This is a genomic window from Azospirillaceae bacterium (assembly GCA_028283825.1).
Classification (GTDB): Bacteria; Pseudomonadota; Alphaproteobacteria; order Azospirillales; family Azospirillaceae; genus Nitrospirillum.
Genome location: JAPWJW010000002.1, coordinates 633,850 through 677,500, shown reverse-complemented (window position 1 = coordinate 677,500; position 43,651 = coordinate 633,850). Strand labels below are relative to the sequence as shown.

Here is a 43,651-nt window from a genome sequence, read left to right as displayed (position 1 = left end):
GCAGGGCGATGATGGGCAGGAAGATCCAGAACAGGACCCTGAACATCTCCAGCGAGAAGGCGGAGCTGCGCGTCACCCCCAGCCAGAACAGGACGATGGGCGCCAGGTTCTTGATGACCACGCCCAGATTGGTGCTGACCCCGCTGAACCCGGTGATGCGCGAACGGTCGCGGTAGTCGGGGCTGAGTTCCGCCCCCCAGGCGTAGAAGGTGACCGTGGTCATGGTCCAACCGATGTCGTAGGCCAGCCGCCAGAAGGCGAAATAGCCGATGCCGCACCCGGCCGGCGGCATGAACAAGTAATAGCAGGCCACCAGCGTCAGGAGGGTGCCGGCGATCATCCACGGCTTGCGGGCCCCCAGGCGGGTGCGCGTCCGGTCCGACAGGTAACCCACCACCTGGTCGGAGAAGGCGTCGAAGATGCGGATGGTCAGCAGCGAGACGCCGATGGCCTCCAGCGACAGGCCCAGCTCCTTGGCGTAGAGCTGGGGCAGCATGACGTTGATGGCCAGGGAGAAGATCGACGGGCCCAGCGCCATGGCGGCGTAAGCCAGCAGTGCCACGGTGGACAGGTGGCCCTTGCCGCCCTGCCCCGCCGGCACCGTCTCCGGCGTTGGCTCATCCTCCGGTGGGATCGCCGCCGGCGGCCGGAGGGTCGCGGGTTTAGCCATGGCATGCGTATCCTTCTTGCGCGGGCCCCGCATCAGGGGCTGGCGGGCGCGGCATTGTCGGCCGGCAGGGTGTCGAGGAAGGTCTTGAGGTCCGCGCCGGTCGGCCCCGGCAGTTCCAGCATGGGATAGTGGCCCACGTCGGGGTAATGGATGACCTGCATGGGGGCGTTGGCGAACATCCGCCGCGCCTCCTCCGCCCGGTCTATGGGCAGGACGATGTCGCGGTCGCCCCATTGCAGCAGGATGGGCACCCGGACGGCCGCCGCCTCATCCCCGGCGCCGGTCTTCCAGAAGTTCTTCTGGTTGGCCTCCAGGTACTGCATGACGCGCTTGAAGCCACCGGGGATGTTGTTGGTCTCATAGTACCAGCGCACCGTCTCGGGCTTCAGCCGCTCCGGCCGGCCGTACAGCTGCGCCAGAGATTCGCGGTAGAAGATGGGCGGGTTGTAGTTGGGCACCACGTTCAGGTGCAGCCACAGCACCGCCGACACGAACCAGGAGACGGGCGTGGGCGGCGGCGCCTTCAGCGGCAGGGTGGACAGCGCCAGCGCCCGCACCTTTTCCGGATGGCGGGCGGTGTAGAGGGTGGCGACCGTCGCGCCGCTGGAACTGGCGACGATGACGAAGCGGTCCAGCTTCAGCTGGTCCACGAACCGTTCCACCAGCGCCACGGCCGAGGGCATGCCCTGCGACGGCGCGGGATCCACCGTCAGGCCGTAGGGCGGCCAGTCGAAACGGATGACGCGGTAGCCGCCGGCCGTCAGCTGGTCGGCCCAGTCGTCCCACAGGCGCAAATTTGTCATGGAGCTGTGCAGCATCAGGACGACGGGGCCCCGCCCCTCATCCCGCATGTGCACCAACGTGTCGCCCACCTGGTCGAAGCGGGACGGCGGCGTCGCCTGGTGGGCGCGCACCGTCTCATAACTGGGGTTCCACCAGCCCAGCCGCATGCTGCCCAGCACCGCCGCCGCCAGCAGGACCAGCCCGCCCAGGCCCCACGCGACGACGCGCAAAAAGCCGTAACGTCCCATCTGCCCATGCCCTGTTTTTTATGCCCTTGTCTGCCGGAAATGATGCCGGCCAGCCCCCTCGGGCACTAATTGATTAAACGTGCCCACCCATGCAATCCGTCTATGGCAACATGGTTCAGGCAGGGAATGGCCGCGTTTGACCGACACGCGGACATGATTTTCCCGATAATTTGCTTTGGATCCCCCTAAGGCCGCCCGATCATCCGACGGGCAAATCGGGAGCGGGTGGCGTCATGCAGTTGAGACAGATCCGGCACTTCCTGGCGGCGGTGGAGCACGGCTCCATCACCCAGGCGTCCGTCGAGCAGAACGTGACCCAGCCGACCCTGACCCGCAGCATCCAGAAGCTGGAGGAATCGCTGAAGGTCACGCTGCTGGACCGGGGGCGCGCCGGCGTGGCGCTGACCCGCTATGGCGAGGCCTTCGCCGAGCACGCCCGCATCATCCTGAACGGCACGGCCCACGCCACCGCCGACCTGTCGGCCATGCGCGAGGGCCGGCTGGGCCACGTCCGCCTGGGCCTGGGCCCCAGCGCCGTGCAGGAACCCATCGCCGCCGCGCTCAGCGAGGTGTGCAGCGAGCGCAACGACCTGTTCATGTCGCTGGATTATGGCGAGCTGGCGGTGCTGCTGGGCAAGCTGCGGCGCGGCGAGATCGACGCCCTGATGGACATCTGGCGCGAGGGCCTGGACGAGGCCGGCCTGGTGGTGACGGAGATCGCGGCCGTGCCCATGGTGCTGGTGGCGCGGGCGTCCCACCCGCTGGCCAGCCGCCGGGGGCTGACGCGGGGCGACCTGGCCGCCGCCGCCTGGGCGGTCTACGACACGCCGGGCGCCGACGCCTTCTATTGCAAGATGCTGGGGGTGGAGCGGTCGATCAACCCCATCCGCATCCGCTGCGCCCTGCCCGGCATGCTGCGGCTGATCGCGCTGAAGGGCGACTACCTGACCCTGGTGGCGCGCTCCGACGTGGCCCAGGACCTGCAGCGCGGCGACCTGGTGGAGATCGACAGCGAGATCGAGCCCCTGAGTTCCCGCCTGTGCATCATCACCCGGTCGCGCGCCTATGTGACGACCGCCCTGCGCTTCACTGTCAACCGCTTGTCGGGCGCCATGCGGGTTTAGCGGAAAGCCCTCATGCCCCGCCACACCGCCGCCTCGACGCCGATGATGCGCGCGGCGTCGGCGGCCGGGGCGTCGGGCAGGATGTTGCGGGGCCAGGGTGCCGCCTCAAGCGCGGTGTCGTGGATGGGCTGGATCTGCGCCAGGAAGTTGGCGGCCGGCGTGGCCCGCCAGGCGCGCAAGCCCGCCATGTCCACCGTCGCCAGGGTGAAGTCCCCGGCCCCTTCGCCGACCACCGCCCCCTTGTAGTCGTAGATTTGCGGCAATGGCGCGCCCTCGCCGCCGTCAACGTTGGTCATGGCGAAATAGACCATGTTCTCGAACGCCCGCGCCTGGCGCACCACCGCCGCCCCCGGCCGGCCCAGATAGTCGATCTGGGGAGAGGCCGCGATGGGGTTGATGACCAGTTCCGCCCCCTTCATCGCCAGCGAACGGATGGCCTCCGGCCAATGCGGTTCCGCCCCGATGGTGAGGCCCAGGCCGCCCAGCGGCGTGTCCAGCACCGGCAGAAAGGCATCCGGACCGAACGCCGCCACGAAGGCGTCATGCACGTCGATGGGACTGGTGCGCAGCGAGAAGGCGTAGTTCTTGCGATGGACCAGCCCCACGCCCCCGTCCGGCGTCAGGATGGCGGCCGACAGGAAATAGCGGCCGGGGAAGGCCGCGTGCCGTTCGGCCGCCTGGATGACGACATAGGCGCCGGCCCGCCGCGCCGCCTGGGCGATGCGCTCCACCTCCGGCCCCGGGAAAGTCAGGCTGCCCGCCACCCACTGGTCGTTGGACAGCATGGCGTGGCCGGTGAGGGCGAATTCCGGGAAGGCCACCAGCCGCGCCCCGTGGTCGCCCGCCGCCCGTTCCACCAGGGCGCAGTGGCGCGCCACGTTGTCCGCCAAAGCCTCGGGCAGGAAGGTCCCGTCGGCGGCGAAGGCCCGCACCGGCGCGAACCGGCACATCGCTATGACATAGGGCGCCGTCATGCCACACGCGGCTCGGCGGCGGCCAGCCGGCGCAAGGCGGGCGCGATCTCCGCCCCGATGCGCGCCGTGTCACCCAGATTGTCGAAACCGGTGATGAGGAAATTGTCGATGCCGGCGCGGTAATAGCGGCCCAGCGCCCCCACCAGCGTGTCCGGCGATCCCACCAGGCACATGACCTGGGTGCGCCCTTGCGTCGCCCGGGTCAGGCCCGTCCACAGGCAGGGGTCGTCGGCGGCACTGTCCGCCTCCGCCGCCTTCAGCTTCACATCGTCGGCGGCCTTGCCCAAGTCGCGGCCCAGCAGGCCGCGTGCGGCCTGGTTCTCCTCCACCGTGGCCAGCAGGCGCTGCGCCCGCTCCCAGGCGGCGGCATCGGTGTCGGCGATCACCAGGCGCATGGACATGGAGAAGCGGGGATTGCGGCCCAGGACCCGCGCCGACGCCTTGACCACATCCACCTGCCCCCCGATCTGGGCGACGCTGCCCGGCCCCAGGGCGTAGACATCGGCCAGTTCGGCACCATAGCGGATGCCCAGTTCCGACGCCCCGCCCCAGAAGACGGGGATGGACGGCTGCACCGGCCGCACCTCGGAAAAGGCGCCGTCGAAGCGGTAATAGTCGCCGGCATGGTCGATGGGCGCCTCGGCCGCCCACATGGCCCGCAGGATGCCGACATATTCGCGGCTGCGGTGATAGCGCTGTTCCTTGGTCAGGTAGTCGCCGTCATTGCGGGTTTCGGCATCGCTGAAGGCGGTGATGATGTGCACGCCCGCCCGGCCGCCGCTCAACTGGTCCAGGGTGGCGAGCGCGCGTGCCGCCATGGTGGGGGCGATGAAGCCCGGGCGGTGCGCGATCATCAGCTTCAGCCGGGTGGTCGCCGCCGCCGCCCAGCCGGCCACCACCAGGCTGTCCACCGAACGCGCGTTCTGCCCGACCAGCACCCGGTCGAACCCCGCCGCCTCATAGGCGCGGGCATAGTCGGCGATGAAGGGGGCGTCGAACGGCGTCGCCGGCCCCCGGCTTTCCTCAGACCGTCGCGTCCCGGCGAGCAGCCCCACGATCTCGATCATCGATATTCCCTGAATGCATGGACCCACCCCCGTGGCCGGTTCCCGGCCCCCGAGGCCCGCACCCCCTGGGCAGGCTCAAGGCGTGGCGCCCCTTCTGATTGCGGGTCCATGATGGCGCGGGCGAAATGTGCGGAAAAATGAGATTTGCCGCCGAAGGCATACGTAGAATCTATGGAAGAGGTTGCGTGCGCCCTCAAGCGCCGGGCGCCGGCATCCGCCGGCTTGGGCTATCCTCGCTCCGCCCTTCGGTGCTCGCTGCGGGGCCGGCGGTCGCCGGCCTGCAACGGCACGAGTTACTGCCTCGCGCCGTCGCCCGCCGGGTCATGGGCGTCCGCCGCCGCCCGCAGGGCCGGGATGATCTCACGCCCCACCCACTCCACATCGGCCAGGCCGTGATAGCCGCGCACGATGAAGCCGCTGACGCCGGCGGCGTAATAGTCCATCAGGGCATCGACCAGCTGGTCCGGCGTGCCCACCAGCGTGCCGCTGTTGCTCTGCCCGCCGCGCAGCTTGTTGATGCCGTTCCAGAAGCATTTCTCCAGCCGGTCGCCCTGCTGGGCCAGATCGGCGGTGCGCTGGAAGCCGGCGGCCGCCGGCTTTTCGGCGTTGGCGGGCCGGGGCGGCGTCAGCTCACGGATGCGCCGTTCGATGCGCGCGGCCTCATCCCAGGCGGCGCCCTCCGTCTTACCCAGCACGACGCGGATGGACATGAGGAAACGGGGGTCGCGGCCGGCGGGGGCGGCGGCCGCCCGCACCTTGGCCACCACCTCGGCCATGCCGGCCACGGTGTCGCTGAGGGTGGCGAAGGTGTCGGCGCACTCGGCCCCCACGGAAATCGCCTCTGGCGACAGGCCGCCGAAATAGACGGGGATGCTGGGCCGCGTGGCCTTCACCGCCGCGAAGCCGCCATTGAAGCGGTACCAGTCCCCCTGGTGGTCCACGGGCGCCGTCGCCGCCCAGATTTGCCGCAGGATGCCGATGTATTCGCGCGACCGCTCGTAGCGCTGCACCTTGGTCAGGTAGTCGCCGTCCGCCTGGGTCTCGACGTCGCTGGCGGCGGTGATGATGTGCACCCCCAGCCGGCCCTTCAGCAGCAGATCCAGGGTGGCCAGCAGGCGGGCCGCCATGGTGGGGGCGATGAAACCGGGGCGGTGGGCCAGCATGACGCCCAGCCGCTCCGTCACCGCCGCGACATAGCCGGCGGTGGAAATATTGTCGGGCATGACGGCGGCATTGGCGATCAGCACGCGGTCGTAGCCATGGGCGTCGTGCAGCCGCGCCTGGGCCGCGATCCCCTGGACATCGTAGTGATGAAAGGGAACGGGTTCGATCTCCGTCCCCAGATTGTGGTTCAGCAGCCCGTTTATTTCCACCGGCATGGTTTTTTCCCTTTTTGAATGTTCCCTCAAGCGCCGGGCGCCGGCATCCGCCGGCTTGGGCTTCCTCGATTTCCAGTCCGCCTTCGGCTCCCCAGAAATCTGCGGCGGACGCAGTCGCGTCCTACGGCGGCATTTCTCATGCCGCCGGCAGTGCTTTGAATGGGTGAATGATTTCGGGAACGACGGTATCCACCGGGCGAATAGGCGGCAATTGCTTTTTTGTTTTGCCCCTATACCTTGGATTTATTGGTGGGGCATTTATTGGCAGGGGGAATGGCCGCCCATGGATTTGCGCCAGTTGCGGCACTTCATCGCCGTCGTCGAACAGGGATCGTTCTCCCGCGCCGCGCAGCAGGTGCACCTGACGCAACCGGCGCTGACCCGCAGCATCCGCGCGCTGGAGGATTTCGTGGGCGCGCAGCTGCTGGACCGCGGCACCAGCGGCGTGCGCAGCACCCGCGCCGGCCAAGCGATGTACCAGCACGCCAAGTTCATGATCAACGAGGCGGAGCGCGCCCGGCATGAGGTGCGGCTGGCGGCCGAGGGGCTGGGCGGCGAACTGACCCTGGCGGTGGGGGAGATGTTCATCGACCACCACATCCACCGCGCCATCGCCCGCCTGCTGGCCGATCACGACCGGGTGTCGGTCACCGTGCGCCAGGTCTTCATCGAGGAGGCGGTGCCCCTGCTGCTGGACGGCCAGGTGGATTTGGCCCTGGCGGTGGCGCCGGCCAGCCGCATGCAAACGGGCCTGGCGTTCCAGGCGCTGGCGCCGGTGCCCTTCGCCGTGTACGCCGGGACGGACCATGCGCTGGCGGGGGCGCCATCGGTCACCATGGCCGACCTGACGCGGCAGCGCTGGGCCCTGCTGGACCGGCCGCATGCCGACGACTTCATGGTCCGCTATTTCGCCGCCGGCCGGCAGGCCATGCCGGCAACGGTCGTGCGCGTGGACAGCCTGGCGCTGATGCGGTCGCTGGTCGTGCATGAGGGTTTCCTGGCCCTGCTGCCCACCGACATGATGGCGGGATCGGCCGCCATGGTCCTCGCGGCACCCGACATGCCCGTCATCCGGCAGGCGGGACTGTTGCACCGGTCCGACGCGCCGCTGCGGCCGCTGGCGCAACGGCTGGTGAGCTTGCTGCGCGACGCCTTCCCCCCGGCTGGTGGCGGCGGTCCCGCCTGACATCAGCGGCGCGAGGGCTTGACTCGTGCCGCTGTAGGCCGCGACCGCGGCCGCCGGAGCATTTTGGGGAGCGTTAGCGGACCGAAATGCGAGGAAGCCCAAGCCAGCGGATGCTGGCGCCCGGCGCCTGAGGGGCCAACCTCATCCAATTCGGGCCATAAACAATTTGTATGCCCGCGCAACCAATTTGCATTTCCTGCACGGCACCGCCCTTCCCCATACTCACATCAACAGGTAGGCGGGCAGTCCCGCAAGGGCGTGCTGCAAGCGCACGCGGTTCCCGAATTTGAAATGACGTAACGGCCGCGCCAAAGGCGGCCGCGTGACCGTGCGTGTCCAGATGCCGCCGGTCTTGAAAACGACAGGGGGCTTTTCTTGGGCGTGTACATCGATCCGTTTCGCGCAGTGGCGTTTCTGCATGTCGTGCTGTTCGCCTATTGGCTGGGCACGGATTTGGGCGTGTTCATCACCGGCATGGGGGCCAACAAGGCCGACCTGACCGGCAACGCCCGGGAACGCTTGCGCAAGGCCAGTGGCCGCATCGACATGGGGCCGCGCACCGCCATGGTGCTGATGGTGCCGGTGGGCCTGACGCTCGCCAGCAACTGGGGACTGCCCTTGGGCGGTGCCGCGCTGGCCGTCATCTGGGTCCTGGCCTTCGCCTGGCTGTGGCTGGTGTGGATGATCTATCTGCGCCAAGGCACCCCCCGGGCCAAGCTGTTCTTCAAAGTCGATCTGGGGGTGCGCGTCATCGCCACCCTGGCCTTCATGGGGCTGGGCATCACCTGCCTGGTGACGGGTTCGCCCATCAACAGCCGCTGGCTGGCCACCAAGATCACCCTGTTCGGCGTGTTGCTGCTGCTGGGCGTCCTGGTCCGCATCCTTCTCCTGATGAAACCGCCTATCCCGCCCAAGCCCGGCGCCCCCTTCGTGCCGGCGCCGCTGTGGAACCCACTGCGCATCACCGTCTTCGCCATCTGGGGCCTGGTCCTGGTCATGGCCTTCCTGGGCGTCACCAAGCCGTTCTGATCAATCCGCAAAGGCTATCGTCATGAGCGAGCGCATCCTTCCCCGCGTGACCAAGGGCCGGCGTTCCACCTTCTTCGACGACCCGGCCGTCGACCAGGTCATGACCTTCTTCCTGGAACTGATGACCGAGGTCATGGTCCTGCGCGACCGCCAGGACACCCTGGAACGCCTGCTGGAGACCAAGGGCACAGTCAGCCGCGCCGACCTGCGCGACCTGCCGGTGGCGCCGGAGGTCGAGGCCGAACGCACCGCCGAGCGCGCCGCCTTCGTCGAGCGGATCCTGCGCATCCATCTCAGCCCCAACGGTGAACAAGGAGACAGGTGATGGTGAACACGGTGCCGGACATCGACAGCCTGCTGACGCCGACGGCGGAGGAGTATTCGCGCCAGCGGGCGGTGGGCGCCATCCATACCCACGCCATGCTGAGGCTGCGCTTCGACTGCCGCACCGCCTTTGAGCAGAACGTGCTACCGGGCTATGTGGCGGAACACGGCCGGGCGCCGCAGACCGGGGCGGAGATCGCCGAGGCGATGAAGACCGACCATTTCTACCGCTTCTACAGCAGCATCCGCTACAACGCCCAGGAGATGGGACCCCTGGCCCGCCAGGCCGCCGTGGAGCGGGCCCTGCCGCAGATGATCGAGGTCGCCCGCTCCGCCGCCCAGAGCAACGCCGCCGGCGGCTCCCTGCGCCTCAACCCCGACCTTGAGATCCCCCATTACGTCAGCGAGGGCGACGTCCATCTGGCGCCGGGCGGCTACCATAGCGAGTTCGGGGCCGACGACGTGGCCCAGGGCGTGCTGCTGGGCCGGGGCCTGTCGCCCACCGCCGGCGCCGGCCGCATCACCAAAACCCGCAACTTCGCCGGCGTCGGCCAGTCCATCGCCTATTGGCTCAAGGCCACCCGGCCGGACTTCCGCCCTGCCCGCGTCCTGGACATGGCGACGCAATCGGGCGCCAACCTGACCGCCTACCCCAAGGCCTTCCCCGGCATCGAGGCCCACGGCATCGACGTGGCGGCACCCGGCCTGCGCTACGGCCACGCCAAGGCCGAGTTCGAGGACGTGGCCATCCATTTCAGCCAGCAGGACGCGGCCGCCACCGATTTCCCCGACGGCCATTTCGACCTGATCGTCTCCAGCTTTTTCCTGCATGAGGTGCCGGTGCCGGTGACCCGGCAGATCCTGAAGGAGGTTCATCGCCTGCTGGCGCCGGGCGGCATCCTGGCCTTCATGGAACTGCCGCCGCACAAGGCCTGCGACGCCTTCATGAACTTCGCCTACGACTGGGACACCGAGAACAACGCCGAGCCCTATTACGCCTCATACCGGTCCCAGGACCCCACCGAACTGGCGGTCGAGGCGGGTTTCCCCCGGGCCGACACCTTCGAGGTCACCATCCCCGACGTCACCAGCTTCGACCTGGACCAGTACCCGGCCTTCCTGGACGGCACCGTCGAGAGCCCGCCGCATGGCCGGGGCGGCTGGTACCTCTTCGGCGGCCGCAAGGCGGGCTGACCCTTAATGCCGTTGGACGATCCCTCAGCGGGTGCGGAGACCCGTTATCCGCACCTGTTCTCCCCCCTGACCCTGGGCCGGCGCACCTTGCGCAACCGGGTGGTGCACGCCTCCACCTCCACCCGGTTCCAGGATCGGGGCCGGGTGACCGACAGGCTGATCGCCTATCACGTCAACCGGGCGCGCGGCGGGGCCGCGTTGACGGTGACCGAGCCGCTGGCGGTGCTGTCCCGCCAGCTGAACGGCACCAAGGTCGATGTGCTGACTGGCCTCAACACCGATGCGCTCGCCCGCTGGGCGGCGGCCGTCGAGCATGAGGGCTGCGGCCTGATCGGCCAGGTGCAGGACCCCGGCCGGGGGCGCCATGAGGAGGGCCGCGTCGGCCGCCTGATCAGCGCCTCGGCCCTGCCCGACGATCTGTCCGGCACGGTGGCCCATGCGCTGACCACGGCCGAGGTCGAGGGTCTGATCGAGGAGTTCGCGACATCCGCCGTCAACCTGGCCCGGGCCGGCTTCGCCGGGGTGGAGCTGTCGGCCGGCCATGGGCATCTGTTCCACCAGTTCCTGTCCCAGGCATCCAACCACCGCGACGACCGCTATGGCGGTGATCTCGCCGGCCGGGCCCGGCTGCTGACCGACCTGATCCGGGAACTGCGCCGCCGCTGTGGGCCGGACTTCCTCATCGGGGTCAAGCTGCCGGGGGAGGATGGCGTGCCCGGCGGGGTGGATCTGGTCCAGGCGGCCGCCATCACCGCCCTGGTGCACGCCACCGGCGTGGTGGATTACCTGACCTACTGCTGGGGGTCCCACGCCGATACCCTGGACTGGCATTTGCCGGACAACCACGGGCGCCGGGTGCCCTATGCCGACAGGATCGCCACCCTGGGCAAATCCGCCCCCGGCACGGCCATCGGCGCCCTGGGCCTGATCACCGATCCCAACGAGGGCGAGCGCCTGGTGCGCGACGGCCTGGCCGATTTGGTGATGCTGGCCCGTCCCCTGGTGACCGACCCCGCCTGGCCCAACAAGGCCAAGTCGGGCCAGGAGGCCAGCATCCGCTACTGCGTGTCGTGCAACACCTGCTGGCACCTGATCGCCACCCATGGCGTGCTTCAGTGCGACAACAACCCCCGCGTCGGGGCGGAGGATGAGGCCGACTGGACGCCGCCGCGGACGGACAATCCCGGCACCATCGTGGTGGTGGGGGCCGGCCCCGCCGGGCTGGAGGCCGCCTGGACCGCCGCCGCCCGGGGCCATGCCGTCACCGTGCTGGGCTCAAGCGATGAGGTCGGCGGCAAGGCCCGGCTGCATGCGCCCTTGCCCGGGGGCGAGGGCATCAGCAGCGTCTATGATTACCAGAAGCTGGCGGCCGACCGGCACGGCGTGCGTTTCGTGCTGGGCAGTGCCGCCACCTTGGACGACGTGCTGGCGCTCAGGCCGAATGCCGTGGTGTTGGCCACCGGCGCCACCCCGGCCTGGCCGGCCCATCTGCCGGTGGAATACCGGGGCGAGGGCTTCTTCCCCGACATCCGGGAGGCCATGGCCCAACTGGCCCGGGTGACCGCCCGGCAAGCGGGCATGGCCCTGCTGTGGGACCAGGATGGCACCGCCTTCACCTATGCCGCTACCGAGTACCTGGCGGCCCGCTTCGAGGCCGTGGTGCTGGTCAGCCCGCGTGAGCGCATCGCCGGGGCTGAGCCCCTGGTCAACCGCCAGGGCATCCAGCGCCGCCTGGCGGCCCTGGGCGTCGAGGTGCTGACCCAGCACACCATCGATCCGAACTCGGCCTTCGAGGACGGGGCGGTCACCCTGGTGCATGCCCTGACCGGGCGGCCCCGCACCGTCACCGACGTGGCCCTGCTGTGCCATGCCACGCCCCGGGTGCCCAACGTCGACCTGCTGGCGCCCTTGCAGGCCGCCGGCGTGTCCGTCCACCTGGCCGGCGACGCCTACGCCCCCCGTTTCCTGCTGAACGCCACGCTGGAAGGCCATGCCGCCGGCATGGCCGTGTGAATGAGGACTGCCCCATGCCCTACCTGATCGTCCTGTTCAACCTGAAGGCCGATGCCGATCCCGCTGCCTACGAGACTTGGGCGCGGACCACCGACATCCCCACCGTGCGGGCGTTGCCCTCCGCCGGCGGCTTCGACCTCTATCGCCTGAACGCCGTGAAGGGATCGGATGCCGCCCCGCCCTTCCAGTACCTGGAGGTCATCCACATCGCGGATGCCGAGGGCTTCAAGGGGGAGGTGGCCACCGACACCATGCGCCAGGTGGCGGCCCAGTTCCGCACCTTCGCCGACAACCCGATGTTCATCGCCAGCGACAAGATCGAACCATGAGCGCCAGCTATCCCGACCTCACGGGCAAGGTGGCGCTCATCACCGGCGCCGGGCGTCTACGCGGCCTGGGTGCCGCCATCGCCCAACGCCTGGCCCGCGAAGGCTGCCGCATCGTTATCCATGACGTGGTGGATACCGCCAGCCAGGCCAAGGGCCTGCCCATGGCCGATGAGATGGAGGCCGTCCGTGCCGCCATCACAGCCGAAGGTGCCGAGTGCACCACCTTCGCCAGCGATCTGCGGGATGAGGCCCAGGTGCGGGGCATGGTGGAGCACGCCACCGGCACTTTCGGTCAGCTGGACATCCTGGTGAACAACGCCGGCATCGGTTTCCTGGTGGGCGCCGTCACCGAGATGCCGGTGGCCGATTGGGACGCGGTCATGGGCGTGAACCTGCGCGGCGCCTTCCTGGCCATGAAGTACGCCGCATCCGCCATGGTCGAGCGCGGCCAGGGCGGGCGTGTGATCTCCATCGCCTCGCAGGCCGCCAAGTCCGGCGTCGGGCTGATGTCGGCCTACAGCGCCTCCAAGCATGGCCTCATCGGCCTCACCCGGTCGGCGGCCATCGAGCTGGGGCGCCACGCCATCACCGTCAACGCGGTCTGTCCCAACCATGTGCCCACCGACCTGGGCGACTGGCAGCGCGAGACCCTGTCCCGCCGCCGGGGGGTGGACATGGACACGTATTGGCAGCGCCTGCGCGACCGCGTGCCGCTGGGCCGGCCGGGCAGTGTGGACGACACCGCCAACGCGTGCGCCTTCCTGGCCTCTTCCAGCGCCCAGTACATCACCGGCGAGGCCATGAACGTCAGCGGCGGCGAGGAATATCACTAAAAGAATGGGAAGCAGAAAACAGTACGCCTGGAGACGAGAAACAAACGAAGAACTTACGCAGTCATAACAATAATTGGGAAAAACCCCACAACGGGTACCGACATCAACGAATGTTCAAAGAACAGGGGGCATCACAATGGTTGCTTTCAACACGCGCATCCGTACCGCCACGTCGCTTCTGGCGCTGGTGATCGCGGGCGCCACGTCATCGGCCTACGCCCAGGACACGACCGCAACAAAGCCGCCGGCGCCGCAAGCCGCGGCCGCCAGCGACGATGAACTGACCGAAATCGTGGTCACCGCCCGCAAGGCCAGCGAAGACATCCTGAAGACGCCGGTGGCGGTCTCCGCCCTGACGGCGGAAGACATCGCGGCGCGCGGCATCGTCTCCGTGCAGGACATCTCGGCCTTCACGCCGGGCATGAAGGTGGTCAACAACGGCGCCGGCCGCAACGACCGGTCCTTCCAGCAGATCATCATCCGCGGCTTCACGCCCCCCAACGCCCTTTCGCAGACCGCCTCGGTCTTCCTGGACGGCGTGCCCGTTTCCTCCGCCACCGCCATCAGCAACATCACCGACCCGGAACGGGTCGAGGTGCTGAAGGGCCCGCAGAGCGCCTATTTCGGCCGCCAGACCTTCGCCGGCGCCGTCAACGTCATCACCAGGGACCCGACCGACGATTGGAGCGGCTCCGTCAGCGGCATGCTGGGCACCCGCAACAACCGTGATTTCCAGGCGGAAGTCAGCGGCCCCATCGTCGCCGACAAGCTGGGCATCCGGATGGAGGCGCGCGAGTTCGCCAAGGACGGCTCCTACAATAACGCCGGCGTGCCCGGCCAGACCCTGGGCGACCAGGAAACCAAGTCCGGCAGCGTCTCGCTGAAGTTCACGCCCAGCGAGCACTTCACCGCCAAGTTCTACGGCATGATCACGGCTGACGACGACGGCCCGTCGGCCCAAGGCCTGATCAGCGCCTATACCATCACCGGCGCCAACGGCAACGTGGTGGTGCCCAGTCAATCCAACTGCACCCTGAACGGCGTCAGCGCGCTGGGCGTCGCGGTCAAGAACGCCTTCATTTGCGGCACGGCGCCCAAACTGATCGGTTCGCCCTCCGCCAACACAGCCAACGACGCCTTCATCAAGGCCTTCCTGGCAAACCCCAAGGGCCGCCTGATCGACCCGGACGACGGGGTGCAGGGCTATGGCCTGGTCAGCCAATATTACCATCTGCACCTGGCCATGGACTACGAGGTGCCGGACACCGACCTGACCATCAGCTCGCTGACCGGCTACAACCACGAGTACTACAGCGAACTGGCGGACCTGGATGATTACTACGACACCAGCCAGACCAACCCCTACGGCGGCACCGGCTCGCGCAGCTACTTCGACTATCCCTACCTGGTGGAACGCAAGAACGAGGACGTGTCGCAGGAATTGCGCGCGACCTACAACCACGGCCCCTTCAAGGGCACGCTGGGCGCCAGCTACCTGGACGCCAAGACCCAGAACGGCCTGGGCGGCGGCAACGGCGTCGTGGGCACCACCGTGCTGTCGACCGTCAACGGCATGACCCGCAACAAGACGGTGGGCGTGTTCTACGGCCTGAGCTATCAGGTCACCGACCAGCTGACGGTCAGCGTCGATGGCCGTTACCAGGTCGATCACCTGTACGCCTACGCCCCGCCGACCGGCCTGACGGTCACCTCCAACACCTTCCTGCCCATCGGCACCTATGCCGGCGGCACCCAGATCGCCAGCCACGAGTACCAGAGCTTCCTGCCGCGCGCGATTGTCCAGTACGACATCACGCCCGACACCATGGTCTACGCCTCGTACTCCGAAGGCGTGAACCCCGGCTCGTTCAACACCGCCTTCCTGTCGGGCACAGCCCTGGTGCAGCAGACGGCGGCGGCCGACGGCTACAAGATCGAGGTCCAGCCCGAGCAGATCGACAATTATGAGATCGGCATCAAGGGCAAGCTGTTCGACAACAGGCTGCGCTACACCGCGGCGGCCTACCGCGCCGTGTGGAAGAACCAGATCAACAACGCCGCCCTGCTGATCTTCGATCCGTCCACCGGGTCGACCCAGTCGGTCACCGCCACCCTGAACGCCGGCCGGGTGAAGATGACAGGTGTGGAGGGTGAGGTCACCGCCGTGCTGATGCACGGCCTGGAACTGAACGCCAGCGGCGCCATCAACGACAGCTACATTGAGCAGCTGACCGCCCCGTCGGTGACGCAGCTGACCGGCGTCACCAACTTCACGGGCAAGGAAGACCCGCTGACGTCCAAGTACTCCGCCGCCATCGGCCTGCAATACACCCACGACCTGGACCTGATCGAAGGCTCCAGCGCCTACATCCGCGGCGACTTCACCTACAAGTCCGGCGTCTGGTCCGATGCCGCCAACATCCTGAAGTCCCCGGACCTGACCAACGTCAACCTGCGGGTCGGCCTGAACACCAAGACCATCAATGCCGAGGTGTTCGTGACCAACCTGTTCGACAACCACAACTACACCAGCGTGGTCGACGGCTCGCTGCTGAACAACACCTTCAGCCACTCCGCCTACAACGCCGCCGCGATCGCCGCACTGCCGGACTTGCGGACCTTCGGTGTGAAGGTCAAGTACTCGTTTTAATATTACTTCAAGTACCGGGCGCCACCTGTCACGAACCAGGTGGCGCCTTTTTCCTGTCAGTGCTTGGGCGGATCGCGCAGCGGCAGGCTGTGGGGGTTGGGCTCCACCATGATGTCGATGACGACGCAGGTGGGGTTCTTTGAGGCCGCACAGCCGGAGCGGTGGCCATGGCCGGTCCAGTCCTCCGCCAGGATGGCCTCGCCCGGCTTCAGTTCCAGGAACCGGCCGTCGTCCATCTCGAACTGCAGGCTGCCCTGCAGCGGGATCAGCAGGTGGCGGTACTCCACGGCGCCGTGCCAGTCCATCATCTCGCCGGAGACGCCGCGGGCGATGCGCATCTCCACCGGCTTCAGGTCGAAATAGGTCTGTGATGAGCCGGACAGGGTCTTGGTCCGCATGGCCGGGACGTTGATCTCCTCGACATAACTCTTGCCGTCGCTGGCGGCGTAGGCGTGGTAGATCTTCAGATTGTAGATGTCGTTCCAGGTGAACAGCGAGTCCGCCGCGCGCGCCGTTCCGGCCAGCATGGCACAGCCGGCCACCGCCGCCAGGACGGATGTCGTTTTCTTGCCCATGGTCATTCCCCTGTTGTTTCAAGTGTTTGGAAAATCAGGCCGCGTCGGCCAGCGGTGCGGTCAGTGGGTCGTAGACGGTGCGGCTTTCGCGTTCACCCACCTCGGCCGGGACCCGGCAGCCGGGGCCGGCGTCGAAGATTTCGCCCTGGCGGCGGGATTCCAGCACGATGGCGTTGGCCCGGCGCAGGCGCGTCGCCTCGAACATCCTGAGTGCCCGGGCGGGGTCGTCCGTGTGGGCGAAACAGCGGGCCAGCACCGTGGCATCCTCGATGCCCAGGGCGGCGCCGAAGCCCAGGAAGGGCAGCACCGGATGGGCGGAATCGCCCAGCAGGCCCACCCGGCCGGACACCCATCGGCTCAAGGGCTCACGGTCGAACAGGGCCCAGCGCGCCGTCTTCTCCAGCGGGGCGTGGCGGGCTAGGCCGACCACATCCGCGTGCCAGCCGTCGAACAGCGACAGCAGTTCCTCACGCGTGGCGTGGCTGTTCCAGCTTTCCTCGGTGGTGTCGGCGCGGTGGGCGAAGGCGACGCAGTTGACCAGCGTGCCCTTGCGGATGACATAACGCGCCAGGGCCACCTTGGACCCGACATAGACGCCCGCCGTCCCACGCCCCATGTAGGGGGCCGCCTTGTCCATGGGCACCAGGAAGCGGTAGGCGACGCGGCCGGTGTTGCGCGGCGCCTCCGGCCCCAGCAGGGCGGCGCGGATGGTGGAGCGCAGGCCGTCGCAGCCGATCAGCACCTGGCCCGTGACCCGCCGGCCGTCGGCCAGCAGCAGGGTGGCCCCGCCCGCATCCTGTTCGAACCCCACCGCCGGGGCGCCCAGCTGGACGGCGCCGGGGTCGTTGGCATCGACGGCGGCCTTCAGCACGTCGAACAGGTCGGCGCGGTGCAGCATGTTGACGTCGACCAGGTCGGCCGCCGTCCAGTTGCGCTTGGCGAAGGCGCCGCCCAGCACCTCGCCCGTGCGGTAGTCGAAAGCGGCGCTAGCCTGCGGCGCGTCGGCCACCGCCTTCAGGGCCCCCTCCAGCCCCAGGGCGTAGAGGCTGCGGCTGGCGGTGGCGCCCAGGGTGATGCCGGCCCCCACGTCGCCGATGGTCGCGGCGCGTTCGAACACGATGACCCGGCGGCCCTGGCGTTGCAGTGCCAGGGCGGCGGTCAGGCCGGCGATGCCGGCGCCGACGATCAGGATGGGCGATGACGTCATAACGGAAATCCTGATTAATAAAACAGATGAAAAAGCGCCGAAAAACCTCAGACAATCACCAGCGGATCGCCCGGATCGTTCAGCAATTCATGGCCATTGGCGGTCAGCAGCAGCAGGTCCTCGTTGTGCCCCGCCCCCCAGCCGATCTCCAGGAAGGGCAGGTCCAGGGTGACGCACATCCCCGCCTCCAAGGTCAGATCCACCGGCACGCGGTAGAAGACATCGGTGCGGTGGGGCTGGTCGTCGTGCTGCAGGCCGACGGAGTGGAGGGAGCAGGCGGCGATGACATGGGATGGCATGCCGGCCTTGACCATCACCGCGCGCGCCAGCGCCTCCACCGCCGAGAAGCGCACGCCGGGCCGGATGATCTCCAGCGCCGCGGCGCGGGCCGCCTGCTGTGCCGCCATGCGGCGGGCCAGCTCGGCGCTGGGCTCACCGATGGCGATGGTGCGGGCGAAGTCGCCCATGTAGTGGCTGAAGCTGGCGCCGCAATCGATCATGTAGCTGCGGCCCGACCGCACCACGCCATCGGGCAGCATGGCCTGCGACATGCCCAGCAGCAGAAAGGACAGCTCCGCCCCATGGCGGGCCGCCTCGCCCACGAAAAGGGCGCGCGCCTCGGCATAGGTCATGCCCGGCACCAGGCCGCGCGCCGCCGCCATCGCCGCCGCCCGGCTGGCCTTCTGCGCCTGGCGCATCAGGGTGATCTCATGCGGCTGCTTGATCAGGCGGATGTCGCGGAAGATGTTGTCGCCCGGCAGGACGGTCACCGTGTCCACCCCGATGCCGGCCAGCAGGCGGGCCACACGCATGTCGTCGACGGCGATGCGCCCGTTGATCAGGCCGGACTCTTTCAGCGCCCGCACCAGCGCCCATTCCGGCGAGGGCGCGCTGGTGGGGTTGTGGCGCACCTGCGCCCGGTCCCACGCCGCCTCGCGCGCCGTCAATTCGATACCGGAACGAACGGCGAAACCGAAGGGCGTGGCGGCACCGAAGGCCTGCGGTTCCACCCGCATGCGTTCCGGCCCGGCACCGACATAGTCGCGCCAGTTCTCCGCCCCCGTATAGGTGATGACGGGCAAGACCTCGCGGTCGCCGTTCATCACCTCCAGCGCCGCACCGGGGGTGCAGATGAAGAAACCCGGCTGCGACGGGTCGGCGGCGAAGGTTGCCATGGCGGGGAATTCGCTGCCGAAATCCACCGCCACCGGCCAGCTGTTGCTGAGGTAATAGACGTTGTGCGGCCGCAGGGCGACGATGCCGTCCAGCCCGTGCTTCTCCAGCACGGCATGGGCCCGCTGGCGGTTCAGCGGCAGGGGGATGCGGGCGGCGGCCGTCGCGGCATCGGGAAAGGGGCGCTGTTGCGGGTCAACCATGTCGCGGCCTCAGACGATGATCATCGGATCGATGGGGTCGTTCAGCAGCTCGTAACCGGTGGCGGTGACGCGGATCATGTCCTCGTTGTGGCCGGCGCCGACGCCCAGTTCCAGGTAGGGTAGGTCCAGGGTCATCACCATGCCCGGCTCGCACACGAAGGACTGGCGCATGGGGAACGGGCTGTCGAGGCGCCAGGGCTGGTCCTCATGCTGCAAGCCGACGCTGTGCATGTAGCAGGCGGCGATCACATGCTCGGGCATGCCGGCCTTGATCATGGCGGTGCGGGCGGTCTGTTCCACCGTGCTCCACGCCACGCCGGGCCTGATCTTGTCGAGGGCCTCGGCCCGGCCGATCTGCTGGGCGCGGTGGCGGCGCATGGCCTCGACCGAGGGTTCGCCGACACAGATGGTGCGGGCGAAATCGCCCATGTACTGGCGCACGCGCGCCGAACTGTCGACCATGTAAGGTCGGCCCCTGGTCACCACCCCGTCTGGCAGCTGGCCTTGCGCCACGCCGAACAGCAGGAAGGCGGAGGATGCGCCCTGTGTGGCGCAGGCGATGTCGAAGGCCAGGCGGAATTGGTCATAGGTCATGCCGGGCTCAAGTTGCCGCGCCGCCGCCGTCACCGCATGCTGGGTGGCCCGTTGCGCCTGGCGCAGCAGGTCGATCTCATAGTCGCTCTTGATCAGGCGGATGTGGCGGAAGATGTCCTCACCCGGCACCCAGGTCACGCCTTCGTACCCGATGCGGCCCAGCAGGTAGGGGATGCGCATGTCATCCACGGCGATGCGCCGGCCCTCCAGCCCCGCCTCGCGGATGGCGCGGACCAGGGCCCATTCGCGGCTGGGCTCCGCACTACTATTGTAGGTATCCTGCAGGTCGCGCCAGAGGCGCTCGGTCGGCGACAGCGGGGCGGTGGGGGACACGGCGAAGCCGCCGGTGAACGGTTTCGGCCGCACATCCAAGGGGTTGGCGCCGGCGCCGATATAGTCGTCGGCATTGGCGACGCCGGTGAAGGCGATGCGGTCGGGAATTTCCCGGCCGTCCCGCGCCATGTCCCACAAGCTGCCGGCGCTACCGACATAGAAGGTCTGGCGCAGGGTCCCGCCGAACACGCCGAAGGCGGGGAATTCGGCGTTGAAGGCCGTCAGCACCGGCACGGTGTTGGTCAAGTAATAGACGTTATAAGGTTGGAGCGCGATCAGGCCATCGACACCGTGCAGCGCCAGGATGTCGGCCGCCCGGTCCCGGTCGACGGGAATGGACGGGCCAACGTCGAGCGCGCCCTGGGGATCGCGGGTTTCCATGGTCACGCTCCCCCTCACCCGTCGATCTCGGCGATGGCGGCGGCATAGGCCCGCCGCGACCAGGCCAGGGAGACGACCGCCAGGATGGAGACGATCAGGATGACCGTCATGATGCTGAGGCCCAGGCCCTTTTCCCGGCCGAAGACATTGTCGCTGAGCAGGCCGACGGTGAACGGCCCCAGCACCTGGGACAGCAGGCTGTTGACCAGGCCCATCAGGGCCATGACCTGGGCGCGCAGGCGGTTCGGCGCGACACGGCTGGCCACCGTCAGCAAGCCGATCACCGGCGCGTTCAGCGCCAGGGACAGGACCATGTAGGCCGCCATGGCCACGGTGCCGGTGGGCGCCAGGCCCAGCAGCACACCGCCGATGGCGATCACCAGGAAGGAGGCCAGCGCCACCACGATGGGCGCGTCCCCCCGCCGGCGGGTTTCCACCAGGCTGACCAGCCAGCCGGAGGCGACACAACTGACGGCACCGCAGGGCACGCCGTAGAGGCCGATGGCGTGCGCGGCGTCGGCCGGCGCCCAGCCGTGCACCCGGATGAGGAAGGACGGGAACCAGCCATAGAGGGCATAGAGGCAGATGGAGCTGGCGGTGCCCGACACGATGATGGCGGCATAGACCTGCCGGCGCTGGGCCACGGCGGCCATCAGCGGCTTCAGCGAAACCCGGCCCAGGGCGCCGGCATCGCCCAGCCGCGCCGGTTCCCGCACCGTGGCGGCGAAGATGGGCGCCAGCACCAGGCCCGGCGCGCCGAACAGCAGGAACACCACCTGCCAGGGCTGCATGCCCGACAGGAATTGGGGGCCATGCGCCAGGAGATAGTCGGCCAGTTGCAGGATCTTGCCGGTCAACAGGAAGGCCGTGCCCGCCCCCACCGCCGTGCCCAGGGCGAAGATGCCGAAGGCGCGCGCCCGGATGCGCGGCGGGAAATAATCCCCGATCATGGAGGTGCCGGCCGGGGTCAGCGTCGCCTCGCCGATGCCCACGAAGATGCGGGCGACGAACAGGCCGATGAAGCTGGCGGCCAGGCCGCAGGCCATGGTGGCCAGGCTCCACAGCACCAGGCCGGCGACGATCAGCAGCCGGCGGTCGGCACGGTCGGCCACCAGGCCCATGGGCAGGCCCAGCACGGCGTAGAAGACGGCGAAGGCCGCCCCCTGCAACAGGCCCATCTGCGCGTCGGTGATGTGCAGGCTGGCCTCGATCGGCTGCACCAGCAGACCCAGGCCGACCCGGTCCAGGATGGCCAGGGCGTAGGTGACCACCAGCATCGCCAGGCCCCAATAGGCGGTGGCGGCCGGTGGCCAAGCCGGGGCCTTGTCGCCGCCGGCGGCCGATGCCGCGTCGGACCCTGTCATGAACATCCCAACCCCCGTTCCAGCCTGTCCGCCCGTGTTTGTGCATTCAGACTGCACATTGATTTTGATCATTGCAATCCATGTGCAGACCATTTCAGGGATGGAACGTGTGCGGTAAAGTGCTTTTTAGCCCCAGGAAATGCCTTATATAGCGTCCGTATCCGCAGCAGCGGAAAACAATGACACCACTCAGTGAGCGACAGATTCCGGAAATACGGAAAGTCCACAGAGTGGACAGATGTGCATTTTCGTGCATTTATATGTGCAATCTCTTGCACGCCAGCAGTGTCGATCTGCTAGACTCGGGGGAACAGGAACCACCCCACACGCAGGACAAGCCATGGCCGACCAGGCAGCAAACCGACGGGTCAACGCCGACGATGTCGCCCAATTGGCGCAGGTCTCGCGCTCCGCCGTGTCACGCACCTTCACGCCCGGTGCCAGCGTGGCACCGGACACCCGCGCCCGCGTGCTGGCCGCCGCCAAGACCCTGAACTATCAGCCGACGCAGAAATCGGCCCAGGCGAAGACCGCCCGGCGGCCCACCATCGCCATCATCATGGCCAACCTGCTGAGCCCCTATTTCGGGGAACTGGCCGACCGGCTGAACGATGAGCTGTCGGCCAAGGACTACCGCGCCCTGTTCCTCATTTCCTCCGACCTTGGGCGCATCGACGGGCTGGTGACGGATGCACTGGCGCGCGAGGCGGCGGGGATCATCATCTTCTCCGCCGTGCCGCAGGCGAAGACCATGGCGGCGGCCCAGGCCGCCGGCGTGCCGGTGGTCATCCTGAATCACCGTGAACGGGGTGGAGGGTGCCAGCCTGGTATGGATCGACGCGCCGGAGGCCGGCCGCGCCGTGGCCAAGCTGATGCTGGCCGAAGGCCGCCGCCGGCCCGCCGTGCTGATGGCGACATCCTTCCGTTCCCGCGAGTTGGAAGCCTTCGCCGAGACGATGGAGGCCGGGGGCAGCGAGCCCTGCCGATGGCTGGAGGTGGGGTGGAGTTACGAGGCCGGGCAGCGGGCCGGCGACACCCTGTTCACGCAAGGGGAGAGGCCCGACGCCGTCTTCGCCGCCGCCGACAATCCGGCCATCGGCCTGCTGGACGCGGCGCGGACGCGATACGGCCTACGGGTGCCCAGCGATCTGTCGGTAGTCGGCTTCGGCAACACGGCCCCAGCGGCGTGGGACGCCAATCGGCTATCCTCCGTCCGCCTGCCCATCGGGTCGCTGATCCAGACGGCGGTCGCCACCCTGCTGGCCCGCCTCGCCTCGGCGGACGAGCCCGCCCCCCGCATCTGGCTGGGCTGCGATATCGTGGAGCGCGGCACCAGTCTTACGCGCGACCTTTGATCGTCACCGATCAAAGGTCCCCTCACGCGCCGGGCGCGACTATCCGGTCGCTTGGCTGATCCTCGATTTCCAGTCCGCCTGAGGCTCCCCAGAAATCTCCGGCGGACGAGGGGGGCGTCCTACAGCGGCATAAGATCAATCTCATGCCGCTGGTTGTGCCATCAGGGCAGCGCCGCGCCCGGCTCCGGCGGGTCGATCCTGTCGTGGGCGGCCTTCAGCGTGGTGAACAGGGCGAAATCCGGATCGGGGCCAGCGGCGGTTTCGGCAGCGATGTGCATGCGCTGGGGCCCGTGCGCGGGATCGTAGCTGGGCCACGCTGGCAATCCTGGCCCGCCCGGTTGGCCGGTCTTGATGAAGTTGGCCCAATAGGTGGACATCTGGGCGGAGATGCGGCGGTCCACATCGCCCACCGCCCATTTGGGCTCGGTGTTCAGCGTGCCGAAGACGTAGGCCAGTTCGCTGCCGTGGTAGGCGCCGGCCAGGCGGCTGTCGAACTTGGGCCCGAAATAGCCTTCGGGCACCGGCGGGGCATGGTCGAATTCATAGACGTACACGGGGGCCTTGCCGAACTGCGCCTGTGCCATGGCCCATTTCCAGTTAGGATAGCCGAAACCATAGTCGCCGGCCGCCTTGATCAGCAGGTGGGGATCGTCGGGCGCACCGGGGTACAAGGGCGCCACCTGGTCGGCGGCGACACCGTAATAGCCCTTCAGCACGTCGGGCAGGGGGCCGAACTTGTCCATGAACATCAGTTGCATGGAGCCTTCGCCCGAGTTCCAGCCCACCAGCAGCGGCACGTCGTTCTGCTTATGCCGGGCGAAGGTCCGCCAGGGCCCGTCGGCCAGGACGTGCCCATCCACCACCGGCAGGTTGAAGAAATTGATGGGATCGACCTGGCGCGTGGCGTCCAGGATGGCCTGGGTCGGCAGGGCACGGGCACCCGCCAGGTCGGTGGCGCCCAATTTGGCGAAGAAGGCGTCGCCCCGCGCCTCCTCCCCCTTCAGGTTGACGGCGCCCATGCTGCCGGGGGCCGCCACGCGGAAGGCTGTGCCGCTTTCGGCGATGACTTGGGCAAAGGTGCCGGCCGCCAGGGGGGAGGACATCAGCACGCTGGCGGTGACGGCGCCGGAGGATTCGCCGCCGATGGTCACGCGGCGTGGATCGCCGCCGAACCTGGCGATGTTCCGCTGCACCCACGTCAGGGCGGCGATGTCGTCCATGAAGCCGTAATTGCCGGAGCCGCCATAGCCGCTTTCGGCACTCAAGGCGGTGGAGGAAATGAAACCGAAAATGCCCAGCCGGTAATTGACGGTGACGACGACGATGCCCTGTTTGGCCAGCACCGTGCCGTCAAACAGCGGCTGCGCGCCCGATCCAACCCGTGAGCCGCCGCCATGGAACCAGACATAGACCGGCAGCTTGGACTTGGCCAGGTCGGCCGGCGCCCAGACGTTGGACGAACAGGCAATCCTCAGATTTGGGCCGGTCTTCCGGACTGGCGGGGGAAGTGGGCTGCGGGCAATCGGCGCCGAAGCTTTCGGTCGGCCGCACGCCGGACCAGGCCGCCACGGCCTCCGGCGGCTTCCAGCGCAAGGGGCCCACCGGCGGGGCGGCATAGGGTATGCCCTTGAAGACGCGCAGGCCTTCGGCGTTGGCGGCCGGCACCGCGACGCGCCCGCCATCCACCACCAGTGTGGGGGCATCGGCGGCCACGGCCGGCCCCTGCCCCATCAGCAGCGCGGCACCACCGACCCACGCGGCAAGCAGGCGCGAAATCGTCTTCGGCGCGGTCATTGCGTCACCCCCAAGGCCTGCATCCACCAATGAAACTCCTCAATGAAATGGTCGGTGGTGCTGCCCAGCGGCTTCATGGCGAAGCCGTGTCCACCCTTCAGGTAATAGTGCAGTTCCGGCGTGTAGCCGGCCTGGGTCAGCGCCGCGGCGAAATTGGTGACGGCCAGGCCGGCCAGCCGGTCATCCTGCGCCATGGCCAGGAAGACCGGCGGCAGGGCGTCGGCCGCCGTCGGCGCCGGCATCGGCGGCATGACCCGGGTGAAGGGCCCGCCGTAGATGGAACCGACGAAAGCGGGCCGCGCCCCCACCGGGGCAGTGATCGCCATCATGGAAACGACATGGGCGCCGGCCGAGAAACCGATGGCGCCGATGCGGGCCGGGTCGATGCCGTACTGGGCGGCACCAGCGCGGATATCGGCCAGGGCCTGGATGCCGTCCGCCACGCCGGGGGCGCCCAAGATCTCATCCGCGATCATCAGGTCGGGCGGCCGCTTCATCATCTGGCCGGGGTTGGGGTACAGGCGGTAGCGCAGCACAAAGGCGGCGACGCCGCAGGACGCCAGCCAGCGGGCCACGTCCTCCCCCTCATACTGCACGGACAGCAGGCGGAAACCGCCACCGGGCGCGATCACCACGGCCGCCCCGGTGGCACAGCCGGCCGCCGGCAGATAGGCGCGATAGCTGGGGTCGGTGACGTTGAAGACGTAGCGGCCGTCGGCGCTGGCCCCTTCCGTCACGGCCGGCCCAGTTTGCGCCGGCCAACCCTGGGGTGCGGGCGGCGCGCCCGGCCAGACCCGCACCGGGTCCAGCACCCGCACCTGCTCCGCCGCCGTCAGCGTACACGCGGCATGGGCGCTCCCGCCGACGCAGGGCGCGATGAGAAGGGACAAAGCCAGAATAGAGATCGACCGCATCGTCATATACGAAGCCCCCACCCGTTCTGATTTTTATGGAAGGGGGCGCCCACGCGAACGGCGGCAACCCTTCCTCATCGGACAGGGTTGCCGCTCGCCAGGGTTTCGTCTCTCAAGAAATGACGGGTGTCCGCAGCATGGATCAGTGGCTGGCGGCGCAAAGAAAAACCCCCGCCGGTTGATTGCCGGCGAGGGTTTTCTTCAGGTCTGCCTGGGCCGTCCAGCCGGATCAGAAATCCCAGCTGGCGCGCAGCACGCCGGCGTGGCTCTGGTAGCTCTGCCGGAACTCGCCATTGTACTCCAGCCGCAGGCTGACGCCGTCGCCGTGGGCCAGGGTGGCGCCCAGGCCCAGGGCCAGGCCGTCGGCTTCGGGCCGGCCGGTGGTGCTGACGAAGCTGACGCCACCCAGCACGCCGGTGCTGGCGATGGGGCCGTTCAGGTAATCGTGCACCCACGCCACCTTCAGGTCCGGCATCAGGCGGCCGATGCCGGTGTCCAGCGTGGCACTCACCTTGGCGCCCAGCTCCTGCGTCAGGCTGTTGGTGGTCAAGGCCCCCACGTCCATGTCGGCCGCACCGCCATCATGCTCGGCATACGCATGGTTGGTCAGGCGGGTGGCCTGCAGGCTCCATTGCGGGCTCAGGGTGATGTCACGCGCCACCGGCAGGTCGTAGGACACGGTGACCTTGCCCAAATACTGCTCCCCACCGTAGTTGGCGTTGGCGCGGGCGCCCAGGAACTCCACGACGCGGCGCTGGTCGTAGTGGTTGTAGCCGAAGCCCACCTGGCCCTCGACCGACAGGCGCTGGTCGGCGAAGTCCGGCCGCCAGACGCTGTAGGCCGTCAGCTGGTAGCTGCCCACCCGGGTGTCGCTGCCGGCCATCGGGCCCTGGCCCACGGCGGAGCCGTTGACCCAGCTGAACGCCATGCCGGCCATGACCTGCGGGTTGATGAACCAGTCGGCACCCAGCACCAGGCCGGAACTGCTGGCGCGATAGCCCGCCGCGTCGGTGGTGGTGCCGCGCAGCACGCCGCCGCCCAGGATTTCGCCCCAGATGACGCCGGTGCGGCCGTCGGAACCGGCCGCCGCCCCCTTGCCGTCTACACTCCCATTGGGCCCACCCATCAGGCTGGCGACCGTGCTCTGGTGCTGGCTGATGGCCGTGGTGCTGGGGGTGATGACCGTGGTGGCCAGCTGCGGCGTCAGCTGGCTGGGTGACAGCTGCGCCACCGCCACCTGCTGCGCCTTGCCGGTCAGCTTCGACAGCGGGTTCAGAACCGCCGTCTGGACCGCCTGGGCCGCCGTGCTGGTGCTGGACGCGATCAGGTCCAGTGCCGCACCCGTGCCCGTCGCCGCCCCACCCTCGGCGTTGCCCACGGCGGTGTAGTTGGTCTTGGCCGGCGTGGTCGTGCCCGTCCCGCTGCCGGTGGTGCCGGTGCTGGCCGTGTTCAGGGTCAGCACCAGATCGGTGGCGCCGTTGGCGGTGATGGTGCTGCTGGTGACGCTGTAGCCGGCGGCCGTCAGGGTCAGGTTGCTGGTGGCAAGGCCGCCGCTGGCCGCGACGATGGTGTAGCTGCCCGCCGCCAGCGAACCGCTGGTGGCCTTCAGCGTCACCGACCCGCCCGTCAGGCTGGCCGAGCCACTGATCGCCAGGCTGCCGTAGCTGCCGGTGGACGACACGCCGATCACCAGGTTGCCCGCCGTCTGGCTGTAGCTGCCGGTGATGTTGATGGCGCTGTTCACCAGCAGGGTGGCCCCGCTGTTGATGACACTGTGGCTGCCGACGTTGATGTTGTCGTTCAGCAGCAGGGTGCCGGAGACGAAGCGCAAATTGGCCAGCGTGCTGGTGATCTGGCCAATGCCGCCGTTGGTTCCCGTCAGGGTGCCGGGCGTGTCGTCCGTGCCGCCGCTGATGGACAGATCGTTGGCCGAGTAGTTGGCGATGTCGCCGACGATGGCGCCGGTGACCGACAGGGCACCCAAGGTCCCCGTGCTGGCGATGTACAGCGCCGTGGCGCCGCCGGCGGTGTTGGTGAGGGTGCCGGTGACCGCCAGGCTGTCCAGGTTGCCGCCGATATAGTCGTTGGCGGCGTTGGCCAGCAGGCTGGTGCCGCTGGTGGATGTCGTGGCGTCCAGGCCGGTGACACCGCTGGTGACGGTGGCGCCGGAGTAGCTGGAACCCGCACCGCCGCTGACCAGCGTGGCGCTGTCGCCCACCAGGTAGTTGGCGGCGGCGGACAGCCCGGCATTGACCACACCGCCGCTGATGTTGGCGGCCCCGCTGACGCTCAGCACGTGGCCATTGACGCCCAAGGTGCCGGCCGACTGGCTGTAGTTGCCCGTCACCGCCACGTTGCTGGCCAGCGCCAGGTTGGCCCCGGCGTTGGTCACCGTGTGGCTGCCGACGTCAATGGCGTCGCCCAGGCTGAGGTCACCCGACGCGAAGGTCAGGTTGGCTTGGGTGTTGCTGATGGTACCGCCGGTGAAGACGCCCACCGTGCCGTTGGAGCCACCGGTGATCACCAGATCATTGGCGCTGCTGTTCAGCACATTGCCGATGATGGTGCCGGTGTTGGAAAGATTGCCGACGTTGCCGCTGCCGGTGATGTTGACCGCCGTGACGGCGGACAGCGTGCCGCTGTTGGTCAGGGTGCCCAGGGTGCCGCTGACGTAATCGCTGACCAGGGTCAGGACCAGGTCGGTGGCGCTGCCATCGGCCGCCGTCCCCAGGGTGGCGGTGAAGCCGCTGGCCGAGGCGGTCAGGCCGCTGGTCGACAGGCTGCCGCCGGCCTCGACGATGGTGTAGCTGTCGCCGGCCAGCAGGTTGGCGCCCGCCAGGGCGGTGACGGCCACGGTGCCGCCGGTCAGGCTGGCCGAACCGCTGACCACCAGTTCGCCGGCCGTACCACTGCCGATGCCGGCGGCCAGCGTGCCGCCCGCCTGGCTGTAGTTGCCGGTGACGCTGACGATGCTGGTCAGCAGTACACTGGCGCCGCTGTTGACCAGCGTGCCGGTGCCGACGTTGACCGCGTCGTTCAGGGCCACGTTGCCCGAGGACAGCACAACGTTGGCGCCGGTGCTGGTGATGGTGCCGCCGGTCAGGCTGCCCGTCACCGAACCGCTGCCGCCGGTGATGCTGAGGGCGTTGGACGACAGGTTGACGATGTTGCCGCTGATGGTGCCGCTGTTGGCCAGGCTGCCCAGGCTGCCCGTGCTGGCGATGTAGACCGCCGTGGCGGCGCTGAGCGTGCCGGTGTTGGACAGGCTGGCGAGACTGCCGCCGACATAGTCGTTGAGGGCGGTCAGCGTCAGGGCGTTGCCGCTGGTCCCACTGCCGCTGATCAGGCCGGCCACACCACTGCTGACCGTGGCCCCGGCATAGCTGGAGCCCGTGCCGCCCGCCACCAGGGTGGTGAGACCACCCGCCAGGTAGTTGCCGGTGGTGGCGAGGCCGGCCGCGACGCTGCCGCCGCTGATGCTGGCCGCCCCGCTGACGCTCAGCACGTGGCCGGCCAGGGCCAGGGCGCCGGCACCCTGGCTGTAGTTGCCGGTGACACCGATGTTGGCGGCCAGCGTGACCGCCGCCCCGCTGTTGACCAGGGCCTGGCCGCCGACGTTGACGGCGTCGCCCAGCAGCAGGTTGCCGCCCGCCAGGTCCACGTTGGCCAGCGTGCTGAGGATGGTGCCGCCGGTCAGCGTGCCAATCGCCGTGCCGCTGCCGCCGGTGATGGTCAGCACGTTGGCGGTGGCGTTGACGATGTTGCCGCTGATAAGGCCGCTGTTGAGCAGGCGGCCCAGGCCGCCGCCCAGGTAGAGGGCCGTCACGCCGCTGATGGTGCCGCTGTTGTCCACCACCGCGACCGCGCCCAGGTTGCGGATGCCGTACAGGCTGCCGGCCAGGGTACCGCTGTTGCTGAGGGTGCCGATGCTGCCGGTCGCCGCGACGTACAACGCCGTGCTGACACCGCTGAGGCTGGCGGTGTTGCTGAGGTTGGCCAGCGTGCCGCCGACATAGTCGTTGCCGATGCCCAGCAGCAGGTCGACGTTGGAACCCAGGGTCGCCGTGCTGCTGGTCAGCGCCAGGCCGCCCAACGCCGCCACCACGGTGACGCCGGCGTAGCTGGAGCCCAGGCCGGCCTGCACCAGGGTGGCGCTGTCGCCCACCAGGTAGTTGCCGGTGGCCGAGACCACCTGGGCGGTGGAGACCGTGCCGCCCGTCAGGCTGGCCGTGCCCGTCACCACCAGGGTGTTGGCGCCCAGCGCTAGCGTGCCGGTGGCCTGGCTGTAGTTGCCGATGATGGTCAGGGTGTGGGCCAGCGCGACCGAGGCGCCGGTGTTGGTCACCGTGCCGGTGACGGCATCGTCCAGCAGGATGTTGCCGGCGGCCAGGTTGACGCCCGTGCTGGTGATGGTGCCGCCGGTGAAGCTGCCCACCACCGTGCCGCTGCCACCCACGATGCTGAGCGTGCTGGACGACAGGTTCAGGATGTTGCCCCGGATGGTGCCGCTGTTCACCAGGCTGCCCAGCGTGCCGGTGCTGGCGATATAGACCGCCGTGGCGGCGCTGAGCGTGCCGGTGTTGGACAGGCTGGCCAGGCTGCCGCCGACATAGTCGTTGAGGGCGGTCAGCGTCAGGGCGTTGCCGCTGGTCCCGCTGCCGCTGATCAGGCCGGCCACACCACTGCTGACCGTGGCCCCGGCATAGCTGGAGCCCGTGCCGCCCGACACCAGGGTGGTGACGGCACCCGCCAGGTAGTTGGCGGTGGTGGCGAGGCCGGCCGCGACGCCGCCGCCACTGATGCTGGCCGCACCGCTGACCACCAGGCTGTGCCCGGCGAGCGCCAGGGTGCCGGCGGTCTGGCTGTAGTTGCCGCTGACCGTCCCGTTGGCCGCCAGGGTGACATTGGCGCCGATGTTGGACAGCGTGGCGGAGCCCACGGTGACGCTATCGGCCAGCAGCAGGTTGCCACCGGCCAGGACCACGCCGCCCAAGGTGCTGACGATGCCGCCGTTGGTGAAGCTGCCCACCAGCGATCCCGTGCCGCCCGTGATGCTGAGCGCACCGGCCGACAGGTTGACGATGTTGCCGCTGACCAGGCCGCTGTTGGCCAGTTGCCCCAGGCTGCCCGTGCTGGTGATGTAGAGCGCGTTGGTGGCGCCCGTCAGGGTGCCGGTGTTGGCCAGCAGGCCGATGCTGCCGCTGGTGTACACGGCGGTGTGGCTGGAGGTCAGCAGGCCGGCGTTGGCGAGCGTGCCCAGGATGCCGGCGTTCAGCACCGCGTCGCCGAAACCACTCAAGGTGCCGCTGTTGGCCAGGGTGCCGACACTGCCGTTGTTGCGCAGGCCGGTGGTGCCGCCATTGACCGTGCCACCGGTCGTGATGCTCCACGACACGATGGTGCCGGTGTTGAACACCGCCACCTGGCCGCCGATGGTGCCACCGGCGCTGATCGAACCGATGGTGCCGCTGTTGGCCACGCCGTAGGTGGTGCCGGTGATGGTGCCGGTGTTGCTGAGCAGGCCGATGTACCCGGCGTTGTTCAGGCCGGCGGCCAGGGCCGAGGGCGCATCCACCAGGCTGCCGCTGTTCAGCACCGTGCCGATGACGCCCTGGTTGTACAGGCCGACACGGCCGGTGATGACGCTGCTGTTGTCCACCACCCCGATGGTGCCGAGGTTGCGCAGGCCGACGTTGGCGCCCGACAGGGTACCGGTGTTGCTGAGGCTGCCCACGCTGCCGGTGGTGGCGATGTAGGCCGCCGTGTTGACGCCGCCAATGCTGCCGGCGTTGTTCAGGCTGGCGAGCGTGCCGCCGACATAGTCGTTGGCGCCGACCAGCATCAGGTCCACCAGGCCGCCGCCGATGGTGACCATGGCCGTGGTCAGCGCCAGGCCGGTGATGGACGAGGCGACGCTGACCCCGGTGTAGCTGGATCCCAGCGTGCCCTGCACCAGCAGGCCGGCCGAACCGCCGACGGTGGAGGTGATGGTGCCGGCCACCTGCGACGTGGTGATCAGGCCGCCGCTGATGCTGGCGATGCCGCTGGCCACCAGGGAATAGCCGCCCAGGGCCAGGGTGCCCGAGGCCTGGCTGTAGTTACCGGTGATGCTGAGCGTGCTGGCGAGGTTCAGCGTGGCGCCGCTGTTGACCACCGTGTGGCCGGCGACGTTGATGGCATCGGCCAGCGTGTCGCTGCCGCCCAGGAACACCAGGTCGGCGTTGGCGCTGGTGATGGTGCCGCCGGTCAGCACGCCGCCGGCGCCGGCGATGGTCAGGCCGTTGGCCGACAGGTTCAGGATGTTGCCGCTGACCGTGCCGCTGTTGGCGAAAGTGCCCAGGCTGCCGGATGCCGCGATGTAGACCGCCGTGGCCGCACTCAGCGTGCCGCTGTTGGCCAGGGTGGCGAGATTGCCGCCGACATAGTCGTTGCCGGCCACCAGCAGCAGGTTGGTGCCCACCACCGTGCCCGTGCCCGACAGGCCGGTCAGGCCGCTGACCACCGTGCCGCCGCTGAGGCTGACGCCGCCGGCCGCGGAGACCAGGGTCGCAGCACTGCCGACGGTGTAGTTGGCCGTGCCCGACAGGCCGGCCACCACCGTGCCGCCGCTGATGCTGGCGGTACCGCTGGCGGCGAGTTGGGCGCCGGTGCCCACCACCAGGGTGCCCGCCGTCTGGGCGTAGTTGCCGGTGACGGAGACCAGGGTGGCAATGCTGAGCGCGGCACCGCTGTTGCGCACCGTGAAGGCGCCGACATTGACGGTGTCGTTCAGCAACAGGTTGCCGCCGCTGAACACCAGGTCGCTCAGGCTGTTGCTGATGGTGCCCAGGCCGGACTGCCCGGTCAGCGTGCCCACCACCGTGCCGGCGCCACCGGCGATGGTCAGGTCCGTCGCCGACAGGTTGAGGATGTCGCCGGCGATGATGCCGCTGTTGGCCAGGGTTCCCAGGCTGCCGGTGCTGGCGATATGAACGGCACCGCTGAGCAGGCCGCTGTTGCTGATCGTGCCGATGGTGCCGCTGTCGTTCACGCTGTAGGCGCCGCCGGAGACGGTGCCGGCGTTGCTGAACAGCCCGATGGTGCCGGCGTTGTCCACACCGGACAGAGTGCCGGACAGCAGGCCGATGTTGACCAGGCTGCCGAGGCTGCCGCTGGCCGCCACGTAGACCGGCACGCTGCCGCCGCCGATGGTGCCGCTGTTGGTCAGGGTCGCCAGGGTGCCGCCGATATAGTCGGCGGCGGCCGTGGCCACCAGCAGCAGGGTGCCGCCGCTGTTGATCGTGCTGGTCTGCAGGGCGACGATGCCGCCGTCCGCCTGCACCTGGACGCCGCTGTAGGACGACCCCGCCCCGCCGCTGATCAGGGTGGCGACGGCCGTGCCCACCAGATAGTTGCCGACCCCCGACAGGCTGGCGACGACGGAGCCGCCGGTCAGGCTGGCCGCCCCCGACACCACCAGTTCGGCGACGGCGGAGGACAGCACCAGGCCGCCCGAGGCCTGGCTGTAGTTGCCGGTGACGCTGACCACGCTGTTCAGCGTCAGCACGCCGCCGTTGTTGACCAGGGTATTGCTGCCAACGTTGACGGCGTCGTTCAGCAGCAGGTTGCCGGCCAGCACCAGGTTGCTGGCGGTGTTGGTGATCAGGCCCTGGCTGCCCGACGCGTAGCCCGTCAGGGTGCCGATGGTGGCACCGGCACCGCCGGTGATGCTGAGATCCGCGCTGCCGGCGTTGGTGATGTCGCCGGCGATGACGCCGGTGTTGCTGAAGGCGCCGATGGTGCCCGCGGCGCCGATGGAGACGGCGGTCGCCGCCGTGATCAGGCCGGTGTTGCCGACCGAGCCGATGCTGCCGGTGTTGTACAGGCCCCGGGTGGCGCCGACGATGCTGCCGCTGTTCAGCACCAGGGCGATGGTGCCGCCATTGTTCAGGCCGGCGCTGACCGGCGCCATGTCGTCCAGCAGGGTGCCGCTGTTGTCCAGCGTGCCGATGACACCCAGGTTGTAGAAGGCCACGGCACCGGCGATCAGGCCGGTGTTGCCGACAGAACCGATGCTGCCGCTGCTATAGACGCCGTAGGTGGCGCCACTGACGATGCTGTTGTTCAGCAGGGCGCCGATGGTGCCGGCGTTGACCAGGCCGGTCACGCTGCCGGACAGGGTGCCGTCGTTGGTCAGGGTGCCGATGCTGCCGGTGCCGGCGACATAGGCCGCGCGGGCAACACCGCTGATGGTGCCGGTGTTGTGCAGGGTGGCGAGGCTACCGCCGACATAGTCGTTGACGGCGACCAGCGCCAGATTGTTGCCGCTGGTGGTGCCGGTGAGGACGGCGGCACTCAGGCCGGTGTCGACGCCGACGCCGCTGTAGTCGGAGGCGGCCCCGGCCACCACCACGGTGGAACCGACCGTGCCCGCCAGGTAGTTGCCGGTGCTGGCCAGGGTGGTGACGACGGTGCCGCCGGTGATGCTGGCGGAACCGGTGACCGTCAGGCCGCCCGCGGCGCCGACGTCGATGGTGCCGGCCGTCTGGGCGTAGTTGCCGGCGACATAAACGCCGCTGCCCAGGACCAGGCTGGCGCGGAGGTTGCTGACGGTGTGGCCGGTGGCGATGATGGTGTCGTTGACCAGCAGCGCCCCCGAGGCGAACACCAGGTCGGCAGATGCTGTCAGCGTGCCGGTGCCGGTGTAGCCGGTCAGCGTGCCGATGGTGCCGGACGCACCGCCGACGATGGTGCCGATGCTGCCGCCGATGTCGCCCAGGATGGCGCCGCTGTTGACCAGCGTGCCGATGACGCCCTGGCTGTTGATGGCCGCGGTGGCACCGGCCAGGGTGCCGGTGTTGCTGAAGGTGCCCAGGTTGCCGGTACCGGCCACATACAGCGCCGCGACGCCGGCCGGGCCGATGCTGCCGCTGTTGGCCAGGCTGGCCAGGGTGCCGCCGACATAGTCGTTGCTGATCACGGCCAGCAGGGCGGTGCTGCTGAGGGTGCTGCCGGTGGACAGGCCGCTGATGCTGTTGGCGGTGACGATGGCGCCCCCGACCAACGTGCCGCCGCTGACCAGGGTGGTCGAGCCGACGGTGTAGTTGCCGGTGCCGGCATAGTTGGCCTGCACGGTGCCGCCGGACAGGGTGACGGCGCCGCTGACGTTCAGCGCGCTGGCGCCGGCCGTCAGGACCAGGGTGCCGGCAGTCTGGGTGTACTTGCCGGTGATGCTGACCGCGCTGGCCAGTGTCAGGGCCGCCCCGCTGTTCAGCACCGTGGAACTGCCGGCGTTGATGGTGTCGTTCAACAGCAGGTTGCCGCCGGTGAAGACGCCGCCCGCGGCGGTCAGCGTGCCCTGGTTGGTCAGGCCGCCGCCCGTCAGGGTGCCGACCGTGCTGCCGGTACCGCCGGCGATGGTCAGCGCGCCCATGGAGTAGATGGCGCCGGCGATGGTGCCGCTGTTGAGCAGCCCGCCCAGGCTGCCGTAGTTCTCGATGGCGTAATGGGTGCTCTGGATCAGGCCGCTGTTGAGGATGGTGCCCAGGCCATCCAGGTTCAGGATGGCCCCGTCGCCGCTGGTGCGGATGGTGCCGCTGTTGCTGATGACGGCGATCGTCTGGCCCATGTTGTTGACGACGGCGTTGCCGGTACCCGTGATCAGGCCGCTGTTGGTCAGGGTGCCGATGGCGCCGTCGTTGGCGATGGCGGTGTGGCCGCTGATCGTGCCGCTGTTGGCCAGGGTGCCGATGCTGCCGTAGGCCACCACGCCGCTGTAGCCGCTGATGATGCTGTGGTTGGACAGCAGGCCCACGATGCCGCCGACATAGGCGCCGACGCCGGACACGCTATCGCCGGCCAGGGTGCCGTCGTTGGTGACGGTGCCGATGCTGCCCATGCTGGCGACGTACAGGGCGTACTGGCCGGAGATGGCGGCGGTGTTGACGATGCTGGCCAGGGTACCGCCAACATAGTCGCTGTCCACCACCAGCAGCAGGTCGTTGCCGCTGATGCTGCTGCTGCCGGTCAGGGTTCCCGTCAGGCCGGTGATGGCGATGGTGGCGGTGCTGTAGTCGGCCGCCCCGCCGGCGCTGACCAGCGTCGCGGCGGCGCCACTGCCCACCAGGTAGTTGCCCGTGCCGGACAGGCTGACCGCCACGGTGCCGCCGATGGTGGCCGCACCCGACACCACCAGTTCCGCCCCGCTGGCCAGGGACAGGGTGCCGGCGGTCTGGTCGTAATTACCGGTGATGCTGACCGTGCTGGCCAGCAGCAGGTTGGCGCCGAGGTTGCTGACGGTGTGGCCGGTGGCGACGATGGTGTCGTTCAGCAGCAGGGCGCCGCCGCCGAATACCACGTCGGCGTTGCTGGTCAGCGTGCCCGCAGTGGTCGGGACATAGCCCGTCAGGGTGCCGATGGTTCCGTTGCTGCCGCCGATGATGGTCAGGGCGGTGCCGGCGTTGTTGGCGATGCTGCCCTGGATGACGCCGCCATTGACCAGGGTGCCCAGGTTGTCGGCGTGCCCCACATAGAGGGCCGCGATGGACGCGGCGATGGTGCCGCTGTTCTGCAGCGTGCCGACGGTGCCGCCCGATATGTAGAAGCCGTAACCGCCGGTGACCAGCGCGCCCGCCTGGTTGACCACCTGCCCGCTGGTGCCGCCCAGGATGTTGACGCCGTACTGGCTGCTGATGGTGCCGCCCGTCTGGTTCACCAGCGTGCCCAGGGCGCCGGTGACGTAGAAACCGTAGTAGGTGGGGCTGCTGATCAGGCCGGCGTTGGTCAGGGTGCCGATGGAACCGCCGACGTTGATGGCGGTGCTGCCGGTGATGACGCCGGTGTTGGTGTTCACGAAACTGGCGATGGTGCCGCCGGCGGCGACGTTCAGGCCGGAACCGCTGCCGTTCAGCGTGCCGCTGTTGGTGAAGGTGCCCACGCTGCCGGTGGCCGCGACATAGGCCGCCCGGGCCACACCCGTGATGGTGCCGGTGTTGGACAGGCTACTCAGCGTGCCACCGATGTAATCGTTCTGGATCACCGCCAGCAGGGCGTTGCCACTGACCGTGCTGCCGGTGGACAGGCCGGTGATGTTGTTGGCGGTGATGACCGCGCCGCTGACCAGGCTGCTGCCGCTGGCCAGCGTGATGGAGCCCGCCGTGTAGTTGCCGGTGCTGGAATAGCTGGCCAGCACGGTGCCGCCCGTCAGGCTGACCGCCTGGCTGGCGACCAGGCTGGTGGAACCGGTGGCGATCACCAGGGTACCGGCGCTCTGGCTGTAGGCGCCAGTGATGCTGAGGGTGCTGCCCAGGGCCAACGAGGCGCCGGCGTTCAGCACCGTGCCGGCACTGACGCTGTCCTCCAACAGTCGCAGGCTACCGCCGGCGAACATCGCATTGGCGCTGCCGCCATTGATGTTGCCCGACAGGGTGCCGGTGGTGCCGGACATCCCGCCGATGATGGTCAGGTCATTGGTGCCGTTATTGGTGATGCCGCCCTGCAGCAGGCCGCTGTTGATCAGGGTCCCCAGGCTGCCGCTGATGTTCAGGACGGAGCCGGCACTGATCACGCCGCTGTTGCTGACCGTGCCGACACCGCCGCTGACGTTGATGGCCGTGCCGTCCGCATGGATGGTGCCGCTGTTGGCGACGCTGCCAATACTGCCGGCGACGGCGATGGCCGCACTTTGCCCACGAAGCGTACCAGCGTTGCTGAACACACCCACGCTGCCGGAACCGGACACCAGGATGCCGGTATGGCGCACGATGGTGCCGCTGTTGGCCAGGCTGCCCACGGTGCCGTTGACCTGAATGCCGATACCGGTCGTGGTGGTGACGCCGATGCGGCCGCTGGCCTGGTTGACCAGGGTACCGACCTGGCCGTCCACCACCACGTCGTTGTAGGTGGCCTGCAGCACGCCGCTGTTGATCAGCGTGCCCACGCTGCCGGTGCTGGCGACATAGAGGGCGGTTTGGGCCCCGGTGATGGTGGCGGCGTTGGTCAGGTTGGCGAGAGTGCCGCCGACATAGTCGCTGGTCACCGTCAGCAGCAGGTTGTTGCCATCCGTGCTGAAGCCGGCCGCGACATTGGCAATGGTGCCGAGGTCGGCGACGGCGTTGCTGTAGTCGGCCGCCCCGCCGGCGCTGACCAGCGTCGCGGCGGCCCCCACCAGATAGTTGCCGGTGCTGGACAGGCTGGCCTGCACCGTGCCGCCGACGGTGGCCGTGCCCGACACCACCAGTTCGGCGCCATTGGCCAGGGCCAGGGTGCCGGCGCTCTGGCTGTAGGCACCGGTGATGCTGACACTGTTGGCCAGGATGAGGTTGGCGCCGGTATTCTGGACCGAGGCGACGATGCCGTCGTTCACAGCCAGGCTGCCGCTGGTGAAGACCACGCCGGCGCCGGAGGTCAGCGTGCCGCCGGTCAGGGTGCCGGTGGTGCCGCCCGTGCCGCCGCCGATGCTGAGCGCCAGGGCGCCGTCATTCTCGATATTGCCGGCGATGACGCCGCTGTTGATCAGGGTGCCGATGGTACCGGTGCTGTAGATGGCGTTGACGCCGCCCTGGATGAGGCCGCTGTTGGCGATGGTGCCGATGGTGCCGGCGTTGGAGAGACCGACCTGGGTCCCGGCGATGGTGCCGCTGTTGACCAGGGTGCCCAGGGTGCCGCTGGCCGCGACATAGACGGCCGTGCCCACGCCGCCGACCGTGCCGGTGTTGCCCAGGCTGGCCAGGCTGCCGCCGACGTAGTCGTTGTTGATCAGGGCCAGCAGGGCGCTGCCGATGACCGTGCTGCCGGTGCTGAGGCCGCTGACGCTGTTGGCGGTGACGACGGCGCCGCCGACCAGGCTGTTGCCGCTGACCAGTGTGGCGGTGCCCACCGTGTAGTTGCCGGTGCTGCTGAAGCTGGCCAGCACGGTGCCGCCCGACAGGGTCACGTCGTCGCTGGCGACCAGGCCGCCCGAACCGGCGGCGATGGCCAGCGTGCCGGCGCTCTGGCTGTAGGCGCCGGTGATGCTGACGACGCTGCTCAGCGCCAGGGAAGAGCCGGAGTTCCGCACCGTGTTGCCGGTGGCGTCGATGGCGTCGTTCAGGACCAGGGCGCCGCCGGTGAACAGGACGTCGCCGCCGGTGTGCTGGATCGTGCCCTGGCTGCCCAGGGTCCAGCCGGTCAGGGTGCCGACGGTGCCGTTGGCACCACCGCTGATCGTCAGGGTGCCGGTGCTGTTGTCGATGATGTCGCCGGCGATGGTGCCACTGTTGCTGATGCCGCCCAGCGTGCCGTTGCTGTCAACGAAGATCGCGGCGGGGCCGGACAGCACGCCGCTGTTGATCAGCGCGCCCAGGGCGCCCGCGATATTGATGGCACCTACCTGGCCGGACCCGGCCGCCAGGCCGCTGGTGGTGATGAGCCCGCTGTTGTTGAGCGTGCCGATGCTGCCGCTGTCGGCGACGGCCGCCGAACCGGCGGCGATGATGCTGCCGCTGTTGGACAGGCTGCCGATGGTGCCGGCGTTGGAGATGCCGGTACCCGACGGCGCGCTGATCAGGCGGCTGTTGTCGAAGGTGCCGATGGCGCCGTAGTTGGCCACCGCCCAGACGGAGCCCTGCAGGGTGCCGGTGTTGGCGAAGGAACCGATGCTGCCGCTGTTGCCGACGTAGGCCGCGACGCCGACGCCGCCGATGCTGCCGGTGTTGACCAGGCTGGCGAGGGTGCCGCCGATATAATCGTTGCCCACCGTCGCCAGCAGGTCGTTGCCGGCGATGCTGTAGCCGGCGCCCTCGACACCATTGAAGGTGCCCGTGGCGATGCTGACGGCGACGGCGCTGTAGTCGGCCGCCCCGCCGGCGCTGACCAGCGTCGCGGCGGCGACGCCCGCCAGGTAGTTGCCCGTGCTGGACAGGCTGGCCAGCACGGTGCCGCCGACGGTGGCCGTGCCCGACACCACCAGTTCGGCGCCGTTGGCCAGGGCCAGCGTGCCGGCGCTCTGGCTGTAGGCGCCGGTGATGCTGAGCGTGTTGGCCAGGATGAGATTGGCACCGGTGTTCTGGACCGAGGCGGCGATGCCGTCGTTCACAGCCAGGCTGCCGCTGGTGAAGACGACACCGGCACCGGAAGTCAGCGTGCCGCCGGTCAGGGTGCCGATAGTGCCGCCCGTCCCGCCGCCGATGCTGAGCGCCAGGGCGCCGTCGTTCTCGATATTGCCGGCGATGACGCCGCTGTTGATCAGCGTGCCGATGGTACCGGTGCTGTAGATCGCGTTGGCGCCGCCCTGGATGGTGCCGCTGTTGGCGATGGTGCCGATGGTGCCGGCGTTGGAGATGCCGACCTGGGTCCCGGCGATGGTGCCGCTGTTGACCAGGGTGCCCACGCTGCCGCTGGCCACCCGCAGGGCGGAGCTGTAGGCCTGGATCAGGCCGCTGTTGTTCAGCACACCCACGACGCCGTTGTTGACGAACGCGGCGGCGGAATAGCCGTCCATCAGGATGGCGCCGACATTAGTAACTGTGTGCAGCGTGCCGTCGTTCTCCACGCCGCTGCCGTAATAGCCGCTGCTCGAGGCGATGATGGTGCCGGTGTTGCTCAGCAGGTCCAGCGTGCCGGCGTTGCTGAGGCCGATCACGCCGCTGCCGCCCACGGCCGAGATCAGGCTGCCATTGACGACCGTGCCGATGCTACCGGCGTTGTAGAGGCCGATGTTCTGGCCCGTCAGCGTGCCGGTGTTGGACAAGGTGCCCAGGGTGCCGCTGGCCGCGATATAGACGGCCGTGCCCACGCCGCTGACCGTGCCGGTGTTGACCAGACTGGCCAGGCTGCCGCCGACATAGTCGTTGCCAACCGTCAGCAGCAGGTTGTTGCCATTGCCAGCGATGGCGGACGTCAGGCCGGTGACGCTGCCGCCCGTGATGATGGCGCTGTAGTCGGACCCGCTGCCGCCGGCCACCAGGGTGCTACCGCCCACCGTGTAGTTGCCGGTGGACAGGACCGCCAGGACCGTGCCGGCGATACTGGCGGCACCGCTGACCACCAGTTCACCACCCGCCGCCAGGTTCAGGGTGCCGGAGGCCCCCTGGCTGTAGGCGCCGGTGATGCTGATGGTGCGGTCCAGAAGCAGATCGGCACCGGTGTTCTGGACCGAGGCGGCGATGCTGTCGTTGAGCAGCAGCGCGCCGCTGGTGAAGATCACGCCGCCGTTGGCGGTCAGCAGGCCCTGGTTGGTCAGTGTGTTGCCGGTCAGGGTACCGATGGTGCCGCCCGTGCCGCCCCCGATGCTGAGTGCGTTGCCGCTGCTGTCGTAAATGTCGCCGGCGATGATGCCGCTGTTGATCAGCGTGCCGATGATGCCGACGCCGTTGTTGATGGCGTGGCTGCTGCCCTGGATGGTGCCGCTGTTGATCACGGCGCCGATGGTGCCGGAGCCGACATTGATGGCATCGCCGTTGGAGGCGGTGATCACGCCGCTGTTGGTCAGCGTGACGATCGTGCCGGTGGCGTTGTTGATGAGATAGCCGTTGGAGGCAATGAGCAGGCCGTTGTTGATCAGCGCGGTTATCGTGCCGCCATTATTGTTGACGGCGCTGCCGACGGTCCCCTGGATCGTGCCGCCGGCCTGGTTGATCAGCACCCCGATCAAACCGGCGTTACTGACGCCGCCGTAAAGCGGGCTGGACTTGATCGTGCCGGCGTTGGCCAGCGTCCCTATGGTGCCGTTGTTGGTAATGGCGTTGGCGCCGGTGCCTGCGATCACGCCGCTGTTGGACAGCGTGCCGATGCTGCCCCCGTTGAGCACGCCGGCGCCGGTGCCGGCCAGCGTGCCGCTGTTGACCAGGGTGCCCAGCCGGCCGCTGCCGGCGACATAGAGGGCATACTGGCTGGTGATGGCCAGCGTGTTGCCCGCGCTGGCCAGCGTGCCGCCGATATAGTCGCTGGTCACCGTCAGCAGCAGGTTGTTGCCGGCGATGCTGGTGCCCGCCCCGGCGCCCATACCCCCGATGGTGACAAGGTTGGTCGTGGCGCCGGAATAATCGGACGTGCCGCTGGCGCTGACCAGGGTGGTGGCGCCGCCACCCACCAGGTAGTTGGCGGTGCTGGACACGGTGGCCTGCACCGTGCCGCCGATGGTGGCCTGGCCGGTGACCACCAGTTCACCGCCGCTGGCCAGGTTCAGGGTGCCCGCACTCTGGCTGTAGGCGCCGGTGACGGTGACGATGGTGTTCAGAATCAGGTTGGCGCCGGTGTTGCCGACCGTATGGCTGCCGATCGTGACGTCGTCGTTCAGCAGCAGGTTGCCGCTGGTGAAGACCACGTCGGCCGCGGTGTAGCTGATGGTACCCTTGTTGGTCAGCGTGCCGCCGGTCAGCGTGCCGATGGTGGCGCCGGTGCCGCCACCGATGCTGAGCGCCTGGGCGCCATAGCCAAAGATGTCGCCAGCAATGATACCGCGGTTGATCAGCGTGCCGATCGACCCGTTGGTCAGGTTCAGGGCCTCGCCCCCGCCCTGGATCAGCCCGGTGTTGATCACCGTGCCGATGGTGCCGACGTTGTTGATGCCCCACCAGGCGGACAGGGTGCCGCTGTTGGTCACCGTGCCGATGCTCGCGCCGGCGTTGTTCGATATGGCGGAACTGGCGACGCTGATGGTGCCGCTGTTGCTGATCAGGCCGACCACGCCGCTATTGTTGATGGCATGGTTGGCGGCGATGACGCCGCTGTTGCCCAGCGCGCCGACGGTGGCGCCGCTGGCGATGGTCACGCCGGCGAATGAGGCGCCCAGGGTGCCGCTGTTGTCGATCGTGCCGACACTGCCGCCGCCGACGGCGATGTCGGCGACGTACGTGCCCTGGACCAGCCCGGAATTGAGGATGCCGCCGATCATGCCGGCGCTGTACAGGCCGACATACTGGCCGCTGATGGTGCCGGTGCTGCTGTTGATCAGCGTGCCGATGCTGCCGCTGCCGTCGATATAGGCGCCGAAGGTGCCGGGGCTGCTGATGGTGCCGTCATTGGTCAGCAGCGTGATGACGCCGCTGTTCATCAAGGCCCGGGAGTTGGCCGAGATCGTGCCGATGCTGGTGTTGACCAGCGTATCGATGCTGCCGTTGGAGACGATGTAGATGGTGCCGGTGATCGTGCCGCTGTTGGTCAGCGTATTGATGACGCCGGCGTTGTAGATCGCGGTCACGCCGGACAGCGTGTCGTTGTTGACCAGCGCGCCAATGGTGCCGTAGTTCAGGACGCCGTTGCTGCCCCCGGTCAGCAACCCGTTGTTGCTGATCAGGCCGATGCTGCCGGTGTTGTCGACACCCCACCAACCGGTCAGCGTGCCGCTGTTGGTCACCGTGCCAATGCTGCCGCCGCCGTTCTGGATAGCGGAGCTGGCGCCGCCCATGCTGCCGCTGTTGTCGATCAGGCCGATGGTGCCATCGACGTTCCAGATGCCGTGGTTACCGCCGAAGACGGCGCCGACGCTGTTGGTGATGGTGCCGACGCTGCCGCCGAGCGTGACGTAGACCCCGACGAAGTTGTCCAAGGTGCCGGTGTTGTCGATCAAGCCGACGGTGCCGCCGGCGACATCGATCGCCGCGATATAGGTGGCGGAGATGACACCGGCGTTGAGGACACTGCCCACCGTGCCGGCGACGTATAGCCCCCCGCTGACACCGCCGATCGTGCCGATGCTGGTGTTGACCAGCGTGCCGATGCTGCCGGTGCTGACGACATTGATGCCGTAGTCGTTGCTGGCCGTGCCGCTGATCGTGCCGCTATTGGTCATGCGTGTCGATGACGCCGCCGTTGTAGATCGCGGTCGCGCCAGTCAGCGTGTCGTTGTTGGCCAGGGTGCCGATGGTGCCGTAGTTCAGGACGCCGTAGTTGCCCCCGGCCAGTAGCCCGCTGTTGCTGAGCAGGCCGATGCTGCCGTTGTTGTAGACACCCCACCAGCCAGTCAACGTACCGCTGTTGGTCACCGTGCCGATGCTG

At 68.7% G+C, this 43,651-nt stretch carries 26 protein-coding genes (2 of these 26 running past the window's edge); 10 read left to right on the top strand and 16 right to left on the bottom strand.

The genetic code is table 11. The features are described from left to right. On the bottom strand, positions 1-670 hold the beginning of the coding sequence (locus PW843_11505) for an MFS transporter (GenBank protein ID MDE1147232.1). It extends 791 nt beyond the left edge of the window; only the first 670 of its 1,461 coding nucleotides appear in the window; the start codon lies at positions 668-670; its stop codon lies off the left edge, out of view. Between the two features lie 32 nt (positions 671-702). Further along, positions 703-1,701, bottom strand: a complete 999-nt coding sequence (locus PW843_11500; GenBank protein MDE1147231.1) for an alpha/beta hydrolase — start codon at positions 1,699-1,701, stop codon at positions 703-705. A 233-nt stretch (positions 1,702-1,934) separates the two neighbouring features. Between PW843_11500 and PW843_11495 the strand changes: the two genes are divergently transcribed. Further along, positions 1,935-2,825: a LysR family transcriptional regulator gene (locus PW843_11495; GenBank protein MDE1147230.1), complete on the top strand. Its 891-nt coding sequence runs from the start codon at positions 1,935-1,937 to the stop codon at positions 2,823-2,825. On the opposite strand, the gene PW843_11490 is transcribed toward PW843_11495, so the two are convergent. From PW843_11490 to PW843_11480, 3 genes are all read right to left on the bottom strand, one after another. Continuing rightward, positions 2,822-3,799 (bottom strand): hypothetical protein, encoded by a 978-nt coding sequence (locus PW843_11490; GenBank protein ID MDE1147229.1) that lies wholly within the window; start codon positions 3,797-3,799, stop codon positions 2,822-2,824. The genes PW843_11495 and PW843_11490 overlap by 4 nt on opposite strands. Next, entirely contained in the window at positions 3,796-4,866 is a 1,071-nt protein-coding gene (locus PW843_11485; GenBank protein ID MDE1147228.1) for an LLM class flavin-dependent oxidoreductase, read from the bottom strand. The genes PW843_11490 and PW843_11485 overlap by 4 nt, the downstream gene beginning before the upstream one ends. 293 nt (positions 4,867-5,159) lie before the next feature. Beyond that, the gene (locus PW843_11480; GenBank protein MDE1147227.1) at positions 5,160-6,245 is read right to left on the bottom strand and encodes an LLM class flavin-dependent oxidoreductase; all 1,086 of its coding nucleotides are present in this window, start codon (positions 6,243-6,245) and stop codon (positions 5,160-5,162) included. Positions 6,246-6,528: 283 nt separating this feature from the next. Here PW843_11480 and PW843_11475 point away from each other — a divergent pair, with 283 nt between their 5' ends. The 8 genes from PW843_11475 to PW843_11440 all read left to right on the top strand — a co-directional run bounded on the left by PW843_11475 (position 6,529) and on the right by PW843_11440 (position 15,803). After that, positions 6,529-7,431, top strand: coding sequence for a LysR family transcriptional regulator (locus PW843_11475; protein ID MDE1147226.1), 903 nt, complete (start codon positions 6,529-6,531; stop codon positions 7,429-7,431). Positions 7,432-7,806: 375 nt separating this feature from the next. Then, positions 7,807-8,460 (top strand): hypothetical protein, encoded by a 654-nt coding sequence (locus PW843_11470; GenBank protein MDE1147225.1) that lies wholly within the window; start codon positions 7,807-7,809, stop codon positions 8,458-8,460. Between the two features lie 22 nt (positions 8,461-8,482). Further along, positions 8,483-8,785, top strand: a complete 303-nt coding sequence (locus tag PW843_11465) for a hypothetical protein (GenBank protein ID MDE1147224.1) — start codon at positions 8,483-8,485, stop codon at positions 8,783-8,785. Beyond that, positions 8,785-9,978 carry a class I SAM-dependent methyltransferase gene (locus PW843_11460; GenBank protein MDE1147223.1) on the top strand — a complete coding sequence of 398 codons (1,194 nt, stop codon included), beginning with the start codon at positions 8,785-8,787 and terminating at the stop codon, positions 9,976-9,978. The genes PW843_11465 and PW843_11460 overlap by 1 nt, the downstream gene beginning before the upstream one ends. Positions 9,979-9,984: 6 nt before the next feature. Continuing rightward, entirely contained in the window at positions 9,985-11,991 is a 2,007-nt protein-coding gene (locus PW843_11455) for an FAD-dependent oxidoreductase (protein ID MDE1147222.1), read from the top strand. Positions 11,992-12,005: 14 nt separating this feature from the next. Beyond that, positions 12,006-12,320, top strand: coding sequence for a hypothetical protein (locus PW843_11450; GenBank protein MDE1147221.1), 315 nt, complete (start codon positions 12,006-12,008; stop codon positions 12,318-12,320). Next, entirely contained in the window at positions 12,317-13,153 is an 837-nt protein-coding gene (locus tag PW843_11445) for an SDR family NAD(P)-dependent oxidoreductase (protein ID MDE1147220.1), read from the top strand. Before PW843_11450 ends, PW843_11445 begins: the two co-directional genes overlap by 4 nt. Positions 13,154-13,289: 136 nt before the next feature. Further along, positions 13,290-15,803: a TonB-dependent receptor gene (locus PW843_11440; protein ID MDE1147219.1), complete on the top strand. Its 2,514-nt coding sequence runs from the start codon at positions 13,290-13,292 to the stop codon at positions 15,801-15,803. 56 nt (positions 15,804-15,859) lie between these two features. Here PW843_11440 and PW843_11435 read toward each other — a convergent pair whose 3' ends face one another. The 6 genes from PW843_11435 to PW843_11410 all read right to left on the bottom strand — a co-directional run bounded on the left by PW843_11435 (position 15,860) and on the right by PW843_11410 (position 22,422). Then, positions 15,860-16,378, bottom strand: coding sequence for a hypothetical protein (locus PW843_11435; GenBank protein ID MDE1147218.1), 519 nt, complete (start codon positions 16,376-16,378; stop codon positions 15,860-15,862). A gap of 34 nt (positions 16,379-16,412) precedes the next feature. Continuing rightward, positions 16,413-17,585, bottom strand: coding sequence for an FAD-dependent monooxygenase (locus tag PW843_11430; protein MDE1147217.1), 1,173 nt, complete (start codon positions 17,583-17,585; stop codon positions 16,413-16,415). A 47-nt stretch (positions 17,586-17,632) separates the two neighbouring features. Then, positions 17,633-18,961: a M24 family metallopeptidase gene (locus PW843_11425; protein ID MDE1147216.1), complete on the bottom strand. Its 1,329-nt coding sequence runs from the start codon at positions 18,959-18,961 to the stop codon at positions 17,633-17,635. 9 nt (positions 18,962-18,970) lie between these two features. Next, entirely contained in the window at positions 18,971-20,269 is a 1,299-nt protein-coding gene (locus tag PW843_11420; GenBank protein MDE1147215.1) for a M24 family metallopeptidase, read from the bottom strand. Positions 20,270-20,283: 14 nt separating this feature from the next. Next, complete coding sequence (locus PW843_11415) at positions 20,284-21,633, bottom strand: MFS transporter (protein MDE1147214.1); 1,350 nt, start codon at positions 21,631-21,633, stop codon at positions 20,284-20,286. Between the two features lie 630 nt (positions 21,634-22,263). Continuing rightward, positions 22,264-22,422, bottom strand: coding sequence for a hypothetical protein (locus PW843_11410; GenBank protein MDE1147213.1), 159 nt, complete (start codon positions 22,420-22,422; stop codon positions 22,264-22,266). An 11-nt stretch (positions 22,423-22,433) separates the two neighbouring features. Between PW843_11410 and PW843_11405 the strand changes: the two genes are divergently transcribed. Next, positions 22,434-22,988 (top strand): substrate-binding domain-containing protein, encoded by a 555-nt coding sequence (locus PW843_11405; GenBank protein ID MDE1147212.1) that lies wholly within the window; start codon positions 22,434-22,436, stop codon positions 22,986-22,988. Between the two features lie 161 nt (positions 22,989-23,149). On the opposite strand, the gene PW843_11400 is transcribed toward PW843_11405, so the two are convergent. The 5 genes from PW843_11400 to PW843_11380 form a co-directional block, all read right to left on the bottom strand. Continuing rightward, positions 23,150-24,406, bottom strand: coding sequence for a carboxylesterase family protein (locus PW843_11400; protein MDE1147211.1), 1,257 nt, complete (start codon positions 24,404-24,406; stop codon positions 23,150-23,152). Next, a complete protein-coding gene (locus PW843_11395; protein MDE1147210.1) occupies positions 24,339-24,782 on the bottom strand; it encodes a carboxylesterase family protein in 444 nt (147 codons plus the stop codon). Before PW843_11395 ends, PW843_11400 begins: the two co-directional genes overlap by 68 nt. Beyond that, positions 24,779-25,702: an alpha/beta hydrolase gene (locus tag PW843_11390; GenBank protein ID MDE1147209.1), complete on the bottom strand. Its 924-nt coding sequence runs from the start codon at positions 25,700-25,702 to the stop codon at positions 24,779-24,781. Before PW843_11390 ends, PW843_11395 begins: the two co-directional genes overlap by 4 nt. A 223-nt stretch (positions 25,703-25,925) precedes the next feature. Further along, positions 25,926-43,445: a hypothetical protein gene (locus PW843_11385; GenBank protein ID MDE1147208.1), complete on the bottom strand. Its 17,520-nt coding sequence runs from the start codon at positions 43,443-43,445 to the stop codon at positions 25,926-25,928. After that, positions 43,435-43,651 carry the 3' end of a hypothetical protein gene (locus PW843_11380; protein ID MDE1147207.1) on the bottom strand. Its footprint extends 4,145 nt past the window's final position, so the window shows 217 of its 4,362 coding nt (coding positions 4,146-4,362); the start codon falls outside the window, past its right edge — the gene reads right to left on this strand; the stop codon is at positions 43,435-43,437. The genes PW843_11385 and PW843_11380 overlap by 11 nt, the downstream gene beginning before the upstream one ends.

What these genes read in the sequence shown, in the direction of transcription:
- PW843_11455 (MDE1147222.1), top strand. Translation starts at nt 9,985, where the DNA reads ATGCCGTTGGACGATCCCTCAGCGGGTGCGGAGACCCGTTATCCGCAC.
- PW843_11495 (MDE1147230.1), top strand. Translation starts at nt 1,935, where the DNA reads ATGCAGTTGAGACAGATCCGGCACTTCCTGGCGGCGGTGGAGCACGGC.
- PW843_11435 (MDE1147218.1), bottom strand. Translation starts at nt 16,378, where the DNA reads ATGGGCAAGAAAACGACATCCGTCCTGGCGGCGGTGGCCGGCTGTGCC.
- PW843_11465 (MDE1147224.1), top strand. Translation starts at nt 8,483, where the DNA reads ATGAGCGAGCGCATCCTTCCCCGCGTGACCAAGGGCCGGCGTTCCACC.
- PW843_11450 (MDE1147221.1), top strand. Translation starts at nt 12,006, where the DNA reads ATGCCCTACCTGATCGTCCTGTTCAACCTGAAGGCCGATGCCGATCCC.
- PW843_11445 (MDE1147220.1), top strand. Translation starts at nt 12,317, where the DNA reads ATGAGCGCCAGCTATCCCGACCTCACGGGCAAGGTGGCGCTCATCACC.
- PW843_11395 (MDE1147210.1), bottom strand. Translation starts at nt 24,782, where the DNA reads ATGACCGCGCCGAAGACGATTTCGCGCCTGCTTGCCGCGTGGGTCGGT.
- PW843_11490 (MDE1147229.1), bottom strand. Translation starts at nt 3,799, where the DNA reads ATGACGGCGCCCTATGTCATAGCGATGTGCCGGTTCGCGCCGGTGCGG.
- PW843_11485 (MDE1147228.1), bottom strand. Translation starts at nt 4,866, where the DNA reads ATGATCGAGATCGTGGGGCTGCTCGCCGGGACGCGACGGTCTGAGGAA.
- PW843_11420 (MDE1147215.1), bottom strand. Translation starts at nt 20,269, where the DNA reads ATGGAAACCCGCGATCCCCAGGGCGCGCTCGACGTTGGCCCGTCCATT.
- PW843_11475 (MDE1147226.1), top strand. Translation starts at nt 6,529, where the DNA reads ATGGATTTGCGCCAGTTGCGGCACTTCATCGCCGTCGTCGAACAGGGA.
- PW843_11500 (MDE1147231.1), bottom strand. Translation starts at nt 1,701, where the DNA reads ATGGGACGTTACGGCTTTTTGCGCGTCGTCGCGTGGGGCCTGGGCGGG.
- PW843_11460 (MDE1147223.1), top strand. Translation starts at nt 8,785, where the DNA reads ATGGTGAACACGGTGCCGGACATCGACAGCCTGCTGACGCCGACGGCG.
- PW843_11385 (MDE1147208.1), bottom strand. Translation starts at nt 43,445, where the DNA reads ATGACCAATAGCGGCACGATCAGCGGCACGGCCAGCAACGACTACGGC.
- PW843_11410 (MDE1147213.1), bottom strand. Translation starts at nt 22,422, where the DNA reads ATGACCACCGGCACGCCGGCGGCCTGGGCCGCCGCCATGGTCTTCGCC.
- PW843_11390 (MDE1147209.1), bottom strand. Translation starts at nt 25,702, where the DNA reads ATGACGATGCGGTCGATCTCTATTCTGGCTTTGTCCCTTCTCATCGCG.
- PW843_11415 (MDE1147214.1), bottom strand. Translation starts at nt 21,633, where the DNA reads ATGACAGGGTCCGACGCGGCATCGGCCGCCGGCGGCGACAAGGCCCCG.
- PW843_11425 (MDE1147216.1), bottom strand. Translation starts at nt 18,961, where the DNA reads ATGGTTGACCCGCAACAGCGCCCCTTTCCCGATGCCGCGACGGCCGCC.
- PW843_11480 (MDE1147227.1), bottom strand. Translation starts at nt 6,245, where the DNA reads ATGCCGGTGGAAATAAACGGGCTGCTGAACCACAATCTGGGGACGGAG.
- PW843_11430 (MDE1147217.1), bottom strand. Translation starts at nt 17,585, where the DNA reads ATGACGTCATCGCCCATCCTGATCGTCGGCGCCGGCATCGCCGGCCTG.
- PW843_11440 (MDE1147219.1), top strand. Translation starts at nt 13,290, where the DNA reads ATGGTTGCTTTCAACACGCGCATCCGTACCGCCACGTCGCTTCTGGCG.